The organism is Kitasatospora sp. NPDC086791, assembly GCF_040685975.1.
Lineage (GTDB): Bacteria > Actinomycetota > Actinomycetes > Streptomycetales > Streptomycetaceae > Kitasatospora.
The window spans coordinates 55,255-111,269 of record NZ_JBFBOC010000002.1 but is presented as its reverse complement, the minus strand read 5'-3'; the positions used below and the strand labels follow the sequence as shown (position 1 = coordinate 111,269).

The window sequence follows — 56,015 nt, the reverse complement described above, 5'->3', positions numbered from 1 at the left end:
GCCGGTCGTCGAGACGTTGTTGTGCGTGCCGACGGCGTACAGCCCGGTGTCGACGAACAGGCCGACCCACTCGTTGGGGAGCTTGTCGTCCATCGTCAGGGCGTAGGACGCGTAGAGGTCCTCGACCTCGCCGCGCAGGCCGGGAGAGGTCATGGCCGCTGTGGACATGGCGGTGTCGCGCCTTCCTTCCGTCGTCGGGCCGCTCACGACTCGTCCTGGAGGTACTGCTGGTAGACCCGGAAGAACTCGCGCTGCGAGTACTCGTCGCGGACGTCGGCGCCCTCGCCGCCCTGGCCGGGCTTGACCCCGCGGGTGAAGAGGCTGTGCCGGCCGCCCTCGCCGCGCACCCCGATCTGGCAGCGGGCGGCCGCCTCGGTGTCGTCGCAGCTGAGCTTGCCCCACGAGCCCTGGGTGTCGGCGAGGTTCTCCAGCACCTCCTGCCGCGCTGCCGCGTCGTCCTCGATGTCCGAGTAGACGGTGATGTCGACCCGGGCGCGGTCGACGCCGAGCGGGGTGACCGTCTGGATGTACCCCGCCTTCATGCCGCGCGGGGTGTCCTTGGGGCCGGGCTGGATGTCGAGGTTGGGGAAGAGCGCGAGCACCTCCTGCCGGATCTCCGGCGGTTCGCCGCCGCCGAAGCCCCCGAAGCCCTCGGGACCACCAGGTCCCCCAGGGCCTCCAGGGCCTCCAGGGCCTCCAGGGCCTCCAGGACCACCAAAACCGTCGGGACCACCCGGGCCACCCGGGCCACCGGGGCCACCGAAGCCCTCCGGCGGGCCGGGTGGGCCCTGGGCGAGCATGCTGTTCCAGCCGACCGGCATGGTGCCGTCCGAGAAGTCCACGCCGCTGAACCGCTGGAGGGCGCGGGCGTACTTCGGCGGGTCGAGCGGCGGGAAGGCCCACTGGAGGACCGAGTGTCCCGGCTCCGCGCCCCAGTTCCAGCCCTTCGCCGCGGTGCCGACCAGCAGGTCGCGGATGCTGCGGTGGGTGAACTCGGCGTGGTAGTCGTCCCGGAAGTTCTCGTGCCAGAACTTCCAGTTGCCCTCGTAGATCCAGCTGTTGCGGCCGATCGGTTCGATGCCCTGCACGTACGGCGCGAGGAAGTCGGTCATCTCGCCGAGGAAGTCGGTGAGCGACGGCACCGTCGGCCGGATCGCGACGAAGACCAGGTCGTGGAAGGTCTCGCAGTGCACCGGCTTCAGGCCCAGGGCGCCGCGGTCGAAGTCCGGCCCGTAGCCGTCCTCGTAGGGCACGCCGGTGAGCTCACCCTTCAGGTTGAACGCCCAGGCGTGGTACATGCACTTGAGGATCCGGCCCTGGTTGCCGCACCGCTCGCCGGTCAGGATCGCGCCGCGGTGGGTGCAGGCGTTGTGGAACGCGCGGATCTCCCCGTCGTCGCCCCGCACCACGAGCACCGGCTGATTCGCGATGGAAACGGTGAAGTAATCGCCGGGCTTCTTGAGATCGCGGGTCAGGCAGGCGTAGTGCCAGGTGCGGGTGAATATCCTTTCCCGTTCCAGCGCGAGGATCTTCTCGCTGGTATAGATTTCCCGGTTCACCACCCCGGTGGCGAGATCCGTGCCGAAATCCGGGCTCGACTTCATGTGGCAACCTCCCTAGGGGCACGCGAACGACGCCCTGCCCGCACATGATTCGCGACGATTGTGACAACCCCGCGAGTTCGTCGTCAACGATCAGCGCGCCACCGGCCCGCTCGTCCGACCGGGGAAATTCCCCAGTCGGACGGAGAACTCCGGGACATTTCCCGGCGTCATTGACAGCCGGCGGTTTCCCGATGACCCTCGGACGGGGCATCGACCTGCGCAGGAAAACGCCGCAACCCGCCCGTCCGACCTCCGGAGTTCGTGATGTCCCTCCTCCGCCTGGACACCAGCATCCTCGGCCCCCGATCCAGCACCGCCCTGCTCGCCGACCTCGTGGAGCAGGAGTGGCGGGCCGCGACCCCGGACGCGCCGGTGGTCCGGCGCCACCTCGGCGAGTCCCCGCTGCCGCCGACCGCCTGGGCCGCCGCGGTGGCGACCCGGTTCGCTCCCCCGGACCGGCACACGCCCGAACAGAGAGACGCCCTGGCGCTGGCCTCGGCGCTGACCGACGAACTGATCGCCGCCGACGCCGTCGTCGTCGCGGCGCCGCTCTACAACTTCGGTGTCTCCCAGCACCTGAAGACCTGGGTGGACCTCGTCCTCACCGATCCGCGGATGGCCCCGGGCGGACGGAAGCCGCTGACGGGCAAGCCGGCGGTGCTGGTGACCGCCCGGGGCGGTGCCTACGGCCCGGGCACCCCGCGGGACGGCTGGGACCACGCCATCGGCTGGATGCGGCGCATGTTCAGCGATGTCTGGGAGCTGCGACTCGACGTGGTGGAGCGCGAGTTGACGCTGGTCGGGGTCGATCCGGCGCTGGACCGGTTCACCGAACTGGCCGCGCGGACCCGGATCGCCGCCGAGGAACGGGCCCGCGCGGCGGGCCGCAACCTCGCCCTGCGCGAGGGGGCCTTCCCCGGCTGACGCGAGGGGGCCCTCCCCGGCTGACGCGAGGGAGCCCTCCCCGACCGAGCCGCAACTCCCGCCCACCGCCCGCCAAGGAGGACACCGTGCCCGCACGCACCGGGAAGCAGTACCTGGACAACCTGAGGTCGCTCCGGCCGGAGATCTACCTCAACGGCCGCCGCATCACCCACGTCACCGAGGAACCGGTCTTCGCCGGCCCGCTGCGGACCGTCGCGGAGCAGTACGACCTCCAACTGGACCCGCGGTACGTCGACATCTGCACCTACCCGTCCCCCACGACGGGTGAACGGCTGTCGCGTTCGTTCCAGCCGTGCCGGAGCAAGGAGGACCTGGTCGCCAAACGACGGCACTTCAAGCTCCGGGCCGACCACACCTTCGGGATGATGGGCCGCTCCCCCGACTTCATGAACGCGTTCGTCCTGGGCTGGCACACCAACGCCCCGGTGTTCGGCGAGCTGGACGAGCGGTTCGGCGAGAACGCCCGCCGGTACTACGAGCACGTGCGGGACAACGACCTCTTCATGACGCACGTGCTGATCAACCCGGCGATCGACCGCTCGAAGACCTCCTCGCAGCAGGAGGACCCGTTCCTGCACCTGGGGAAGGTGCGGGAGACCGACGAGGGGATCGTCGTCCGCGGCGCGAAGATGCTCAGCACCATGGCGCCGTTCGCGGAGGAGCTGGTGGTCGTCCCCTTCGGGGGCATCGCCCCGGGCGACGACGACTACGCGGTGGTGTTCGCGATCCCCACCGACACCCCGGGGCTGAAGTTCATCTGCCGCGAGCCGGTGGCCCCGGCCGGCCGGACGGAGTTCGACCACCCGCTCAGCAGCCGGTTCGAGGAGATGGACTGCATCGCCGTCTTCGACGACGTCCTGGTCCCGTGGGACCGGGTCGTCGTCGACGGCCGGCCCGGCAGCCGTGACCTGGTCAACCGGGTGCTCGGCAACGACCCGAGCGTCCTGGTGGTCAACGGCGCACGCGGCCTGGCCGCGACGGAGCTGTTGTGCGGCATCGCGACGAAGGTCGCCGACGCGACCGGGATCAACGAGTTCCTGCACGTGCAGGAGAAGCTCGGCGAGCTGATCTCCCGGCTCGAAACGCTGCGGACGCTGTTCTACGGCGCCGAGGCGATGGCCGCGCCGCTGCCGGACGGCACCTGGGTGCCGTACCTGCCGGGCATGATGGCGTTCCTGATGCAGACCGCGCCGACGCACCGCCGGATGGTCGAGGTCATCCAGATCCTGGCGGCGGGCAACTTCTTCTACGCGCCGTCCGGCGGGGACTTCGCCAACGAGGAACTGCGCCCGCTCATCGACAAGTTCGTGCGGGGCCGTCCGGGCGTCCCGGCGGAGGAGCGGGTCCGGCTGTTCAAGCTCGCCTGGGACGTGACCGGCGACGGCTTCGGCCAGCGGCTCATGCAGTACGTCAACTACTACAGCGGCGACCCGGTGCGGCTGACCGCCGGGCTCTACCTGGGCGCGGACAAGACGGAGATCCACCGCGCGGTGGACCGGGCGCTGGCCGGCTCGGACCGGAGCCTGGACATCCCGCTCTCGCCCGAGGTGCCGGCGATGGCGCCCCCGCCCCCGCCGACCAAGCCGCTCACCGGGATGTACCCGGCGAAGAGCCAGCCCTCGTCGTAGCGGCCGCGCCGGTGTGCGAGCGGGGAATCTCCCCACTCGCACACCTGGATCACCGGCGACCGGGGAGGCTAGGGTGCTAGCGCGCTAGCACCACGCCGCGGGCCGCCGGCGGCGGTCGGCGCACGGAGCGCACCTCGATCCCCGGCGCGGCCGGGAGGACGGAAGGACGGCGATGGCGGGTACGGGCCGGTTGATCATCAGGGGCGTCGTCGGCGGACTGGCCATCGGCTTCGGCGGACGGAAGCTGTTCGGCTGGTTCGGCGGATCGGGCCACGAGCGGACGGCGGAGAACTTCGAGAAGTTCGGGTACCGCAACGGCCGGGCGATGGCCACCCTGGCGGGCGTCACCGAACTGGCCGCGGGCGTGGGCCTGGTGACCGGGACGGCCACCCCGCTGGCGGCGGCCGCCCTCATCGGGGAGATGGTCAACGCCGCGGCCGTGCACCGGCGGGAGGGCCTGTGGGCCGAGAACGGCGGCTACGAGTACCCGGTGGTCCTGGCCACCGCGGCGACCTGCCTGGCCTGGGACGGCCCGGGGGCGCTCTCCGTCGACCGCCTGCTCGGCCGCGAACGGACCGGTCCGGTCTGGGGGGTGGGCGCCCTCGCGCTCGGCGTCGCCTCCGGGACGGCCGTGTGGCGCCTGTTCCGCGACGAGACGTACTGAGACGAGACGTACCGGGACGAGACGTCCTGAGAAGCACACCGGGACGCACCGGCCCGACGCCGCTCGGCTCCCGCGAGGGTGCCGAGCGGCGTCATTCCATCGGGTGAACCCGGCGGGACGGCACCGGCGCCGGAACACCGGCCCGGACGCCGGGAGCCGCCCGTCGCGCCCTGCGCGGGCCCCGCGCATGACCTACCGTGATCGGTGATCCACTCACCGAGAGCGAGTACGCCATGCCTGCCCAGCGAACCGTCGCACCCGAGTCGACAGCCGTGCGCGTGGCCCTCTGGCGGGCCATGCACGTCCAGGTCGACGCGCCCCCGCACGTCCTGGAGGACGAGATCGGCCTGGAACTCGTCGCGCCGGGCGCGAACTGGCGCCGCCGCCCCGACATGGGCAGGAACGCCACCAGCGGGTTCCGCGCGGGCGTCGTCGCCCGGGCGCGGCTCGTCGAGGACCTGGTCGCCGCGCGGTTCGCCGACGGCGTGCGGCAGTACGTGAGCCTCGGCGCCGGTCTGGACACCTTCGCCCAGCGGCGGCCGGAACCCGCCGCCGGGATGCGGGTGTTCGAGATTGACCAGGCCGGACCGCAGGAGTGGAAGCGCAAGCGGCTGGAGGAGCTCGGCTACGGCGTGCCCGACTGGCTGCGGATGGTGCCGGTCGACTTCGAGGCCGACGAGGACTGGTGGGAGCGGCTGGTCGAGGCCGGCTTCGACCCGGACCGGCCGGCGGTGCTGGCCAGCACCGGGGTCAGCATGTACCTCACCAAGGACGCGGTCGCGGACACCCTGACCAAGGCGGCGAAGGCGGCCCCGGGTTCCGCCCTCGCGATGACCTTCCTGCTGCCGCCCGAGACCGTCGCCGCCGAGGGCGAGCAGCCGCACTACCCGATCCGGTTCCGCAGCTTCTTCACCGCCGAGGAGATGCTCCGGCTGGCGCGCGAGTGCGGGCTGCACGAGGTGCGGCACGTCTCGACGGCGGATCTCACCGAGCGCTACTTCGCCGGGCGGCCGGACGGGCTGCGGCCGGACGTCGGCGAGTCGTTCCTGCTCGGGGCCGTCGTCTGACGGGCGGGTCGGCCCGACCGTCCTGCCGCCTCCCGTCCCACCGTCTCCGCCCCCGGCGCCGCCCCTGCCCCTGCCCCCGGCGCCAGGGGGCCGGGGCCGGGGCCGACGAAGTCCCGGCCGCGGATCAGCGCGGTGGCCAGCACCCCGCCCACCAGCGCCACCAGGCCGGCGACGAGCAGCACGGCGTTGAGCGCGTCGGCGAAAGCGGTCCGCACCGCATCGGCCAGCGCGTCGCGGGCCTCCGCCGGCGCGAGCGCCACCGCCCGGTCCGCGACTCCCCGGTGCACCGCGCCGGCGAGCTCCTCGACCTGCCCGCGCAGCGCCGGGAGGTCGCCCAGCCGCCGCCGGAGCGTCGCGTGCAGGGAGGCCGCGAAGATCGTGCCGTAGCAGGCGACCCCGACCGCGATGCCGATCTGCCGGAAGGTCTGGTTGGCCCCCGAGGCCATCCCGGAGCGCTGCGGCCGCACCACGCCCACCGCCGTCGAGGCGAGCGGCGGGTTGACCAGGCCGGCGCCGAGGCCGGAGACGACGAGCCCGGCGATCAGGTGCGTCCAGTCCGAGCCGGCGGTCAGGCCCCGCATCAGCAGCAGGCCGGCGCCCACCAGGACCAGGCCCGGGCCGATCAGCCACCGCGCCGGCACCCGGCCGGTCAGCCGGCCCGCGACGAAGGCGGCGACGAAGGTGACGGCGGAGCCGGTCAGCAGCCGGGCGCCGGTGACCAGCGGGCCGCCGCCGAGGCCGTTCTGCAGGTAGAGGACGAGGTAGACGAAGCACGCGTACAGCGAGGCGTTCATCGCGAAGGCCGCCACCGAGCCGCCGACGAAGGTCGGGATGCGCAGCAGCGACAGGTCGAACATCGGCTCCGGCACCCGCCGTTCGACCACCGCGAACGCCACCAGGCAGGTCGCCGCCAGGCCGAGCCGGAGCGGCACGCCGGGCTTCCCCCAGCCGTCCTCGCTCGCCGTGATCAGCCCGTACACCAGGCCGAACAGCCCGGTGGTGAGGGTCAGGACGCCGGGCCAGTCGATCCGGCCGGCCGCCGGGGCGCGGGACTCGTCCACCCGGCGCGCCGTGACGACCAGGGCGGCGATGCCGACCGGCACGTTCACCAGGAAGATCCCCCGCCAGCCGGTGCCGCCGGTGAGCAGGCCGCCGAGGACCGGGCCCAGCCCGGTCGCGACGCCCGCGACCGCGCCCCAGACGCCGAAGGCGACCCCGCGCTGCCGGCCCTGGAAGGAACCGGCGAGCAGGGCGAGGGAGGTGGCCGAGAGGATCGCGCCGCCGATCCCCTGCACCGCGCGGAACAGGATCAGGGCCGGGGCGTTCGGCGCGAGGCCGCAGAGCAGCGAGCCGCCGGTGAAGACCACCAGGCCGAGGGCGAACACCCGCCGCCGGCCGTACGTGTCGGCGAGGGAGCCGGCGGTGAGCAGCAGGGCGGCCAGGGTGAGGGCGTAGGCGTCGGTCATCCACTGCAGGCTGCCGAAGCTCGCGTCGAGCGCGTGCTGGATGTCCGGCAGGGCGACGACGACCACGTTGACGTCGATCAGCAGCATGAACATCGACGCGCACACCACCAGCAGCGTCCACCATCGGCGTTCCATCGGGCGGGGCCTCCTCGGTCGGCGGTGGCCGGGGCGGTGGCTAGCGTGCCGTGGCCCCGGCGATGTCCAGGATCAGTCGCCTGCCGTGCAGTTCACCGGCTTCCATGCGTCGGTGGGCCTCGGCGGCGGCGGGCAGTGGCAGGGTCTCGGTGTGCCGGGCGCGCAGCCGTCCGGTGGGGAGCAACCGGTTGAGGTCGGCGGCGGCCGCGGCCAGTTCGGCGGTCGTGGCCCGGGAGATGACGAAGCCCCGGATCGAGCCGTCCTTGGTGTAGAGCGCCCCGGCCGGCAGCACGGGGTGGGTGCATGCGCCGGCGAGCAGCACGATCCGGCCCCGGGGGGCGAGGAGGTCGACGGCGGTGGCGAGGTCGTTGCGGCCGGAGGTGTCCAGGTGCACGTCGATCCCCTGCGGGCTGAGCGACTTGAGGTGTGCGGGCAGGCGGGGGTCGGCGTAGTCGAGCGCTTCGGCGGCGCCGAGGCCGCGGCAGTACGTCAGGTCGTGGCGGGCGGCGGTGGCGATCACCCGGGCGCCGGCTTCGGCGGCCAGCACGACGAGCGCGCTGCCGACGTTGCCCGCGGCGCCCGCGACGAGGACGGTCTCCCCGGGCCGCAGGTCGCCGTGCCGGAACAGCGCGAGCCAGGCGGTGGCCCCGGGGTGCACCACGGCGAGCGCGGCGGTCGGCGTCACCCCCTCGGGCAGGTGGTAGAGCCGGTCGGCCGGCACCGCGGCCTGTTCCGCGGCGGCTCCGGGCCGGCCGTCGTGGCCCAGGCTGTTGCACCACACCCGGTCGCCGGGGGCGAAGCCGGTGACGTCGGCGCCCGCCGCGGCGACCACGCCGACCGCGTCCCGGCCGATCACGAACGGGAAGTCCAGTGCGGTCGGGTACTGCCCGGAGCGCACGAAGGTGTCGACCGGGTTGACCGTGGTGGCGAGGACGTCGACCAGGACCTCGTCCGCTCGGGGCCGTGGGGCCGGGAGTTCGCCGTGCCGTATCTCTTCGGGTGGTCCGAGTCGGTCCACATAGGCAGCCAGCACGCCGCCGATTCTGGCACCGGCGCCACCGGGCGCGGCGGCGCCCGGCGAAAGCTGCTGAGGCTTCGTCAACTCGCTTTTCACGGACCGACTTGACGCACCGGGCCGGACTTGACGCACCCGCGGCCCGTTCTTTGACTGCCGGGGCCGCCCGGACCAGATTCGACCCATGACCTCAACCAGTTCCCAGATCACGCCGTTGTTCGATGTCCGGGCGCGGACCCGGATCGCCGCGACGCCGGCCGAGGTGTACGCGGTGGTCAGCGATCTGCCGCGGAGCGCCGAGTGGAGCCCGGAGTGCACGGGCGGCACGTGGGTGTCCGGCCGCCCGGGGGCGGTGGGCGCCGTCTTCCGCGGCGAGAACCTGCGCGCGCGGGACGTCGTCGCGTGGGCGCCCGTCGTCCGCGGTGTCTGGCGCACCGAGTCGCAGGTGGTCGCCGCCGAGCCCGGGCGGGTGTTCCGCTGGGCGATGCGGGACAGCGCCGGGAACCCGCAGGACAGCGTCTGGTCGTACGAGATCGCGCCGGACGGCGACGGCTGCGTCCTGGTGCACGGCCTGCGGATGGGCGCCGCGACCGAGGGGATCCGGGGGATCACCGCGGAGATGGACGAGGCCACCCGGCGCGCGTTCCTCGCCGAGTGGACCGAGAAGCTGGCCGGGGACCTCCGGGCCACGGTGGAGCGCGTCAAGGCGATCGTCGAGCAGGCGTAACCGGGAGGAGGGGCGGTACATGCTGCTGCAACGGGTGGGTAATCGCGGGATCCGGCTGGGCACGCTGTTCGACCGGGTGGCGGCCCGGCATCCGGCCAACGTCGTGGTCCTCGACCACGATCTGCACCTGGCGCCCGAGCTGGGCCGCCGGCTGACCGTCGGTGAGATCGCTGAGCTGGTCGACGACTTCGCGTCCCGGCTGTGGGCGGCCGGGGTGCGGCCCGGGGACCGGGTGGTCGTCTACAAGACGAACAGCTTCGACATCACGCTGCTGGCGTGCGTGGCGGCCCGGATCGGCGCGGTGCCGGTGCTGCTGTCGCCGCAGCTCGACGGCGCGACCGTCGCCGAGCTGGTGCGCCGGGTGGACCGGCCCTACCTCGTCACCGACCAGGCGAAGCTGGACGGTGAGCTGCCGGCCGCGGTGTTCGGCCACGCGCGCCGGGTGCTGCTCGCCGCGGGCGGGCATCCCGACGCCCTGCCGCTGCGGGACCTGGCGGGTGCGCCGCGGGTGGCGCCGGTCGCGGTGTCCGCCCACCACCCGACGCTGATCACGCACACCTCCGGCACCACCGGTCTGCCGAAGCTGGCCGTCCACACCGGCTGGACGCTGCAGGCCCGTTACCGGCCGCAGGCCGCCGCGGTCGCGCTGGTCCGCAAGCGGCGCCCGGTGGCGGTGCACGTGTCCTTCGTACACTCCCGGCTGTTCACCGCGATGGCCATCGCGCTGCTGCGCGGCTTCCCGCTGGTCATGCTGGCCGACGACGACCCGCGGCGGACCGCCGACCTGTTCGCCCGGCTGCGTCCGGGCGTGGTGGAGGCCCACCCCAACACGTTCATGCGCTGGGAGGAGCTGGTGGACGACCCGCGCCGGCCGCTGGCCCAGGTGAAGTACTTCAGCAGCACCTTCGACGCCATCCACCCCCGGACGGTGCGGCGGATGCTGGGGGCCTCCCGGCACCGGGTGCCGCTGTTCGCCCAGCTCTACGGCCAGAGCGAGGCCGGGCCGGTGGTGGGGCGGATCTTCACCCGGTGGCGCGGCGAGGACGCCGACGGCCGGTGCGTCGGCCACGCGTTCCCCGGCATGACCGCGGTCCGGGTGGTCAGCCGGGACGGCCTGCCGGTGTCCGAGGAGTCCCCCGGGTACATCGAGGTCCGCACCAACGGCCGGGTCCTGACGTACCTGGGCGAGGCCGAGCGGTACGCCGCGCAGGAGCACGACGCGTGGTGGCGGATGGGCGACGTGGGCTACCGCACCCGGTGGGGCTGCCTGCACCTGCTCGACCGCGAGGTCGACGTCATCCCCGGGTTCGGCAGCACCCTGGCCGCCGAGGACACCCTGTTCTCCGCGCTGGACGAGCTGGCCGAGGTGATCATCGTGCCCGGCCGGGACGGCACGCCGGTGCCGGTGGTGTGCACCCGGGACAACGAGCCGCTCGACCAGGCCGCGTGGGCCCGCGCCGCGGCGGTCCTGCCCCCGATGGCGGAGCCGGTCCAGTGGCGGCAGGCGGACCTGCCGCAGACCGCCACCACCAAGATCAAGCGGCTGGAGCTGGCCAAGGCCCTGGGCAACGGGAACCGGGGCCGATAGGGATGGCGAGGGTCGTCATCGCCGGCGGCGGCATCGGCGGGCTGGCCGCCGCGCTGGCCGTCGCCCGGCAGGGCCACGACGTGGTGGTCCTCGAACGCGGTGAGCGCTTCGCCGAACTCGGCGCCGGGCTCCAGCTGGCGCCGAACGGGATGCACGCGCTGGCCCGGCTCGGGCTGGGGGCCGAGGTCCGGGCCCTCGCGGTGCACGTCGACGAGCTGCGGTTCATGGACGGCGTCACCGGCGAGCACGTCACCGGCGTGCCGCTGACCGAGGGCTACCGGCGGCGGTTCGGCCACCCGTACGTGGTGGTGCACCGCGGCGAGCTGCACGGGCTGCTGCTCGCCGCCTGCCGCGCCGTCGCGCGGATCGAGCTGTGCGCCGGCCGGTCGGTCGCCGGGTACGAGCGGGACGGCACGCGCGCGGCGGCCGTCCTCGACGGCGGCGGGCGGGTCACCGGTGACGCGCTGATCGGCGCGGACGGCATCCACTCCGCGGTCCGCCGGCAGCTGGTCGGCGACGGTCCGCCGCGCGTCTCCGGGATCACCGTCCACCGCACGATCATCCCGATGGAGCGGGTGCCGGAGCGGCTCCGGTGGAACGCCGTGACCTGGTGGGCCGGCCCGAAGTGCCACTTCGTGCACTACCCGATCGCCGGGGGCGCGTACCTCAACCTGGCCGCGAGCTTCGACGACGGCGCCACCCGGGCGCTCGCCGGCGTCCCGGTGGAACGGGACGTCGTCCGCGACCTGTTCGGGGGGCTGGACGCGACGCCGCGCCGGCTGCTCGCCCTCGGCGAGCAGTGGAAGTCCTGGGTGCTGATCGACCGGGCGCCGGTCGACGGCTGGACCGACGGCCCGGTCGCCCTGCTCGGGGACGCCGCCCATCCGATGCTGCACTACGCGGCCCAGGGCGCCTGCCAGGCGCTGGAGGACGCGGTGGTGCTGGGCGACCTGCTGGGCGACCCGCCGGGCGGCGGCACGGACTTCGCCCGCTGCTTCGCGGAGTACAACCGGCTGCGCCGCGAGCGCACCGCCGCGGTCCAGCGGGTCTCCCGGGCGAGCATCGCGCTGTGGCACCCGGCCGGTGCGGCGGCCGTGGCCAGGAACGCGGCGCTGTCCGCGATGTCGCCGGACGACCTGCACGACCACCTCGCGTGGATGCACGGCGCCCGGGACTTCACCGCCGGCGCCCCGGGCGCCCTCCCCCGGCAGGAGGCGGCCCGATGACCGACCGGCACCTGGAGGTCTGCATCATCGGGGCCGGCCCCCGCGGGCTGTCCGTCCTGGAGCGGCTGTGCGCCAACGCCCGGCACGATCCGGGCGCCCCCGCGGTCACCGTGCACGTGGTCGACCCGGAGGCCCCCGGCGCCGGCGCGGTCTGGCGGACCGGGCAGTCCCGGCACCTGCTGGCCAACACGGTGGCCTCGCAGATCACCGTCTACACCGACGCCAGCGTGCGGATCGACGGGCCGGTCGAGCCGGGCCCCTGCCTGCACGCCTGGGCGCAGGACGTGGCGCTGCTGGGCTCGCCGGCCGACTACGACGAGGAGGTCCTCGCGGAGGCCCGGCGGCTGGGCCCCGACTCGTACCCCACCCGGGCCCTGTACGGGCACTACCTCCGGGACGCCTTCCGGCGGGTGGTCTCGCTCGCCCCCGAGCGGGTGCGGATCCGGGTGCACCGGTCGCGGGCCGTCGCCATGGCGGACACCCACGGCGTGCCCGGCGGCCCGCAGGGGGTCCGGCTGGAGAACCGGACCCGGCTGGACGACCTGGACGCCGTGGTGCTGGCCCAGGGCCACCTCCCGGCCCGGCTGACCCCGCGGGAGGAGCGGACGGCCAGCCTGGCCCGCATCCACCACCTCACGTACGTGCCGCCCGGCAACCCCGCGGACACCGACCTGAGCGCGGTGGCGCCGGGCCGCCCGGTGCTGCTGCGCGGCCTCGGGCTGAACTTCTTCGACTACCTGGCGCTGCTGACCGCCGGCCGGGGCGGCTCCTTCGTCCGCGACGGCGGCCGGCTGCGGTACCGGCCCGGCGGGGCGGAGCCCCGGCTCTACGCCTTCTCCCGCCGGGGGGTGCCGCACCAGGCGCGCGGGGAGAACGAGAAGGGCGCCTTCGGCCGCCATCGGCCCCGGTTGCTGACGCCCGAGTTCCTCGCCGGGCTGCGCCGCCGCGGCCGCGCGGGCGGCCCGGTCCGCTTCGGCACCGAGCTGTGGCCGCTGATCTCCCGGGAGGTGGAGGCGGTCTACTACGGCACCCTGCTGGCGTCCCGGGGGCGGTCGGCCGACCGGGACGCCTTCACCGAGCGGTTCCTGGCGCTGCCCGACCCGGCGGACCGGGCCCGGCTGCTGGACGCCCACGGCTTCGCCCCGGTGGACCGGTGGGACTGGGACCGGCTCGCCCGGCCGTGCGCCGGGGAGCGGTTCGCCGGGCGGGCGGAGTTCCGCGACTGGCTGCTGGCGTACCTGGAACGGGACGTGCGGGAGGCGCGGGCGGGCAACGTGAGCGGCCCGCTGAAGGCGGCCCTGGACGTGCTGCGCGACCTGCGCAACGAGATCCGGCTCGCGGTGGACCACGGCGGTCTGGAGGGCGCCTCGCACCGGGACGAACTCGACGGGTGGTACACCCCGCTCAACGCCTTCCTCTCGATCGGCCCGCCGGTGTCGCGGGTCGAGGAGATGATCGCCCTGATCGAGGCGGGCGTGCTGACCCTCACCGGGCCCGGCACGGAGGTACGGATCGACACCGCCGCGCCGGGGTTCGTCGCCAACTCGCCGCTCGCCCCGGGGCCGGCGGTGCGGTCCGGGGTGCTGATCGAGGCCCGGCTGCCCGAGCCGGACCTGCGCCGCACCGCGGATCCGCTCCTGCTGCACCTGCTCCGCACCGAGCAGTGCGCCGCCTACCGGATCCCGGACGCCCACGGCGGCGCCCACGAGACCGGCGGGCTCGCCGTCACCGAGCGCCCCTACCGGTTGCTCGACGCGCGCGGGCAGGCCCACCCGCGCCGCTTCGCCTACGGCGTCCCCACCGAGGCGGTGCACTGGGTCACCGCGGCCGGCATCCGGCCCGGGGTCGACTCGGTGATCCTCTCCGACGCCGACGCCATCGCCCGCGCCCTGCTCGCCGTGCCGCCGGTGGTGCGCGAACCGGCCCCGCCCGGCCGGGTGAGCGGTCCGACCGACCTGACGGGAGTGCCGATATGACGGGAGCGCAGCGCTCTTCGACGATGCCGCCGGCCGAGACCGATCCCGACACCGATCCCGGGGCCGATCCCGACGCCGGCCTGCTCTCCCCCGTTCGGGCCGGCACTCCGGTCGAGGCCGCCGTCGGCGACCGGGCGTGGCTCCAGGCCATGCTCGACGCCGAGGCGGCGCTGGCCCGGGCCCAGGCCCGGCTGGGGACGGTGCCCGCACCGGCGGCCGCCGCGATCACCGCCGCCGCCCGGGCCGACCGTCTCGACCTGCGCCGACTGGCGCTGGAGGCGCGGGAGACGGCCAATCCGGTGGTGGGGCTGGTGCGGGCGTTCACGGCGGTCGTCGCCGCCGACGACCCGGCCGCCGCCGGGTACGTGCACCAGGGCTCCACCAGCCAGGACGTCCTCGACACCGCCGCCATGCTGGTCGCCGACCGGGCGCTGCGCCTGGTCCGGCAGGACCTCGGCCGGACGGCGGAGGCGCTGGCCCGGCTGGCCGCCCGGCACCGGGACACCGTACTGGCCGGCCGGACCCTGGCGCTGCACGCGGTGCCCACCACGTTCGGGCTGAAGGCCGCGGGCTGGCGGAGCCTGGTGCTCGACGCCGCCGACCGGGTGGACCGGGTGCGGCGGGACGGCCTGCCGGTGGCGCTCGGCGGGGCGGCCGGCACCCTCGCCGGCTACCTCGCCCACGCCGGCGCGGAGGCCGCCGCCGACCCCGGCGGGTACGCCGACGCCCTGGCCGACGCGTTCGCCGCCGAGACCGGGCTCGCCCGGCCCCGGCTGCCCTGGCACGCGCTGCGCACCCCGGTCGCCGACCTCGCCGCCGCGCTCTCGTTCACCGCCGGCGCCCTGGGCAAGATCGCGCTCGACGTGCAGACCCTCGCCCGGACCGAGATCGCGGAGCTGGCCGAACCGGGGGCACCCGGCCGCGGCAGCTCCTCCGCCATGCCGCACAAGCGCAATCCGGTGCTGGCGACGCTCATCCGGAGCGCGGCGCTGCAGGTCCCGGTGCTCGCGGCCGGGCTGACGCAGTGCCTCGCCGTCGAGGACGAGCGCTCGGCCGGCGGCTGGCACGCGGAGTGGCAGCTGCTGCGCGAGTGCCTGCGGCTGACCGGGGGATCCGCGCACACCGCGGTGGAACTCGCCGAGGGGCTGCGGGTGCGGGCGGACCGGATGCGCGACAACCTCGCCCTCACCGGGGGGCAGATCGTCTCGGAGCGGATCGCGGCCGTGCTGGGCCGCACCCTCGGCCGGGCCGCCGCCCGGCGCCTGCTGACCGGGGCCGCCGCGGAGGCCGACCGGTCCGGGCGGCCGCTGTCCGCCGTACTCGCCGCGGCCCCGGAACTCGACGGCCTGTGGTCCGTCGGCGAGTTGGAGCGGCTGTGCGACCCGGCCCACTACACCGGCGCCGCCGGGCCCTTGGTCGACCGGGCGCTGGAGGAGTGACCGGAGCGGCAGGAGTGCGGGCGCGGCATCCCGGGGGCGCCGCGCCCGCTCGACGCGGAAGGAGGCCCGCCGGCCGTGGCGGGCCCCCTTCCGCGTCACTCGCCCAGCGCCTCGCCGATCCGGTCGGCGAGGATCCGGACGCCGTCCACGGTGAGCACCGACTCCGCGTGGAACTGCACCGAGGCGAACCGGGGCCCGCGCAGCGCGTGCACCTCCCGCGTCACCGGATCGCGGCTGATCTCCACCGCGCCGATCCCCGGGCACTCGGCCTTGTCGTCGTCGCTCCGGGCGGCGAACGAGTTGTAGAAACCGACTCGCTCCGGGTGGCCGAACAGGTCGATGTCCCGCTGGAGGCCCTGGTTCGGCACGTCCTTGCGGACCACCTCCAGGCCGAGCCGGGCGCAGAGCACCTGGTGGCTGAGGCAGACCGCGAGGAACGGCCGGCGCTCGGCCAGCAGCCGGTCGACGGCGGCGTGCAGCCCGGCGATCTTGGGCCGGCCGAGGTCCAGCGGGTCGCCCGGGCCCGGGCCCAGGACGATCAGGTCGGATCCGTCGAAGGCGTACGGCCGGTCGAACCGACGGACCGTCACGTCCATTCCCATCGACCGGAGTTGGTGGTCAAGCATGGCGGTGAAGGTGTCCTCGGCGTCGACCACCAGCACCCGGCGGCCGTGCAGCGCGGGCCGGGGGTCCGCCCGCCGGTCCGGGTCGGTCAGCCAGAAGTCGGCGATGCCGAGGTTGCGGCGGGCCAACGCGGCCCGGACGCCCGGGTCGTCGGCGAGGCGCCCGGGCCGGCCGGGTGGAAGGTGCGGCTCATCGGCCCGGTCTGCCTGGTCCGCCCGTAGCGCGGCCAGCAGCCCCGCCGCCTTGGCCCGGGTCTCGGCGACCTCCGACGCGGGGTCGGAGTGCCGCACCAGGGTCGCCCCGACCCCGAGCCGGAGCCGGCCGTCCCGGTCGATGTCGGCGGTGCGGATCAGGATCGCCGAGTCCAGCGTGCGTCCGCCCCCGCCGTCGCGGCCGATCAGCGCGACGGCCCCGCTGTAGTAGCCGCGGCCGGCCGGCTCGTAGCGGCCGATGATCCGGCAGGCGTTCTCCAGCGGGCTCCCGGTCACGGTCGGGGCGAACATCGTCCGCCGGAGGATCTCGCGCGGGTCGCGGGCGGTGCGCCCCTCGATGACGTACTCGGTGTGCGTCAGCCGGGCCATCTCCTTGAGGTACGGGCCGAGGACGCGGCCCCCGCCCTCGCAGATCCCGGCCATCATCTTGAGCTCCTCGTCCAGCACCATGTAGAGCTCGTCGGTCTCCTTGCGGTCGTCGAGGAAGGCCAGCACGTCCGGGACGGCCGGGCCGCCCGGAGGGTGGCGGTAGGTGCCGCTGACCGGGTTCATCACGGCGGTGCCGCCGTGCACGCTGATGTGCCGCTCCGGCGTGGCGCCGACGAACGTCCGGTCACCGGTGTGCACGACGAACGTCCAGTACGCGCCGGTCTCCTGCCGCAGCAGCCGGCGGAACAGCGCCAGGCCGTGCCGGGGCGTGTAGCCGGTGATCTCCGCGAGGTAGGAGCGCTTGAGGACGAAGTTGCCGCCCTCGCCCCGGCCGATCTCCTCGGCGACGACCGTCCGCACCAGGTCGGCGTACGCGTCGTCGGCGAGGTCGAAGTGCTCGCCGGTGAGCCGGATCGGCAGGTCGGGCAGCCGGGCCAGCACCTCGCGGCGGGGCACCTCGGCCTGCGCGGTGACGGTCATCGCCAGCAGCGGCTCACCGTCGTCGGTGCACTCGAAGCCGCGCTCGGCGAGCTGCCGGTACGGCATCAGCACCAGCAGGTCGTGGCCCGCGCCGACGGCCCCGCCGGCCGGTCCGGCCGGCGGGAGCTGGGCCAACGGGACCTCGGGCAGCGGGAGGTCGGCCAGCGCGGCCACCTCGGCCACCTCGCCGAGGAGCACGTCCAGGACCTCGCCGCCGGTCCGCTCCGGCCGGTGGATCAGCGCGAACGCCGGTGGCCGCGGCGACAGGACCGTCCCCAGCAGGTCCGGCGTCCCCGGCGGGTCCGGCGCGGCGGGCGTGCCGGCCCCGGTCATGCGCAGAACGCCTTGACCGTGGTGACCACCGCGCAGCGCCGGGCGGCGTAGTCGAGGGCCATCCGGTGGTGCTCGGCGGAGAAGTCCCCGATCGCGTCGGCGACCAGGAACGTCCGGATGTCGTGGCTGAACGCCTCGACCGCGGTCATCAGCACCCCGACGTGTCCGTACACCCCGCAGAGGACGAGCTGGTCGCGGCCGGTCCGCGCCATCCGCTCGCGCAGGTCCGACCGGAAGAAGGCGCTGTAGCGCCACTTGGTGAACAGCCAGTCGTCCGGGCCCGGCGTCAGCTCGTCGACGATCCGGCGGTCGGCGGGGTCGACCTGCATGCCCGGTCCCCAGAAGTCCTTGAGCAGGCCGCGGTCCTCGTCGGTCATCCCGCCCGGCTGGGCGGTGTAGGCGACCGGGATCCCGAGGCCCGCGCAGCGCTCCCGCAACTGCGCGGTGTTGCCGATCAGTTCACCGCGCAGCGGGTCCGGGAACGGGCGCAGGAAGTAGCGCTGCATGTCGTGGATGAGCAGCACCGCCCGGTCCGGGTCGGGTTCCCACCCCGCGACGTTCTCGGGCAGGTCGCCCGCGGTCGGCATCGGGTAAAGCTCGATGGGGGGTATCCCCGCCATGGCCGTCTCCTTCACGCCCGAGGTTTCCTCACACGCCCAAGGTGGCGCCGCCGTCGACGGTCAGCTCGTGCATGGTGATGTGCCCGGCCCGCTCGGAGAGCAGGAAGACCACGGCGTCCGCGATGTCGGAGGGCCGGGCCAGCTTGCCGAGCGGAATGCCCACCTTGAAGGCCTCGGGCCGGCCGTCGATCGTCGCCTGCGGCCCGGTCTCGTCGTGCCACATGGAGCGGAGCATCGCGGTGTCGGTGGAGCCGGGGGCCACCACGTTGCAGCGGATGCCGTGCCGGGCGACCTCCAGGGCCAGGCACTTGGTGAACATCGTCGCCGCGGCCTTCGACGCGGCGTAGGCCGCCATCTCCGTGCGGGGCGTGCCGGCCGCGTTGGAGGCCACGGTGACGATCGCGCCGCGGGAGCGGGTCACCATGCGGTCGACCACCGCGCGCGACACGTGCATCACGCCGGTGGTGTTGACGGCGAAGGTCTCGGCCCAGTCCTCGTCGGCCAGTGCGCGCACCGGGCTCAGGTGCAGCACGCCGGCGGCGTTGACCAGGTGGTCCACCGGCCCCAGCGCGCTCTCCACCCGGTCGACCAGCGCCTCCACCTCGGCGGCGCGGGTGACGTCGGCGGGGAACGCGGTGACGGCCAGGCCTTCGGCGGCCATCTTCCCCGTCACCTCGTCGAGCCGTCCGGCGTCCCGGTCCACCGCGGCGACCCGGGTGCCGCGCCGTGCCAGCGCGCGGACCACGGCCGCGCCGATCCCTCCCGCTGCCCCGGTGACCAGGGCGACGACTGCGTCCTCCATCGTTCAGACCTCCATTGCAGGGTGTGCGTGGGGAAGTTCGGGTTCCCACCGGGCGGTCGCGGGCCAGTCGGTGCTCACGCCCGCCACGCCGAGACCACTTCGACGGCCTGGTCCGGGTTGAGGCGCGGATCGCAGAGGCTGGTGTACTTGTCGCCGACGTGCGGGACGTCCGCCCAGGTCCGGGCGCATTCCGTGACGTCGTCCGGGGTGGCCTCCAGGTGCAGGCCGCCGGCGACGCCGCCGCCCTCGGCGACCACGTCCTGGAAGCGGGTCACCTCCTGCACGATCCGGTGCAGGAGCCGGGTCTTGAAGCCGTCCGGGGTGGCGAGGGTGTTGCCGTGCATCGGGTCGCACAGCCAGATCACCGGGTGCCCCGCGGCCCGGGCCGCCGCGACGAGGGCGGGCAGCCGGCCGTCGATCCCGTCGGCTCCCATCCGGGTGATCAGGGTGAGCCGGCCCGGGTCCCGGCCCGGGTCGAGCCGTTCGCACAGCGCCGTCAGCTCGGCGGCCGTCATGGTCGGGCCGACCTTGCAGGCCACCGGGTTGACGACCTGTGCGAGCAGTGCGACGTGGGCCCCGTCGACCTGCCGGGTGCGCTCGCCGATCCACGGCCAGTGGGTGGACGACAGCCAGGCCCGGCCCGAGGCCGAGCGGCGCACCAGCGGCACCTCGTAGTCGAGCAGCAGGGCCTCGTGGCTGGTCCACACGCCGGGCGCGGGGCGCGGGTGCGCACCCCGGTCGGCCCAGCCCAGGTACCGCAGGACGGCGTCGGCGAGCCGGTAGCCGGAGAGCATCCGGGTCGGATCGGGCCGCCGGCGCTCCGCGGCGGGCTCCGGTCCGTTCACCATGTGCCCGCGGTAGGCGGGCAGTTCGAGGTCGCCGACCCGTTCGGTCGGCGCGGAGCGGGGTTTGGCGAACTGGCCGGCCAGTCGGCCGACCCGCAGCACCGGGCGGCCGGTGCCCTCCGCCATCCGGCCCGCGAGCAGGTCCAGCAGGTCCGATCTGCGGGCGACGTCGCGCGGGGTGCAGTCGGCGGGGTCCTCCGCGCAGTCGCCGGCCTGCAGCACCAGGGCCGCGCCGGTGGCGACGGCGGCGAGCCGGGCGCGCAGCGCGAGCACCTCCTCGGCTGCCAGCAGGCCCGGGAGGGCGGCCAGTTGGCGGCGGACCCGCCGGGCCAGGTCCGGGTCGGGCCACTGGGGCTGCTGCCTCGCCGGACCCAGTTCCAGGTCGCGTGCGGCGGTGACCGGTGCGTCCTTGGGCGATGAACGAGTGAGCACGGTGGTCTCCCGGGGCGGCGGGTGCACGCGGTCCGCTGGGCAGCGGTGGCTGACTGTGCCTCAGTCTCGGGTCTCGTGTGCGGTGCGGCCAACGCCCTTCGGGCCACTGTGTCAGGTGGGGTGCTTCCGCATCAGGTCGGCAGCCGGCCGCGTTCCCCGGGAGGGCCGCGGGCCGCCGCCGCGCATTTCCGCGGTTTCCCCGCCACCGTCCGACTGGGTCATTCGGGTACCCGTCCGACTGGGGACGGGAAATCGACGGCGCGGGTGCCGCGGTGCTCGACTCGCACACTTGTTGTCCTTCGAGTGCTTGTATAGCCTGGAGCCAGGTCTGCTAATTCAGCATGAGCCGGGGATCCGTCGGGGGAATCTCCCGAATCCAGTACCGCTTGGTGTACTTCCCGCGCGCGACGGGTGCGCGGCGCGCCGGCCGGCCATCCCACCATTTCGCTTTCTCCAGGTACACCGCCACGGACTCAACTGGATGAGGGGACACCGATGCGCTGGGAACAAGCTGCGGTCACTCACGTCGACAGCGCGGCCGAGGTCCTTTCGCCGCCGGAGCCGCCGGCGGCGCTGCCGGCCTGCACGATTCCCATTCGCATTCTGCGGCACCGGGAAAATCTCAGAACACACGGCGAGAACCAGGAATACGTCAGCACGCTCGCCCAGTCGCCGGTGAAACTCCCGCCCATCTTCGTGCACCGCGGGACGATGCGGATCCTGGACGGAATGCACCGGTTGAAGGCCGCGGAACTGCGCGGTGACCAGTCGATCGAGGTGGTCTTCTTCGACGGGGACGAGGAGGACGCGTTCGTCGCCGCGGTGTCGTCCAACGCCCGGCACGGCATGCCGCTGTCCTTCGACGACCGCACCGCGGCGGCCACCCGGATCCTCAACTCGCGCCGGCACTGGCCGGACCGCGCGATCGCGTCGGTGACCGGACTCGACCCGCGGACCGTGCGCGCGCTCCGCGGCCGCCCGGACGTCCCCGACTCGCCGCCGACCAACCTGGTCCGGCTGGACCGCCAGCGCCCGGCGCCGGCGCCGCGGTACGCCGAGTTCCCCGGGGCGGGGCCGGCCGCGCAGCTGAGCACGCCGGTCCACCAGGTGGCGGCGGAGTTCGAGCTGGAACCGTGCGCCGTGGCCGACGTGCTGACCCGGCTGCGCCGGAGCCTGCGGGAGGTGTCCGAGGTCCCGTACGGCGCCGGGCCGCAGGGCGCGTACGGCGTCCCGGCGCAGAGCCCGGCCGGGGTGCCGGCCGCCGCGCCGGTCCCGGCGCCGCGCGCGTCGGCCGGGGCGGCCCCGCTGCCGGGGCCCACCGGCTCCGCCGACGCGACGGAGCTCGTCCTGGACCGGGTCTGCGGCAAGCTGTTCGCCACGCTCACCCGGCGCGACCAGCGACTGAGGGCCCGTCAGTACCTGTGCGGGCTGCTGGGCACGCCCGGCCGCAAGACCATCCGGAACATCGCGGCCTTCGTCGACGGCCCCGGGACCGACCAGCGGCTGCACCACTTCATCAGCGATTCGACCTGGGACTGGGAGCCCGTCCGCACCGCGCTGACCCGCTACGTGGCCCGGACGATGGAGCCCGAGGCGTGGGTGATCCGCCCGGTGCTGATCCCCAAGGTGGGCCGGCAGGCGGTGGCGGTGAGCCGGCGGTTCGACCCGGCCCGGGGCAAGGCCGTCAACGGCCAGCGGGCGGTCGGCGTCCTCGCGGTGTCCGAGACCGCCAGCACGCCGGTGAGCTGGCGCCTGCAGGTGCCCAAGGACTGGGTCGAGGACGCGCACCGGCGGCGGCGGGCGGGGATGCCCGAGGACATCGGCGCCGAGTCGCTCGGCGAGTGCACCGCGCACGCCCTGCTGCAGGTCCTGGCCCGCACCGGGGGGCCGGACCGGCCGGTGGTGCTGGACGGGCGCGACATGGACCGCGACCAGCTGCTCCGGCCGCTGCACGCCGCCGAGGTGCCGCTGTTCGTCCGGATCTCGGCGACCGTGCCGCTGCAGATCACGGACCCGGCCCTGGCCGGGCTCCGCCGGCACGGGCCGCTCACCGCGCGCCGGATCGTGGAGGCGGCCCGGTTCCGCCGCCGGCCGGTCGACGGACCCGATCCCGCGGTCGAGAACGGCCACCTGATCACCGCCGTCGACGTCCGGTGGCCCGCCGACGCCGAGCACCCGCACCCGGCGGCGGAGGCGCCGCTGCGGCTGATCGCGGTCAGCCCGGTGGGCGAGAACGTGTGCGAAGAGCTGTGGCTGACCACGCTGACGACGGTGTCGGCCGCGACCGTGCTGAAATTGGCCCGGCTGGTGCGCCGGGTGGACCGGGACCTGGAATCGGTGTCCCACAACGCCGGAATCTGGGATTTCAGCGGCCGGTCCTTTCCGGGCTGGCACCGGCACGTCACACTCGCGTCCATCGCCCACCTGGTGCGCCTGCTGGCCCGGACCGACTACCAGTCCGATCCCGGGTGACGACCGCCGGGCCGCGATTCCGGCACCGCCCGATTCCCGGCACCGCCCGGATTTCCGGCACCCCGGATCGCGGCACTGACTCCGGCACCGCGAACTCCGGCGCCCTTGAATTCGGCACCCGCGAATCCGGCGCCCTCGCCCTTCGGTACCTTCGCGCCCCGACGCCTTCGCACTCCGACACCCTTCAACCCGGGAAGTCCTCATCGACGGGGGAACACATGCCCAGCCGGCACCACTCCACGGACCTGCTCGTCATCGGCGGCGGCGTGACGGCGCTGTCGATCGCCTACCACTGCGCCAAGGCCGGCATCGACGTCGTCCTGCTCGCCCCGGACGACGCCGGGGCCGGCGCGCCGTCCGCCCGCCCGGTGCGCACCTACCAGCCGGGGAAGGTCCACAACTCCGAGCTGACGGTGCGCAGCCTCGCGGACTACCGCGCGTTCGCCCCGGCCGGCGGCGCCGACCTGGTGCTCTCCGGCGTCGGGTGGCTGGTGGTGGCGAGCGACCGGGAGGAGGCCGCCGAGCTGGAGCACGAGTCGGCGGCCCAGCGCGCCGTCGGGGTGGAGCTGGAACCGCTGACCCCGGAGGGGGCCCGCGCCCGCAACCCCTGGCTGGACCCGGCCGGCGCGGAGTCCGCGTTCTGGTGCCCGCAGTCCTACCTCCTCGACGTGGACACGGTGCTGCGGGGCTACGCGGCCGGCGCGCGGGAGCACGGCGCCCGGCTGCTGACCGGCCACACCGTGACCGGGCTGGACGCGGGGAGCGGTCGGGTCACCACCGACCGCGGCGCCTTCACCGCCCAGGCGGTGGTCCTCGCGGCCGAGTCCGGCAGCGGCGAACTCGCGGCCTCGGCCGGGCTGGAGCTCCCGCTGTGGGCGCAGACCGCAGAGCTGTTCGGCACCGACCCGGTCCGCGCCGACGGCGAGCTCGACGTCCCCTTCACCGTCCACCCGGCGTCCGGGCTGAAGACGCTGGGCGCCGGACGGTCCTTCCTGGTCGGCCTGGAGCGCGTCTCCCGGCAGGAGGGCATGCGGGAGGTGTGGTCCCGGGAGGCCGCCGCGGAGCTGGCCGCGCGGTACCCGCGGCTCGGCGGCGTCGGGCTGCGGAGCGTGTGGACCGGGACGGTGGACGTCACCCCGGCCAGGACGGCGTGCATCGGCCGGGCGGGCGGCGCCCACGAGCGGATCCTCGTCGCGGCCGGGTACACCGGCCAGGACCTCGGCCAGGCGCCCGCCACCGGCCGGATCGTCCGCGACCTGTACCTCGGCCGCTCCCCCGGCGTCGACCTCACCCCGTTCGCGCTCACCCGCTGAGCGCCGGCCCCCTCGCGGGGCTCGGCCCCGGACGGAACGCGGCCCCGGTCGGGACTCGGCCGCCGTCCGGCAGGAATCCGGTCCCGGCTGTGTCAGGTCGGACCCCGGAATTTCGACAAAGGCGCCCCGGAACCCGGCAGACTGACAAACTCCGCGATTACCGCCGCGATATCGACGTGACAAAGTCGAGATATTTCCGGGGGGTGCGCCGGATTTCCCTACCGGGCGATTCCGCCCGCTGCTAGCCTCCCAACGTCACCATCCGACGTCACTCCAAACCGGTTGGCCGAACGCCGGTATTGGCGGAACCGAGGGGAACGGAGTACGAACAATGCGCCAGATTGAAATCGCCTGGCCGTCGATCGACGCCAAGGTCCGCATCACTCTCGACGAGGGCCGCAATGCCCAGCTCGTCGAGCCGCTCTGGGCCTCACTGCCGTACCAGACCCTGCAGGCGCACGCGATCGTGGCCGGCGACTGCATCTACCACGTGCCGCCGGCGCACGACCTCCTGCACGCCGTGCCGGACCACAAGGTCGACCGCCAGATCCAGCCCAACGGCACCGTGTTCTGCTCCGCGGTGCAGCACCTCACCATCAAGTACGGCGAGCTGACCGAGCCGATGCACGCCGCGCCCATCGGTTCCGTCGTCCCGGAGGACGTCGACGCGCTGCCGAAGATCGGCCAGCTGGTCTGGGACTCGGTGTACGGCAACGGCGCCCCGATCCTCGCCCACGTCCGGCGGGTGGACGGCGAGGCCGGCCACGGGGTGCACCGGATGCCCGCGGAGTCCGCCCGGGCGCGCGACCTGATCGAGCGGATCGCCGCCGAGACCGAGCGGCTCCTGATCGAGCCGACCGAGGAACTGGTCGCCCCGCACGAGGGCCGCGTGCCCAACCGGGCCGGGACCAGGGGCTCGGTGCTGACCACACTCGTCTGCATCAACGGCGAGACCCGGCCGCTGGGTTACGTGTCCCACACCGGCCTGGTGCGGGCCGCCCGGCTGACCGACGTGCCGCTCTCCGCCCTGGTCGAGATGGCCCGGATCCTGATCGTCAAGCCCACCGAGTTCCTCGGCTACTGCGGGCTGAACACCCTGTGGGACCTCACCCAGGAGGTGGTCGCCGTCATCGAGGAGAAGACCACCTCCAAGGAGGACTTCATCGCGCTGCTCTCCCACCTGGCCACCTACACCAACGCCCTCGGCGCCTGGAACCTGCAGCTGTTCCCGTGGGATCTCGGGGGCGACACCTGGACGTTCCGTCCGACCCTGACGAGGAGTGCACATGCCTGACCCGAAGAACTCCACCGAACTGCTGATCATCGGCGGCGGTGTGATCGGCGTGTCCATCGCCTACCACTGCGCCAAGGCCGGCATCGACGTGCTGCTGCTGGAGAAGGACCGGTTCGGCACGGCCACCACCGCGCAGACCGCCCGGGCCTTCCGCACCTACTTCCCGAAGAAGCCGTACGACAGCGAGCTGGCGGTCCGCAGCCTGTCCGACTTCAACGCGTTCGCGAAGACGCTGGACACCGACCTCGGGCTGAAGCACCTCGGGCTGCTCACGGTGCTGACCAGCCCCGAGCAGGCGGCCGAGATCGAGGCGCTGCTGCCGGCCCACCGGGAGATCGGCGCCGACGTCCGGCTGCTCACCCCCGCCCAGGCCGTCGAGTACAACCCCTGGCTGGACGCCGGCACCTTCGAGGCGGCGGTCTGGTCCCCGGAGTGCTACCGGGTCAAGCCGGAGGCGATCGTCCAGGGGTACGCGGACGCGGCGACGAAGCTCGGCGCCCGGCTGCTGACCGGCACCGAGGTGACCGGCATCGACGCCGCCACCGGCCAGGTGGCGACCACCGCGGGCGAGTTCACCGCGGACGCGATCGTCATCGCGGCCGGCCCGTGGGGCGGCGACGTCGCCAAGCTGGCCGGCATGGAGCTGCCGGTGTGGGGCCAGTTCGCCGAACTGCTCTACACCGACCCGATCTCCGACGTCGAGGTCGACACCCCCTTCACCTTCCACCCCGTCTCCGGCCTGAAGACGATGGGCCGGGGCAAGGGCTTCCTGGTCGGCCTGGAGCGCATCTCCAAGCAGGAGGGCATGCGCGACATCTGGTACGACGCGGCCGTCGAGGAGCTGCCGAAGTGGTACCCGACGGTGGCGGGCGCCAAGCTGCACAGCGCCTGGACCGGGACCCTGGACGTCACCCCGACCAAGTCGGCGCTGATCGGCCGGGGCGAGGGCGAGCACGAGCGGATCCTGTTCGCGGCCGGCTTCACCGGGCACGGCCTGGCCCACGCGCCGGTCGCCGGCCGGATCATCCGCGACCTGCACCTCGGCGTGACGCCGGAGGTCGACCTCACCCCCTTCTCGCTCGCCACCAACCTGGCGCACAAGTCGGCCTGAGCACGATCCCGCGGCGGGCGGCGGCACGGCCGCCCGCCCCTCCCCCAGCCGCGGGACGGCGTCGGCGGGGCGGTCCTCGGCACCGCCCCGCCGGCCCACCGGATTCCGCGGTGAGACCTGAGAGGTGTGAATTGTCGTCGGCCCACGCACTCCCCGTGGAATGGCAAGGCCAGGCGCTGACCCCGTTGAACCCGGACACCGCGTTCAACGGTTACATCTGCGCGAACGTGGTGCACGCGCTGGCACAGCTCGGCACCTTCCGACACCTGGCAGCAGAGCGGACGCTCGACATCCCCTCGTTCTGCGCGACCAACACCCTGGACGCCGCCGTCTTCCGGGCGCTCGTCCGGGCCGCGGGATCCTTCGGCTACCTCGATGTCCACGGCGACCGGGTCCAGGCGACCGCCCTCGGCGAGGACCTCGCCCGGGCCCTGGGGTTCTTCACCTGGGGCGTGGGCGGTTACCACGACATCTTCGCCAACGCGGCGCCGGTCGCCCGCGGCGAGCGCCGGTTCCGCGTCGACCTGGAGCGCGACGAGGCCATGGTCGCGCTCGGCTCCGCCCAGGCGGACACCGCGCTGATGCGCCACATCCTGGACGAGGAGATCGCCGGCATCGACTTCCGCACCCTGGTCGACCTCGGCGCGGGCGTCAGCGAGCGGGTCTCCCGGCTGGTCAAGGACCGGCCCGGCAGCCGCGGGATCGGCATCGACATCAGCCGCCCCGCCACCGTGCTGGCGCACGAGACGGTCGCCCGGTACGGCCTGAGCGGCACCGTGCGGCCGGTCTGCGCGGACGTGCTCGACATCCTCTTCCGGGACCACGGGATCGACGGCGGCGAGGAGGCCGACGTCGTGATGAGCTTCATGTTCCTGCACGACCTGCTGGCCGATCCGGAGCGCCGCGAGGAGGTCATCCCCCGGCTGCGCAAGGCCTTCCCGAAGGCGCAGGTCTTCCTGCTCGGCGACACCACGATCCGGCCGCGCGGCGAGGGCGAGGACGCCCGGCTGCCGGTCTTCTCGACCGGTTTCGAACTCGCCCACGCGCTGATGGGCGTGCCGGTCTACACCCGCGAGGAGTACGAGCGGCTCTTCGAGCGCGGCGGGATGCACCTGCGCCGCTCGGTGCCGTTCGGCGCCCCGCACACGTACCTGTTCGTCCTGGAGGCGTCGTGACGGTGCAGGACCGGGCGACCGGGGCGGACGCGGAGATCATCACCGCCCTGCCCATCCCGCGCGCGATCGCCGGGCACCACCGGCCCGCGCCCTTCTACCTCACCGCGGAGATGTTCGGCGGGCTGCCCGTGCAGCTCGCCGGCGGCGAGCTCAGCACCCTCGTGGGCAAGCCCGTGGCCGCTCCGCACACCCATGTCGTGGACGAGCTCTACTTCCTGTTCTCGCCCGAACCCGGCCAGGCCCGGATCGAGGTCCACCTCGACGGCGTGCGCCACGAGCTGGTGTCGCCGGCGGTGATGCGGATCCCGGCCGGCAGCGAGCACTGCTTCCTCACCCTCGAAGCAGCGGTGGGGAGTTACTGCTTCGGGATCCTGCTGGGAGACCAGCTGTGACCTACAACACCAGTGTCCCGTCGGCGGATTCGCTGGTGCGGCTGCACCTCAGCGAGAGCCCGTTCGGCGCCAGCCCCGCCGCGGTCGCGGCGGTGACCGGGGAACTGGACCGCATCAACCGCTACCCCTCGCCGGAGCGCGAGGAGTTGGTCCGGCGCCTCGGCCGGCACTGGGAGGTGCCCGAGGAACAGATCGCGGTGGCCAACGGCAGCGACGAACTGGTGCTGGCCACCGCGCTCGCCCTCGGCGACCTCGACCGGCCCGGCCTGGTCACCGCCGGCACCTTCCCGGGCTACCCGGCGGCGCTGGCGCGGATCGGCCGGGGCTCCGTCCAGGTGCCGCTCGACGGCCCCCGGATCGACGCCGCGGCCTTCGCCGCGCGGCTCCCCGAGTGCGGCATCGGCTACCTGTGCAACCCGCACAACCCGTGCGGCACCACGCTGCCGGCACGGGCGATCGACACCCTGGTCACCGCGGCGCGCGACAGCGGAACCCCGCTCGTCTTCGACGAGGCGTACCACGAGTTCGGCCCGACGGACCAGCCGCAGGCCAGGAACGTGCTCCGGGACGACACCCCGGTGCTCGCCCTGCGCACCTTCTCCAAGGCCTACGGCCTGGCGGCGCTGCGGATCGGCTACGCGCTCGGCCCCGCCGAGCTGATCGCCGAGGTGCGCCGGACCCTGGCCGTGCTGCCGTTCAGCGTGAACCGCGCCGCACAGGCCGCCGCGGTGGCGGCCCTCGCGGACCAGGACTTCCTGGACGGCGTCCGGCGGGAGACCGGGGAGCGGCGCCGCTGGTTCTGCGCCGAGCTCGACCGCCGCGGGTACCGCCGGCTGCCCTCGGTCACCAACTTCGTGGCCGTCGCGGTCCCCGACTCCGGCAAGGCCCAGTCCGTCCTGGCCAGGGACCACGGCATCCTGGTGCGCGACACCGGGATGTTCGGCTTCCCCGGTCACCTGCGGGTCTCCCTCGGCACCGAGGCGGAGCTGCTGACGTTCCTCGACGCGCTCGACCAGATCACCGCCGGCGCGCGGTAGCCGCGCCCGCCCCGCATCCGACGCATCTCTGGAGGTCTCCCGTGGTCAAGCCGATTCCGGACGGCTACGCCGAACTGACGGCCTACCTGTCCGTGGCCGACGCGGACGCCGCGATCGCCTTCTACACCCGGGCCTTCGGGGCGGAGGAGCTGCAGCGGTACACCGCGCCCGACGGCTCGGTGCCGCACGCGCAGATCCGGATCGGCGGCACCATCGTGATGCTGTCCGACGAGTCCCCCGCGGCCGGTCTGCTCGGCCCCGCCTCGCTCGGCGGCACGCCGGTCACCCTGTACCTGTTCGTGACGGACGTGGACGCCGCCTTCGACCGGGCCGTGCGGGCCGGCGCGGAGCAGAAGCGCCCGGTCCAGGACCAGTTCTTCGGCGAGCGGACCGGGCAGGTCCTCGACCCGTTCGGCCACCGCTGGACGCTGGCCACCCGCACCGAGGACGTCGGCCCGGAGGAGTTCGAGCGCCGCGCGAACGCGTTCGTCCAGGGCCGGAGCTGACCCGGCGCGCACCGGCTCCGGGCCCGCCGCACCCCCGCGGCGGGCCCGGAGCCGTTGGCGCGCCCCGCGGTCCGTCCGGCGCCAACGCGGAGCCGGCCCACCGGAGGTGACGGTCGGTCACCTCCGGTGGGCCGGCTCCGGACACGCCCGACGCCCGACGGGCGGGCGGCTCAGGTGGTGGCGAGCAGCAGTTCCTCGATGGTCGACGGCCGCAGGCCGTCGGCCCGGCCCGAGAAGTAGCGTTCGGCGAGGTCGCCCGCGGAGAGGTGCTCGACCTGCCGGAACCCGGCCTCCTTGGCCATCCCCAGGATGTCGTCCGGGCCGAAGAAGCTGCGGAACGGCGTCCCGTCGGCGCGCGCGGCGTGCTCCACCCCTTCCCGGGCGCCCCGCTCCTCCGGGTCGACCAGGTCGACCGGCTGCATGAAGGTGATGGCCAGGGCGGAGCCCTCGGCGAGGCCCGCCGCCTTGCGCAGCGTGTCGGCGACCGCGTCCCGGGTGAGGTACATGGTGACGCCGGAGCAGGCCAGCACCGCCGGCCGGGCGGGGTCGAAGCCCTCCTCGGTGAGGCGCCGCCACCAGTCGTCGTCCGCCTCGAAGTCGACCGGGACCAGCCGCAGTTGCTCGGGGACGCCGAGGCCCAGCTCCGCCAGCCGGGCCCGCTTCCACGCCTGCGTCTCCGGCTGGTCGACCTCGAAGACCCGCACCCCCTCGGCGCCCCGCGGGCGCCGCTGCGCGAAGGTGTCGAGGCCGGCACCGAGGATGACGTACTGGTCGACGCCCCGGCCGGCGTGCTCGACCACCAGGTCCTCGGTGAACCGGGCCCGGGCCACGATGGACGCGCGCGCCCGGGCGCTGCGCACCGGGTCCATGTCCGGCCGGGACCGCCAGTCGTCGTCCGGCGCCGCCAGCCGGGCGCCGAGTTCGTCCTCGAACACGTGCGGCGCGGGATCGGCCCGGACGTGCAGGGCACGCCACAGCGCGGTCCGGATCGCGGTCTTGTCCGCCGTCGCGGTCACTGGTGGTTCCTCTCGGTCGGGGCCTCGTGGGCCTCGTGGTGGTGGGCTCCCGGTTCCGGCCGGGAGCGGTCCGTCGTCACGCGGGCGCGGGGCCGGTGCCCGCGGACCCGGCGGCCGGGCCTGCGGGCAGGTACACCGACTCCAGCACCAGGTCCTTGACCCACGACTGGTACTCGACGTGGGCGTGGTGCTCACGGGTGCGCCACTCCGTGCCCTCGCGTTCGCGCAGGTAGGTGCGGTAGTGCGGCGCGCCCGGCACCTTCATGTTGTCGGCCAGCACGACCGAGCCCGGGCGCAGCCAGCCCTGGTCGAGGATGCGCCGCAGGTCCGGCAGGTAGGCCCGGGCGATGTGGTCGACGAAGACGAAGTCCAGCAGGCCGGGCCCGAAGCCGTGCTCGGTGGTGAGGCGGTCGATGGTGCGGCCGTCGTCCCCGAGCGTGCCGTGCAGCACGGTGACCCGGTCCCCCAGCCCGGCGTGGTCCCAGATCCGCCGGGCCACCGAGGCGTTGGCGGCGCTGAACTCGATCGAGCACAGCCGGGCCTCCGGGGCCATCACCCGGGACATCCGCAGCGCGCTGTACCCGCAGTAGGTGCCGAGCTCCAGCAGCAGCCGGGGCTCGGCCCGCCGCACCGCGGCGTCCAGCACCAGCCCCTTCTCGTCCCCGATGTTGATCAGCGTGGCCCGCCGGTAGGCGTACTCGTCGATCACCCGGATCGCGTCGTCCACGTCCCCGGGGGCGGCGTGCGCGAGCACGTGCTCGGCGAGCGCCTCCTCCCGGCCGTCACCGACCTGGCCCGTCCGGGTCAGGTGGCCCATCCGCATCAGCATGCTCAACCGTTTCGCCATCACCGTTCTCCGATCCGGGTGCGCTCGTAGGGGGACGTGCCGTGCGGTGTCGGTGCGGGCGGTCGCCGCCGGGCGGCGAACCTGTCGGGACGTCAGGGCAGCATCAGCTGAAGGCTCTTGACGCTCCGTGAGGCCGGAGTGGACGGATCCGCGCCGGGCGGGCGCTGCTCCGGGACGGCACTGCGGTCGGGCGGCCGGTACTGTTCCAGGTGCGTCCGCTCGGGCGGAACCCCCAGCGCGGCCAGGGCGTCGACCGCGCCGGTCACGAACGGCCCGGGGCCGCACACGTACGCCTCGCGGTCGCGGAACGGCGCGGCCAGCGCCCGCAGCCCGGCCGCGTCCGGCAGCCCCTGCCGGGACTCCAGCCAGTGCCGGACGGTGAACCGGTCCGGGTGGACGGCGGCCAGCTCGGCCAGTTGCTCCCCGAAGATCACCGAACGCTCGTCGCGGTTGGCGTAGATCAGGGCGAGCCGGCCCGCGGCGGCGGCCAGCACCGACTTGATCATCGACATCACCGGGGTGATGCCGCTCCCGGCGGCCAGGAAGAGGAAGTCGCCGTCCAGCGAGGCGGGGGTGAACCGGCCCGCCGGCGGCTGGACGTGCACCACGCTGCCGACCCGGACGCTGCCCAGCAGCCAGTCGGAGGCCCGGCCGGTCGGCGTCCGCTTCACCGTCACCATCAAGGGGTCCGCGGTGTGCGGTGAACTCGACAGCGAATAGCAGCGGGTGACGGATCCGTGCTCGGCATCGGGAATGTGAACGGTGAGGAACTGGCCCGGTCGGTACCGGAATTCCTCGGCGAGGTCGTCGGGCACGTCGAACACCAACGACCGGGCGTCCTCCGTCTCGACGATCACATCGGCCACCCGTAACGCGTGGAAACGCTGGTCCATCGCCGTCCCCGCTCCGTGAAATGCGACGAGAAAGTGCTTGCAACGCTACCGTGCGGGTGTCCGGTCACGAACGGGTGCCCGACTGGGGAGTTCCCCCAGTCGGACAGCCGAATTCCCGGCCGGCGCATTCCTTCCGGCCGGTCGGTCAGTGCCGGGTGACGGGCTGCACGCCGGTCCGTACGGACGTGCGGCGCGCACCGGAGAGCCGGGCGCCGCCGGACCCGCCCGGACCGGCGTTGCGGACCAGTTGGAGCATGTCGCACCGGCCGCCCTCCGGTTCCGGGTAGCGCGCCCCGGGCGACAGCGGCCGGCTGAGGTGCTCCAGCACCCACTCGGAGGCGCAGGAGTCGAAGACCAGCCCGCCCGCGCGCACCATCTGCACCCCGAGCACCAGGTCCTGCCAGCGGGCGCCGTTGAGCAGGTAGCCGCGGGCCCCGGCGCGCATCGCGGAGAGCAGCGCCTCCCGGTCGTCCAGCGGACTGATGATGAGCACGGCCGTGTCCGGGCAGCAGCCGGTGATCGGGGTGATCACGTCGGCGACGCTCTGGCCCGGCTGGACGATGTCCATCACCACGACCTGGGGGCGCAGGGTGTGCGCCATGGCGACCGCGTCCGAACCCGTCCCGGACTCACCGACGACGTGGAACGACTCCACCTCGTCCAGCAGGATGTGCAGTCCGGATCGGTAGATCGGGTGGTCACCTGCGATCAGCACCGTGGTGCGCGAGCCGCTGGGTGCCTTCGACGTCGCTGTCCTGATCACGCTTCTCCCGCCGACTGGTCGACCGACAGTTGCCTTTGCTGCCCGCCGCCGCGGGGGCCCGGGGCCCCGGACTCGGGGCCGGAGCCGGCCCCCCGCAGCGCGACGGGGTCCGCTACGCGCGGGCCTTGCGGCCGGTGCCGCGCAGGGCGGAGAGGATCGCCGCGAGGATCATGATCCCCATCATGGTGTAGAAGGCCGCCTTCAGGCCGTGGGCGAAAGCGCTCGCGAGATCACCGTCCAGCTTGTTGGTTCCCACGAAGATGGCGAACGCCAGGTTGCGCGGGATCGAGTGCGAGGCCACCAGCATGGCCGTGGTGAAGGAGAAGACCATACCGATGCTGGAGAAGGTGCGCAGTACGCCGGAGGCGATTCCCAGCCGTTCGGGCGGGGCCGCCTTCATCACCGCGGTGCTGTTGGCCGGGAAGAAGAAACTGCCCCCGATCATCATCACCAGGTTGCCGATGGCGGTCAGCCACAGGCTGCTCGTCGCGGTCTGCTGGGCGAAGATCGCCATCGCGACGACCGAGATGCCGAGCCCCATGGTCGCGGGGACGACCGAGCCGAGCTTGTCGGTGAGCTTCCCGGCGTAGGGGCCCACCACCGCGCCGATCACGTAGCCCGGCAGCAGCAGCAGCGAGGCGTCGATCGGGTCCATCCCGCGGGTGCCCTGGAGGTACATGATCACCAGGAACAGCACCGCGAAGCTGCCGACGCCCTGGAGCAGCGAGGCCAGGAGCGAGGGCGTCATCGTCGGGATGCGGAACAGGGACAGGTCGAGGGTCGGCTCCTGCTGCTTCAGCTCGACCACGACGAACGCCACCAGCAGCACGATGCCGCCGACCAGGTACCCGATCAGGGTCCCGTCGAGCGGGCCGGAGGCCAGTCCGGTCATCGCCCAGAGCACCCCGAAGAGGCCCAGGCCCAGCGTGATCATGCCGGCGAAGTCGAACTTCCGGCTCTGCCGCTCGGCGGTGTCGCGCAGCACCCGGTGCGCCAGCACCAGCGCGACGATGCCGATCGGCACGTTGACCCAGAAGATCCACTGCCAGGACACGTAGGTCACCATGACGCCGCCGGCCAGGACGCCGAGGACCGAGCCGAACGAGAAGCCGAAGGCGTTGTAGCCGTAGGCCCGGCCGCGTTCCTGCGGCGGGTAGAGCTCCGAGATGATCGCCCCGCTGTTGGCGGCGATCAGTGCGGCGCCGACGCCCTGGACGACCCGGGCGCCGATGATGCTCGGCGCGTTCCAGGCGACCGCGCAGAGCACCGAGCCGACGGTGAACACCAGGAAGCCGGCCTTGTACATCCGGACCCGGCCGAACATGTCGCCGAACCGGCCCAGTTGGGTGGAGAGCACGGTGACCACGAGGAGGTAGCCGACGACCACCCACGTCACGGACGACAGGGTGATCTTCAGGTCCTCCTCGATCGCCGGGAGCGCGAGCACCACGATCGTGCCGTCGACCGCGGAGATGAGCACGCCGATCATCACGACGAGCATGCCGATGCCCCGTCGCGGTGGTGCCGACGGTGGGGCCTCCTCCGCCCTGGCCGAGATGCTTTCACTGACCATCGCTAACCAACCCCGCCCCTCTTCATGGCTACTGTCCTAGATTGCTAGCATGCCGGCGCGAAAAGGGTCACCATGGACGGGGCACTCCGCCTCGGAACGAGGGGGCACCACGCCGGTGGACCGGATTCACAGCACGCCCGCCGAGGCCACCGCCTCGGCCGGCGCCGCGCGCCGCACACGGGAAACACCCCCGACGCCGGACGGAATCGGGGGCGTTGGGCGGGGCGGGAGCACGCCGGACCCGAGGGTTCACCGCCGGGTTCCGGCGGCTGACGACGTGCTCCCGACCCACGGGAGGCGCTCAGCCCTTGAGCGGCGCCTCGATGCTCCACTCCCGGCCGTCCGGGTCGCGCACCACCATCCGCTGGGTGCCGTAGTGGGTCTCCTCGAACGGGGAGACCACCTCGACGATCGGGTCGGGCTTGAAGGTCTCCGCGTCCTCGACGCGGAGGACGAGCTGGACCTGCGGTGCGCGCTCCTCGGGGATCTCCCCGACGACGAAGTACGGGCCGTCGTCGTGCTTGAGCATCCCGGAACCGTGCTCGGTGGCGAACTCGATCTTGAAGCCCAACGACTCCAGGAACTTGGCCGTCTTGCCCCAGTTGTGAGTCTCGACGTAAACGCCCTCGACACCCTGGGTCGTCATGTGTTGGTTCCTCTCACGCGGTTCCGTCTTGATTGTGCTTCTGGCGTTCTGCGAGATGACTACGCAGCGCCTCGGCAACAAGCGCCGACAATGACAGTTCGCGGTCGATGGCGTAATGCTTCACCTGCCGTATCAGTTCGACCGGCAGGTAGACGTTGAACTGCCTCACCTCTTCAGCAGTCATGCTAGCATGCTAGCAACATCCGCAAGCGTTGCCAACTGCCCTGCAGGGCAAGGCCGCCAGGGCCCGGACGGCCGCGGCCACCGGCCACCGCGGGCATCGAGCGCCGCCGGCACCGGCCACCGCGGCTCCCGCCCCGCCGACGGGCACCGTCCGCCGGTACCCGAATAGCGGCGGATTACTCGGGCCGCCGGCGGAAATGAAAGGGCGGCGCAATCCCCGCCGGCGTGAACCCCCCGCCGCGGAAGAGAAGTTCGCCGAGCCCGACGAGTTCCCCGACCGGACACCCGGCGTTATGCTCGGCCCATGCGATTCGGCTTAATGGCAAGCAATCCACTTGAATGGCTGCTGGTCAAGTTCAATTTGATCGCGCGGCCCGTCCTCGACACCCAGGTAGCGGGCACGTACGTCCACGTCATCATGGCCGCCGTCAAGGTCGGCCTGTTCGACGCGATGGCCCACGGCCCCGCCACCGCCGAAAAGATCGCGGCCAGCTGCGGTATCCACCCCGAGAGCACCGCGAAACTCCTGCCCGCGCTGGCGGCGTCGGGATATCTCCGCGCCAAGGGCGATCAGTACGAGCTCAGCCCGCTGTCCCGCAAATGGCTGGTCACCACGAGCAAGCACGCGGTGAACGACAAACTGATGCTGCAGTTCTACGAACTGGGGCTGATGGCGCGGGCCGACGAGTACCTGCGCAGCGGGAAGCCGCTGGACTTCCACACCGGCATGAGCGACGACGTGTGGGACTCCTACCAGCGCGGCATGAAGTGCCTGACCACCGGTCAGACCAGCATGGTCGCCAAGGCCGTCCCGGTGCCCGAAGGGGCGACCGACCTGCTCGACATCGGCGGCTCGCACGGGGCCTACTCGGTCGCGCTGTGCCGCCGGCACCCCTCGCTGCGCGCCGTCGTCTTCGACCTGCCCGACGCCGTGCGGCACGCCGCGCCGCTGCTGGCCGAGGAGAGGATGGGCGACCGGGTGCGCCACCAGCCCGGCAACGCGCTGACCGACGACTTCGGCGAGCAGTGCTACGACGCGGTCGTGATCATCGGCGTCGCGCACCACTTCAGCGACGAGCAGAACCGCGAGCTCACCGCCAAGGTCGCCCGCGCGCTGCGCCCCGGCGGGACGTACACCATCGCCGAGTTCCCCGCCGCGAGCGGCGAGGGCAGGACGCAGCAGCTGGCCGCGCTGCGGGACTTCTACTTCGCACTGGCCAGCGAGTCCGGCACCTGGTCGCCCGCGCAGATGGCCTCCTGGCAGCGCGCCGCCGGCCTCCGGCCCGCCAAGCCGGTGCGGCTGCCGGCCAGCGGCGGCCTCAACCTCCAGTCGGGCCACAAGCCCCGCTGAGCCGCAACGCCCCGCCCCGCCCCGCAACGCCCCTGGCCCGGCCTCCACGCGAAGGGAGGCCGGGCCAGGGGCGTGTCGCGGGCGTCAGGACGCGGGCAGGCGCCGCCTCACACGGTGACCGGCACGGAGACCGGGCCGCGCGTGATCATCAGCCGCTGCCAGACGATCTCCTCGGCCAGCGCCAGCCGGTCGAACCGGCGCACCAGCCGGCCGATGGCGATCCGGATCTCCAGCCGCGCCAGCGCGGCGCCCAGGCAGTGGTGCGGCCCACCGCCGAAGGCGACGTGCTTGCGGGCGTTCGGCCGGTCCAGCCGCAGCTCGGCCGCGTCCGGGCCGAAGACCTCCTCGTCGCGGTTGGCCGAGGCCAGGCCGGCCAGCACCGTCGCCCCCGCCGGGATCACCGTGCCGCCCGCCTCGAAGGGCGAGAGGGTGATCCGGCGCGAGTACTGCACGGAGGTGTCGTACCGCAGCAGTTCGTCGGCCGCGTTCGCGTCCAGGTCCGGACGCTCGCGCAGCAGGCGGAGCTGCTCGGGGTTGCGCAGCAGTGCCACCATGCCGTTGGCCAGCAGGTTCATGGTGGTCGCGTACCCGGCCAGGTACAGCAGCACGACCTGGGCGATCAGTTCCTCGTCGCTGAGCACGTCGCCGCCGTCCTCGGCCCGGATCAGCTGGGTCAGCAGGTCCGGATTCTCCTCGACGAGGTGGTGGCGCTTGGCCTCGATCACGGCGGCGATGCGGTCGACGAGTTCGGTCTCGGCCGTCACGATCGCCTTGATCAGCTCCGGGGTCGGCTCGGAGACCGGCTCCAGCGCGTGCGCCAGGACCTCGGCCCGCTCCCGCAGCCAGTGGTAGTCGGCCTCCATGCCCAGCATGTCGCAGATCACCAGCAGCGGGAGCGGGTAGGCCAGTTCGGAGAGCAGGTCGGCCTGGCCGTGCTCGGCCGCCCGGTCCTCGACGCGGTCCAGCGCCTCGTCCACGAGCCGGGTGATCAGCGGGGCCTGGCCGTTGACGGCGCGCTCGGTGAACACCTTGGTGAGCAGCTTGCGGAGCCGGGTGTGGTCCGGCGGGTCCTGGTCCATCATGGACAGGGCGTGGATCCGGCTCTTGGTGACGTTGTCGTCCTCCACCGAGTGGTCACCCCGCAGCAGGTTGACCACGTCCGCGTGTTTGGTGACGATCCAGAAGCCCGCCGGGTGCCGGTAGGCCGGATTGGTCGCGCGCAGTTTCGCGAAGTGCGGATAGGGGTCGTCGGAGACGCCCGGGGCGAAGGGGTCGAAAGCGTACGGCTGTCCGTTCGGGGCCACGCTCGTCGTCGTCGGTGGTATTTCCCGGTCGACCATCGGAATCCATCCCGTCCTCTCGGAAGGCGGCAGTTCGAATGCCGTCGTCGGACGGCCGCATTCGGCCGGTTCCGTTTATAGGCAGGGCGGTTGACGGCTGGCAAGGCGGGACGGAGCGAACCGGCGCGGTGCCGGGACGTCCGAGTGGGGAATCTCCCCAGTCGACCGCCGGGGACGGTCGCTTCCGGCGTCCGATCGCGCTGTTCCGGTGCCGCTTGACGGGTAATTCCGGGGTCTCGAGACTCGATAGCGGGAACGCGCCGTTCCCGCGTGCACGCACTCTTCTCCGCTGACCCGAGAGGATAACCGTGACTACCGAGAAAACGAAGGTGCCGGACGAGACGGCCGTGCGGGTGGCCCTGTGGCGGGCCCTGCACGTGCGCAGCGACGCGCCTCCGCACGTGGTCGAGGACGAGGTCGGGCTCGACCTGGTCGCCCCCGGCGAGGACTGGCAGCTGCGCCCGGACATGGCCGGGGAGGGGATGCGCGGGTTCCGGGCCGGTGTGGTGGCCCGGGCCCGGTTCGTCGAGGACCTGGTCGCGCAGCGGTGCGCGGCCGGCGTGGCCCAGTACGTGATCCTCGGTGCGGGGCTCGACTCCTTCGTCCAACGACGGCCGGAATTCGCCGGGCGGCTGCGGGTGTTCGAGATCGACCAGCCCGCGACGCAGGAGTGGAAGCGGCGGCGGCTGGCCGAGCTCGGCCACGGCCCGGCGTCGTGGCAGCACTGGGTGCCGGTGGACTTCGAGACCGGCGAGGTGTGGTGGGAGCGGCTGGTCGAGAACGGGTTCGACCCGGACCGGCCCGCGGTGCTGTCCTGCGCGGGCGTCACCATGTACCTCAGCGAGGAAGCGGTGCGGGACACCCTGGCCCAGGCCGCGCGGGCCGCCGCCGGCTCGACGCTGGCGATGACCTTCATCCTGCCCACCGCCTTCGACGAGCCGGAGGATCCCGCCGCGCACGCGGCCGCGGGAAGGCCGGAGCCCGGCCCCCGGGTGCACTTCCGCAGCTACTTCACGCCCGACGCGATACTGGGCCTCGCGCTGAAGGCCGGTTTCCGTGAGGCCCAGTACGTCTCCACCGAGGAGATCACCGCGCGTTACTTCGCCGGGCGGACCGACGGCTTCCGGCCCGCGGCGGGCGAACCCTTCATGCTGGCGCACACCTGACGGCCGGCCGCCGGCGGGCGCGCGGGCCGGTCGTCAGGTGGTGACGACCAGGAGCTCCTCCGCGTTGGAGGGCCGCAGCCCGTCGGCGCGGTCGGCGAAGTAGCGGGCGGCCAGGACGGGGGCGGGGACGTGGTCGGCCGTGCGGAAGCCCGCGTCCCGGGCCAGCGCCAGGATCTCCTCGGGGGTGAAGAAGCTGGTGAACGGGGTGCCGTAGGCGCGCGCGGCCTCCTCGATCCGGGCGCGGATCTCCCGGGGCCCCGGTTCGACCATGGCGAGCGGGAGTTGGAAGGTGGTCGCCAGCGTGGAGCCGGGGGCCAGCGCGGTGCCCTGGCGCAGCATGGCCACGGTGGCCTCCCGCTGGAGGAAGGCGCTGACGCCGAGCGAGACGACCACGGCGGGCCGCCCGGTGTCGAAGCCCGCCGCCGCCAGGGTCTCCCACCAGGACCCGCCGGACTCGAAGTCGTACGGTACGAAGTGCAGCCCGGCGGGGGTGCCGAGCCCGAGTTCCGCCAGCCGCCGCCGCTTCCACGACTGCGGTCCCGGCAGGTCGAGTTCGAAGATCCGCAAGGACGGGAGGAGCTCGGCGCGGCGCTGGGCGAAGGTGTCCAGGCCGGCGCCGAGGATGACGTACTGGCCCACGCCGCGGCCGAGTTGTTCGAGGACCAGGTCCTCGCCGAAGCGGGCGCGGGTGATGACGGCGGCGCGGGCGAAGGGGTTGTCGTCCGGGTCCATGTCCGGGCGCTGCCGCCAGTCGTCGCCCGGATCGGCGAGGCGGAGACCGACCTCGTCGTCGAACACCGCGGGCGGGTCGTCGTGCTGGACGTGGAGGGCGCGCCACAGGGCGGCGCGCACGGCGAGGCTGCTGGGCTCGGCGCTGGTCTGCTCAGGCACGGTGGCCCCCTTCGGCGGCGCGGCCGTACGGGGTTCCCTGGGTCCGGGTGTCCTCGATGGTCATGTCGGGTGTCCTCCCGATCGCAACCTGCTGGATGCGGATCGGCGTGGGGGGCTGCGCGGCGCGGTCCCGGGCGTGCGGACAGCGTTCTCCCCGCGCTGGTTCCCGCGGGTGGATCGACGCGCGGCACCGGGCACGTCAGGCTGCTGACGGCCTCGCCGTCCGGTGACGCGAAGGTAGCGCGCCGGTGGTGCCGGACGCCAGGCGATCGGGCGGTGGAACGGCCGGGCCGCGGGGCGGCCCGGCCGTTCGCTCAGAGCTCGGAGGCCAGCGTCCCGCCGCGGCCCCAGTGGTCGGTCTCGACATCGTTGATGATCACGGTGACGGCGGCCTCGGGGCACTTCACGATCCGTGCCACCGTCGCCGTCACCTCCTCGACGAGCTGACGGCGCTCGGCCACTCCCACGCCCTTCCACCAGTTCACCTGTACCAGGGGCATTGCCGGTTCCTCTCTGTCCGGTTCGGCTGTTCTCGCGGCGGTCCGCACCACGGCGGCCGTCGCCCGTGCGAAAGACCTCGAAAAGACCTTCGTCGCGACGGTGGACCGCGGGCGGTCCGCACCGCCAAGATGCACATACGGCGTGGCTCCCTACTCCTCCCCGGCGTCGCGCTGCCGCTGCTCCACGGCGGCGGCGAAGTTCTGCCAGATCCGGCCGCACTCCCGGGCCAACCGCACGATGTCGGACGCCCGGTGGGCGGGTACGTCCCCGCTGACCCGGGCCCAGTCGTCCGGATTCAGCGCATACATGTCAAGCAAGCGCAGCAGAAGACGCCCCGATTCGGAGAACCGCAGCGAGGGATCGCTGCGCAGGCTGCGCATCAACGCGGTGCGGCCGGCCGGACCGGGCGGCTGGATCCGGACGCAGGCGCTCGCCCGCCGGGGCGGCTCGCGCCGCTCGGGGTCCTGCTCCGGCACGCCCCGGGGTTCGGGCGCCGTCAGGGCCTCGGCACGGCGCGAGTCGTCCCGCACGTTGCGCACGGTGTCCGGGCTGACCCCGGCCTGCCGGGCGATCTCGCGCAGCGAGGCGTCCTGCCGGTCCGCGAGCAGGCTGCTCACCCGGGCCCGGGCCGCGGCACCGTTGACCGGGCGCATCCGACCGTCCCGGCCGCGGCGGTGGGTCACCGGATCGGCGTCCTTGGTGGCCCGGCGGCGGATCGACCCCACCGTCTTGTGCGAGAGCCCCACGACCGCGGCGATCGCCCGGTCGGACCACTCCGGGTAGGCGCCGAGGATCCGCTCGGTGGCGGCCGTCCGTTCGGACCGCGACAGCGGCAGCCCGTGCATGACGTTCTTCTCGACCGCGAGCACGAACGCCTCGTCGTCGTCGCAGTCGCAGAAGTCGACGTCGATGGCCTCCTGGCCGCGCAGCCTCGCCGCCAGGAGGCGGTGGGCGCCGTCGACCACCCGCATCGTGCGGCGGTTGACGAGGATGGGCGGCAGCGCCGCGTCGGAGTTCGCGAGCAGCCGGGCGTGCTCGTGGTCGGGTCCGGCCAGGCGGGGGGAGTCGGGCTGCACGATGTCGGTGAGCGGCAGCCGGGTCAGGGCCGCCGGACCCGCGGACCCTCCACCGTCGGTCCTCTCGATCACGCCAACAACGGGCTGAGGGTTCACTCTGCGACCTTCCTGCTCGAAGCGACCGTCGCTGCTGATGCAGCTCGTCCTGCGGACTTCCTGTCTCGATGAGCGGTGCTGCGCCTGATGGATCGCCCTGCCTCTCCGTTCGGAATCGCTCGGTGCACCCGCCCCGGGGGAAAGCGGGTAACACCGACGGACCGTGCTGCGGTGGTACGACGAGCTGCTCGTTCGCCGCCGACCTTCCCGCACGCTTCCAGGTGAGCCGTCCTACCGCCATGAGTCAGATATCCCGACCCGTCCCGTCCGGGGTGGGAATCGTGCCGGGCCCGGAGTTCCCATGCCGTCCGGGCCAGATGACTCACGACACCGCGGCACCGCGCCGGGTTCGATGACCGCTGTGCCCACCAACTAGGAGGTAGCGGAATGTGCCGTATCTACGGCCATTTCAACGCGGTGGTACCGCCGGACGACCTGGCCCGAGTCAGCGAACTGCAACGTCACGGCGGCCCCGACCAGCAGGGCTGTTCGGTCGGCCCGACCTGGTCGCTGGGCAGCAACAGACTCGCCGTGATGGATCCCGCCGGCGGGCGCCAGCCCTACCGCTCCGGGTCCGGGGCCGTCCACGTCGTCCTCAACGGCGAGATCTACAACCACGCCGAACTGCGCGCCCGGCTGCGCGCGTCCGGCCACCGGTTCACCGACCACTGCGACGGATCGATCCTCCCGGCGCTCTACGAGAGGTACGGGGACGCGTTCGTCGACCACCTCGACGGCATGTACGCCATCGCCGTCCTGGACCTGCGCGCCGAACCGCGGCTGGTGCTGGCCACCGACCACCTGGGCATGAAGCCCCTCTACTACCACTGGGACGAGCGTCGCGGCGCGCTGTACTTCTCCTCCGAGATCCCGGCGCTGCTCGCCTTCCCCGAGGTCTCCGCCGAGGTCTGGACGCCGGGGCTGGAGGCCTACCTCGCGAGCAAGACGCCGTTCGGCGAGCAGACCCTGTTCCGGGACGTCGCGGTGCTGCCGCCGGCCGTCACGGCGGTCTTCGACCGGGCCGGACGGCTGCGCGTCCGGCGCCGACCCGCGCCCTCGCCCTCGCCCGCACCGGAGACCGGCTCCCGGCCCGACGGCCTGCGCGCCCTCCTGCACCGGGAGGTCGACGCGCTGCTCGAGGCGGACGTACCGCTCGCCTCGATCACCTCCGGGGGCCTGGACTCCAGCCTGGTGACCACCCTGGCCACCGGCCGGGCGCCGGGGCTGCACACCTTCAACATCGCCTACACCGGCTCGTGGCCCGAGGACGAACGGCACTTCGCGCGCCTGGTCTCCGACCACGCCGGGACGGCGTACCACCAGGTCGAGCTGGACCCCAAGGAGCTGCCCGACCTGCTGCCGCGGGTGGTGTGGCACCTGGGCCAGCCCAACGCCGACCCGATCACGGTGAGCAGCTACGCCCTCTTCGCCGCGGTGCGGGAGGCCGGCTTCACCGTGGCGCTGACCGGCGACGGCGCGGACGAGGTGTTCGGCGGGTACGGGCGGATGCGGGCGGCGGCGGAGGCCGCCGAGCGGGGCGGGCCCTGGTACCAGCCGTACCTCGACGAGCTGGCCGTGCTGCCGGCCGCCCGGCGCGGGCGGCTCTACACCGCGGACTACGCCGCGGCGCTCGGTGCCGCGCCGGCGCTGCCCGCCTCGGCGACCGAGGCGCTGCGCTCCGGGCCGGGCACGGTGCTCGACCGGATCACCGCGTTCGAGATCGGCCACCGGCTCCCGGCCTACCACCTGCGCCGGGTCGACCACCTCAGCATGGCCAGCTCGGTCGAGGTCCGGCTGCCGTTCTGCCAGCAGAGCGTCGTGCGGCACGGGGTGCGGCTGCCCGACCGGGAACGCATCCACGGCGGGTCGGTCAAGCGCGCCCTGTACGACGCCGCGCGCGGCCTGCTCCCCGACGCCGTACTGGCCCGGGAGAAGCAGCCGTTCACGCTGCCGATCGCGGCCATGCTGACGCCCGGCTGGCCGCTCTGGGACTACGCCCGGGACCTCCTGGCCACCGACCGGCTGCGGCGCACCGGCGAACTCGACCCCGGCGCGGTGGACCGGCTCTTCGCGGACCAGGCCGCCCGGCCGAGCAACGCCACCGCGCTCGCCCTGTGGGCCCTGCTGGTGTACGAGATCTGGCGCGAACAGTTCGGCGCCGCCCCGACCGTCACCCCGACCGCCGCACGGACCGTCGCCACGACGGTCGGGCGGACCGTCCCACCGGCCCGCGGGCCCCGGGACGTGGCGTCATGATCGGGCACGTCGTCTACGCGCACGGGAGTCCGTGCCCCACCCTCGTCCTCGACGCGCGCCGACTGCCGCGCACCGACGGCTCGCTGCTCGACCGGCTGGCCGTGGCCCGCAAGTGGCTCGACGACGTCGGGGCCGGGCACATCCTGAAGATCGCGCTGGTCGAGCCCGCCGAGCACCCGCTGTTCGACCTGGACTACCGGTTCGTGCAGGCGCTGCCGTCCGCGCCGACCGCGTTCGACCTGCGCGGCTCGTGCGGGCACTCCATCCTGGCGTCCGTCGTCGCCGGTGCCGAGTCGGGGTCGCTGCCCCGGCTGACCCCGGGGATGCGGGTGCGCGTCATGGTCCGCAACAACGGCGACCACATCGTGTGCGAGATCGCCGAGGCCCGCCGCGGATCGGCGCTGTTCGACATCCACTTCGTCCAGCCCGCGCCGAAACCGCTCGGCGAACTGCTGCTGACCGGCACGGCCACCACGACGGTCCGGGTCGACGGCTGGCCGGTGCCGGTCTCGCTGGTGTCCATGGGCAACCCCTACGCCTTCGTGGCGGCCTCCACCCTGGGGCTGTCCCGCCCGGAGGAGCTGTTCGCCGACGACCGGCGGCTGTTCGACCGGCTGGTGCGGATCCGGCAGGCGGCCGCGGCCGTGCTCGGCTGGCCCGTCGACGGCGCCTTCCCCAAGGTGGCCGCCGTGATGGCCGCCGAGGACGGCCGGATCGCCGTCCGCGCGATCTCGGTGCCGACCTGGCACCCGACGATCGCGCTGACCGGGGCGGCCTGCGTCGCCGCGGCCGTCCGGATCGAGGGCACCGTGCCCTGGGTCGCGGCGCAGCGGGCGGGCGTGCCGGACGGCACGGTCGACATCCTCACCTCCGGCGGGCAGTCGAGCGTCAGCGCCACCGTGCGCGACGGCGCCCACGGGCCCGAACTCACCTGGATCACGGTCCGCGGCAAGCGCACCAGCACCCTCGGATCGTTCCCGATCGAACCCCTCGCCAGCCTCCAGCCGAAGGAAATCACCGCATGTCTACCGCTCTCCAGGTGATCGACCCCGAAGGCGGGCTGCCGGCCGCTCTCGTCGAGCGCCTCGACGCAGCGGCGGCGCGCAGCGCGTCCACCGGCCGCCCCGACGAGACGCTGACGGCCGAGCTCGGCCAGGCCGGCCTGTTCGGCGTCGCCGTGCCGGCCGCGTACGGCGGGTTCGGCGGGGACGCCACGCTCGTCAACCACGTCGTCGCCGAGGTCGCCCGGGTCAACCCGTCCGCCGCGATCATGCTGTTCCAGCACTACGCGGTCAGCGCGCGGATCGACGAATGGGGCGACGAGGCCCAGCAGGCCCGGCTGCTGCCCGCGCTGGCCAAGGGGGATCTGCTGGCCGCGTCCGGGTGGAGCGAGCCCGGCGTGGGCGCGGCCAAGAAGCGCTTGAACACCACCGCGCAGCGGCTGCCGGACGGCCGCTGGCGGCTCGACGGCGCCAAGTCCTTCACCACCAGTGCCGGCGTGGCCGGGCTCTACCTGATCCTCGCCCGGACCTCCGACAGCGTGGACGAGTCGAGCAGCGGCTACGGCTCCGACGGCCAGACCTTCTTCCTCGTCCCGGCCGGCGACGAGGGCCTGCGCCCCGACCTGAGCCTCGACCTGATCGGCATGCGCGGCTCGGCGACCGGGTTCGTGTCGCTGCACGGCTGCGTGGTCGGCGACGAGGACCGGCTCGGCCCGGTCGGTGAGGCCACCCGGATCATCGCCACGGTCCGCCGGACCGGGGCGACGCTCGGCGCGGTCTCGCTCGGCATCGCGGCGGCGCTGCTGGACCTCACGGTCGAGCAGATCAAGCGCCGCCGGCAGCCGCCCGACGGGGTCACCTGCTTCCGGCTGGTCGACCTGGCCACCCGGATCGAGGCGACGCGCGCCGTCATCGACCGGGCCGGACGGCGGGACGCGGCCGATCCGGGCCTGGCCACCCTGCACAGCAAGCTGTTCGCCACCGAGACGGCCGAGCAGGTGGGCGTCGAGGTGGCGCGCCTGCTGGGCTCCGCGGGGTACGTGGTCGCCAACCGGATCAACGGGCTGATGGCCGACGCCCGTGCGGTCGCCCACATGGGCCCCACCAACGACCTGTGCCGAGAGCTGGTGAGTGCGACATGGCTCGGGTGAACACGCGGCTCGCGGTGGTCAACGGGCGGCTGGTGACCCCGTCCGGGGTCCGCCCGGGCGTGGTGCTCGTCGCGGACGGCCGGATCGCCGCGGTCGTCGACTCGGTGCCCGAGCACGTTCCGGTCCTGGACGCCGCGGGCCGGTACGTGCTCCCCGGGCTGATCGACTCGCACGTCCACTTCCGCACGCCCGGCCTGGAGCACAAGGAGGACTGGGAGCACGGCAGTCGCGCCGCGGTCGCCGGTGGCGTGACCACCGTGCTGGACATGCCGAACACCGTCCCCCCGACCCTCCACCCGGACGCGGTGGTCGCCAAGGCCCGGCGGATCGCCGGCCGTTCGCTGGTCGACTACGCCTTCCACATCGGCGCGGACCCGCTGCACCCCGAGGTGCTGGTGGACCTCGATCCGGCGGTCGCCCGCAGCGCCAAGGTGTTCATGGCCGGGCACCACACCGCGCCCACCGTGGTCGACGACCCCGAGGTGCTCGACAAGGTGTTCGCGGCCGCGGCCGTCTCCGGCGTGCGGCTCGTCCTGCACGCCGAGGACCAGCGGCTGCACGACCTGCTGGACGCCTGGCGCGGCGGTCCGCCGGACGCCTACCGGGACTACGAGCGGTGGCGGCCGCGCAGCAGCCCCATCTCGGCGGTCGTCCGGGTGCTGGAACTCGTCCGCCGCCACGGCACCGCGGCGCACATCCTGCACCTGTCGAGCGCGGAGGAGGCCGACCTGGTCGCGGCGGCCGCCGCCGAGGGACTGCCGGTCACCTTCGAACTCACCGCCCACCACCTGTCGTTCACCGACGCGGACACCGCGCGGGGCGGCGCGCGGACCCGGCTGGCCCCGGCGATCCGCGGCCCGCGGGACCAGGACCGGCTGTGGGCGGCCCTGCGGGCGGGCGAGGTGGCCACCCTGGGCAGCGACCACGCCCCGCACACCGCGGCCGAGAAGGAACGCCCGGTCGCCGACGCGCCGCCGGGGCTGCCCGGCGTGCAGGAGCTGGCCACCGCGGTGTGGACCGGGATGCGCCGGCGCTGGCCGGAGGAGGACCCGGACACCGCCGTCCGCCGGCTGGTGCGCCACCTGGCGGAGCGGCCGGCCGAGCTGTTCGGGCTGGCCGGCAAGGGGCGGCTGGTCGCCGGGGCCGACGCCGACCTGGTGGTCTTCGACCCGGACCACCGCTGGATGCTGTCCGCGTCGGACGTCGAGGCCAAGTGCGGCTGGTCCGCCTACGAGGGCTGGACGTTCACCGGGCGGGTGCAGCTGACGGTCAAGTCCGGGCGGATCGCGTACGACCGCGAGCGGGGCACCTTCGGCGACCCCGTGGGGCGCTGGCTGTCGCCGCTGGCCGAGGAACCCGTCGAGGAGCTCACCGAGGAGTCCACCACGGAGTCCCCCACGGAGCGGGAGGGCACCGGCAATGGCTGACCGGACCGTGGCCGTCGCGGGCGGCGGCATCGGCGGCCTCGCCCTCGGCATCGCGCTGCGCCGCGCCGGGACGCCGGTGACGGTGATCGAGCGGACCGCGACCCTGCGGGACGCCGGGGCCGGCCTCGTGCTGTACCCGAACGCGCTGCACGCCCTGGCCGGGATCGACGCCTCGCTCGCCTCGGCGGTGCGGGCCGCCGGGCACGTCCCGGCGGCGGACGAGGTCCGCCCGATCGTCGGCACCGACGGCGCCGTCGTCGCCACCGACCGGGTGGGCGAGCTGACCGCGCGCTTCGGCGCGCCCCAGGTGTCGCTGCTGCGAACGGCGTTGCAGTCCCTGCTGGTCCGGTACGCCACCGACGCCGGGGTGCGGATCCGGCGCGGGATCGGCGTCAGCGGTCACACCGACCGGGGCGACGAGGTCGAGGTCCACCTGTCCGACGGGACGTCGACGACGGCCGCGGCCCTGATCGGCGCCGACGGGCTGCACTCCGTGGTGCGCCGGCAGCTGCTCGGGGCGCAGCCGCCCCGCTACTGCGGCTACACGACGCTGCGCGGCCGCTCCCCCGCGCCGCCCGGGTTCCCGCACGGGTTCATCGTGACCGCGGACGGCATCGGCCTCTTCGCCGCCCCGGTCGGCCCCGGGCAGCTGTACTGGACGGCGAAGGTGGCCGCGGCGGCCGGGGTCTGGACCGCCAAGGCCCCGCGGCAGGCGACGGCCGACCTGCTGGCCCTGATGGACGGCTGGCACCCGGCGCTGGTGGACGTGGTGCGGCGCACCGATCCCGACGCGCCGGCCGTGGTCACCGACATCAACGACCGGGAGCCCGTCGCCGACTGGAGCCGGGGCCGGGTCAGCCTCCTCGGCGACGCCGCGCACCCGATGTCACCGGGCGCCGGGCAGGGGGCGGGCATGGCGCTGGAGGACGCGGCCGTGCTGGGCGGCGTGCTGTCCGGCGACCCGGACGTCCCCCGGGCGCTCGAACGGTACGCCCGGCAGCGTGCGCCGCGGACCGCCGTCGTGGTCAACCAGTCCCGGCTCCGCGACCACGTGGTCCGCGGCGAGCGCGACGAGTTCAGCACGCACGACCGGGAGCTCACCGAGCTGCTCGGCTGGCGCGCCGGGTCCGTCCCCGCCACCGAGTGACCCAACGACCCCATGCCCCAACGATCCAACGATCCAACGCGCCAAAGCCCCAACGCCCCGACGACCGAACCGGATCGGCACGGCCGAGCACCGGACGAACGAAAGGTGGACCGCCATGGAATCGGGCACGACCCACTGGAACAACGTCAAGATCGACTATGACAAGGTGCTGAACACCGACGCCTCCAACGTGGCCCTGCTGTCCGCGGCCGTGGACCAACTGCCGCCCGACGCCGCCGACATCCTCGACATCGGCTCGGGCACCGGGCGGCTCACCTCGCTCTGCCGGGCGGCCCTGCCCGGAGCCAGGATCCTCGGGGTCGACCCGGCCCCGACCATGGTCAAGGAGGCGACGGACAAGTTCGCCGCCGATCCGCTGACCTCCTTCCAGGCCGGGGTGGCCGAGGACCTGTCGGCCGTCCCGGACGAGAGCTTCGACGTGGCGATCAGCAGCTTCGCGCTGCACCACCTCGAACTCGACACCTACCCGAAGGCCGCGGCGGAGCTGCTGCGGGTGCTGCGCCCGGGCGGCGTGTTCGTCAACGCCGACCAGTTCTGCCGGGTGATGGGGCCGGCCGGCAGCAGGGAACGCGCCACCGATGTCCTGGAACTGTTGACCGACAAGGCCAAGTACTACCTGCGGGAGGCGAGTTTCGAGCGCATGCTGCTCCAGCTCGACCTGCTGCCCCGGTTCCTGCGGGAGGACGGGGAGATCCTCACCACGCCGGAGTTCTGGCGCGACCGGCTGCTCGACGCGGGCTTCGAGCGGGCCGAGATCATCGCCACCGCGCCCGAGGAGCTCTACAACCGGGTGATCGTGGCGCGGAAGGCGCCGCGCGCGGGATCCTGACGGGCCGGGCGGGGTGGTGGGTGTGACCGGCGGTCGGCCCGCCACGTCGCCGTCCGGGTCAGTGGCCGAGCCCGGCCTGTCTGGCCCGGACCGCGGCCTCGGCGCGGTCGACCAGGTGCAGCTTGGCGAATATCCGGGACAGGTAGTTGCGCACCGTCTTGATGGACAGGCCGAGTTGACGGGCGATCGCCGCCGTGCCCAGACCGTCCGCGACGAGTTCCAGCACTTCCAGCTCGCGGTCGGTCAACTCAGGGAAGGGCTTGGCCACCCCCGCGGGCTGGGCCAGGTGGTCGGTCACCCAGCCCGACGTACTGGAGTCGAACACCAGGCCTCCGGACCGGACGATCCGGATGGCCAGCACGAGGTCCTGGGAGGGCGCGCCCCGGGACAGGTAGCCGCGCACACCGGCGCGCATGGCGGCGAGGAAGGGTTCCCGGTCATGGGCGATGCTCACGACCAGGACGGCCGTGTCGGGGCAGCGTTCCGCGATGGAGGTGATCACGTCCACGGTGGTGGCGCTCGACGGCGTCACGTGCAGTAACACCACGTCGGGGCATAAGCGGTGGATCGCCCGCACCGCGTCCGGCCCGGTGTCGACGTCGCCGACCACTTCCAGTGCCTCGACACCGTCGAGCAGGCTCCGCAGGCTGGATCTGTAAACCGGACGGTCTGCGGCGATCAACACGGCGACGGTGTCTGCGCAGCCTGACTTCAGGGCCACTTGGTCGGACATACCGCTCCTCCCCCTGGTAACTGCTCGCATACCAGCGATCACGGTACCAAATCAGGGCGCACAGCACCGCTGATAGGTACGACGCAATCGAACACAAATGAGCGGCGCACTCCGGGGGGCATTCAGCAGCGCGCGGAAGCCGGTCACTTCCACCGAAATCCCGCGCCCGGACATCACTCCAGGGGTATCATTCTCTTATTCTAAAGTCCTTTGGAAATGGGGAGTGGGTCAAGGTGGCGTCCCGAACTCAACCGTCGACGATGGAGCAACCGGCACTGGACGAGCCCTCGTCCGGTCGGCCGACCTGGTGGTTACTGGCCGCGCTGGTCGTGGTCTCGCTGAACCTGCGGGCCCCGATCGCGGCGGTGTCGGCCCTCCTGACCCCCATCAAGTCCGGGCTCGGCCTGTCCGGACCGAGCCAGACCCTGCTGACCGTGCTGCCCGCGCTCTGCCTCGCCCTGTTCGCCTTCGCCGGCCCCGCGCTGGTCCGCCGGGTGGGCGAGGAGCGCCTGGTGGCGACCTCCATGATCGTGCTGCTGGTCGGCGACCTGGTCCGGACGGTGCGCAGCGAGGCGGCGCTCTTCCTCGGCACGCTGCTGGTGGTCGCCGCGATCGGGGCCGTCAACGGCGCCGTCCCCGGCATGATCAAGCGGAGGTTCGCGAGCCGGCTCGCCCCGGTGATGGCGCTCTACACGATCGCCCTCACCATCGGCGCGGCAGGCGCCTCGGCGCTCGCCCCCCGGCTGAGCGGTCACGAGGGCACGGACTGGCTGGCCTCGCTCGCCTGGATCACCGTCCCGGTGGCGGTCGTCGCCTGCGTGGTCTGGCTGCCCGTCCTGCGCGAACGCGCCACGGCCGGCCGGCCGACCCGGATCCCCGCCGCGCTCTGGCGGGACGCCCTGGCCTGGCAGGTCACCGCCTTCTTCGGATTCATGGGCCTGTCCTTCTACTTCGTCCTGGGCTGGCTGCCGACGATCTGCCACCAGCGGGGCATGACGCTCGACGAGGGCGGCCTGGTGCAGGCGGTCACCTCGCTGATCCAGGTGGCCGGCTCGCTCGGAGTCCCGCTGCTGATCCGGCGGCTGCGCGACCAGCGGGGCGTCGCCGCCGCCGTCGGCGTGCTCAACGCGGGCGGGCTGATCGCCCTGATGCTGGTGCCGATCTCCTTCGGCGCCTGGATCGCCGCGCTGCTGCTCGGCCTGGCCCAGGGCGCCGGGTTCGCCCTGGCGCTGACCCTGATCGGGATGCGCGCCAAGGACGCCGACACCGCCGTCGGCCTCTCCGGCATGGCCCAGGGCGTCGGCTACCTCATCGCGATCCTGGGGCCGCTGGTCGGTGGGATGCTGGTCACCGCCTCCGACGGCCTCCCGGCGGCGCTCGTCCTGCTGCTGGTCGTCACGGCCGGACAGGTGGTCGCGGGCCTGGGCGCCGGACGCAACCGTCACGTCCTCGAACCGGCCGCGCCCCGGCCGGGCACCCCACGATAGGTCCGCCATGTCCGAACTGAACCCGCCGACGCTGAGCGCCCCGATCTACGCGGAACTCTCCCGGGTCGGCAAGGTGCTCGCCAACCCGCTCCGGCTGCGCCTGCTCGACCTGCTCGACGGACGGGAACTCACCGTCGAGCAGCTCTCCCGGGACTCCGGGATCCCGTTCAAGAACACCTCCGCCCAGCTGCAGCAGCTCCGTTCGGCCCACCTGGTCACCAGCCGGAAGGACGGCACCAGCGTGCTGTACCGGCTGGCCGATGACGACGTGGCCCGATTCCTCGGCGTGTTCCAGGAGTTCGCCGAAGGACGGCTGGCCGACCTGCGCAGCGTCATCGACCACCAGCTCGGCGACCTGAGCGGGCTGGAGCCGGTCACCGCCGACGAACTGGCCACCCGGATCGGCGGCGGGGCGCTGGTCGTCGACGTCCGCCCGAGCGACGACTACGCGATGGGGCACGTGCCCGGCGCGGTCTCCCTCCCGTACGGGCAACTGCTCAGCAGGATCGACGAACTCCCGGCCGACGCCGACATCATCGCCTACTGCCACGGGCCGTTCTGCGTCACCTCGGCCGAGAGCGTCCGGCTGCTCCGGGCGCAGAACCGGCACGCACGACACCTCGCGGGTGGCTTCACCCGCTGGCACCGCACCGGACACCCCGTGCAGACCGAGACCGGCCCCTGAGGCCGCGCCGGTCGGCCCCACCGAGGAGGAGGCAAGCATGCGCATACGAGGAAGTCGGGTCGCCGTCGTGGGCGGCAGCATCGCCGGCTGCGCCACGGCCGTCGCGCTGGCCCGGGCGGGCTGCGAGGTCACCGTGTTCGAGCGCAGCCCGGGCGGCCTGCGCGACCGCGGCGCCGGGATCACGCTCCCGGCGCCGCTCCACGGCGAGTTGCTCGACGCGGGCTACCTGGACCCCGGCATGCCGGTGCTGCGGCGCCCCGAGCTGATCTGGCTCACCCGCGCGGAGCGCTCGGCCGAGGGCCGGGTGGTCGGCCGGCAGCCCTACCCGGCGATCATGGCGAGCTGGGCGCTGGTCTGGCGCGGGCTGCGCGAGCGGGTGCCGGACCGCGACTACCACGCGGGCGCGACGGTCACCGACGTCCGGGAGGGGGACGACGGCGTCGAACTCCGGGTCGACGGCCGGCCCGCCGGGACCTTCGCGGTCGTCGTCGGCGCCGACGGCTACCGCTCCACGGTGCGGCCGGCGGTGGCCCCGGAGGCCGCCGTGGAGTACGGCGGGTACGGCCTCTGGCGCGGCGACTACCCCGCCGACCGGGGAGCCGGGGACGCCCGCTCGCCGCTGCTCGACGACTTCGTCGCGGTCGGCTTCCGCGGCGGCCACGCCGTCTTCTACCGCATTCCCGACGCCGGTTCCGGCGGCTTCCGGCAGAACTGGGCGCTGTACGGCGGCGTGCCGTTCGAGCTCTCCCCGGACGGTGCCGCCCCGGTCCCCCGGGGGCAGGTCACCGAGGCCGCCGCCGATTGCCTGGACGAGCTCGTCACCCGCGAACTGCCGCCGGTGTGGGCCGACGTGGTGCGGCGCACCGAGCGGCGCGAACTGTCCGTCAACCCGATGTACGACACCACGGTCTCCCGCTACGCCAGGGGCCGCCTGCTGCTGGCGGGCGACGCCGGGGCGATCGCCCGCCCGCACACCGGCGCCGGCGCGGTGAAGGCGATCCAGGACGCCTGCGCCCTCGAACTCGCCTGCCGCGAGCACGGGACGTGGACGGAGGCACTGGCCGCCTTCGACACCGCGCGGCGCGGCGCGGGCAACGCCCTCACCCAGCTGGGCAAGCACCTCGGCCGGATGCGGGTCGAGGAGTCCCCGGACTGGTCCGCGCTGACCCCGGCGGACTTCGAGTCCTGGCTGCACGCGAACACGCACGGCTGGCAGAGCGCGTACGACCCGAGCTGACCGGGGCGCACTCCCCGGACCGGCCGCGCGCACGCCCCGAACCGCACCGCACCGCCCCGCACCGAACCGCACCGCCCCGAACCGCACCGCACCGCACCGCACCGTAGGAACGACGTCCACCACCACCCAGGAGGAGAGATGTTCACCCTGCCGCCCATCACGCTGCCCGGCATGGACGAGTACGCGGAGGCCCATTCGACCCCGGATCCCGCCCCGTTGGCCGCCGTCTCCGGGAACGACCTGGGCCTGGGCCACCTGATCAGCGGCCAGGTCGTCGGCGGCCTGCTGCGCATGATCATCCACACGCTCCGGCCGAAGACGGTCCTCGACATCGGCACCTTCACCGGCTACTCGGCGCTGTCCATGGCCGTCGCCCTGCCCGAGGGGGCCCGGGTGATCAGTTGCGAGATCGACCCGGAGCGGGCCGAGGTCGCCCGCAAGCACATCGCGGAGGCCGGGTACGCCGACGTCATCAGCGTGCGGGTCGGTCCCGCGCTCGACACGATCGCCGGGATCGAGGAGCCGCTGGACCTGGTCTTCATCGACGCGGACAAGCCGAACTACCACACCTACTACGAGGCGACGCTGCCCCGGCTCTCCCCGCGCGGACTGATCGCCTGCGACAACACGATGTGGCGCGGCGAGATCATCGACGCGGAGAGCACCGATCCCGACGTCCGGGCGCTGCGCCGGTTCAACGACGCGGTCGCCGCGGACCCGCGGTCGGAGTCGGTGATGCTCACCGTGCGGGACGGGGTCACGCTCATCCGCCGGGCCTGACGGCGGCTCCGACGGGCGGGTCCGGCGACGGCCGGGCGGCCACCGGGGGCGGCGGGCGTCACGCCTCCCCCGGTCCGGCCGCCGGCTCGCCGGGCCCGCCCGTCGGCTTCCCGGGCGCCGGCTTCCCGGGCGCGATGAGCCGGTACGCGTCGAGCACGAGCTCGCGCACCTCCGCCCAGTCGACCGGCCCGTCGAGGTAGACGCCGACCCAGGCGCGCCCGCCGTAGGAAGGGGCGAAGAACCGGTCGGGTTCGGCGGCGACCATCGCCTCCCTGGCACCCGCCGGGGCCGGCACCCAGAGGCTCGGCCGCCCCGAGGAGTGGTGTTCCGAGAACTGGGCCAGCGTCCGCCGCCGGACCCGCCACGACGGCTCACCGTGGTGGTTGCTCGCCTCGACCACCCCGGGCAGTCCCAGGCACAGCCCGCGCAGCCGTTCCTCCAGGTCGTCCTCGTCCATGCCGGGCCGTCCCTCTCCGCTCGCCGCCGCGGCCGCTCCCGCGCCCTCCCGGACATTGTGGCCCTGCACCGGCCGCCGTGGCAGCCGGTGCACCGCCTCCGCGCGCCCGGACCCGCCCCGGCCGCGGGCTTCGAGGTGCGCGGCAAGCGCGCTGCCACAGCCGGTCCAGCAAGCGTCCAGGCACTCCCGCGAGAGTCCTCCGTGGAAACGAACCGTTCATCGTTCTGGAGGCCACGGTGGATCTGCGGTTGGACGGCAAGCTGGCGCTTGTCACGGGCGCGACGCGCGGGATCGGCTTCGCGACGGCACGGGCCCTGGCCCACGCCGGCGCCGACGTCATCGGCTGCTACCACGGTGACGAAGCGTCAGCGGAGCCGGTTCTGAAGGCTCTTGAGGAAACCGGCGGCAAGCACCGGCTGGTCCGGGCCGACCTGACCGATCCGGCGGACGTGGGCCGCCTGGTCGAGGCCTGCCGCGACACCGGCCGCGAGCTCCGCGTGCTCGTCAACAACGTGGGCATCGACGCCGCCGCCCCCTTGGCCGAACTCGCCGAGGAGCAGTGGCAGCGCGTCCTGGAGACCAACCTGACGTCCGCGTACCGGGTGACCCGGGCCGCGCTCGGCCTGCTCGCCCAGGACGCGTCGGTGATCTCGATCGGCTCCTCCGCCGCGGCGCGGGGCGTGCCGGGGCGCGCCCACTACGGCGCCGCCAAGGCCGGGATCACCGGGCTGACCCGGGCCCTGAGCAAGGAACTCGGCCCGAAGGGCGTCCGGGTCAACTCGGTGGCCCCGGGCATCGTCGACGGGGGCCCGGACTCCGGCCTGCCCGCCGAGGTCCGGACCAGGATGGCCCGGATGTCCGCGCTCGGGCGGCTGGTGACGGCCGACGAGGTCGCCCACAGTGTG

The 56,015-nt window shown here is 73.7% G+C and carries 51 protein-coding genes (2 of these 51 only partly in view); 30 read left to right on the top strand and 21 right to left on the bottom strand.

Annotated features, from left to right (window positions below):
• Nucleotides 1-168, bottom strand: the start of a protein-coding gene (locus AB0Q99_RS04515; protein WP_363568414.1) for a nuclear transport factor 2 family protein. It extends 318 nt beyond the left edge of the window; 168 of the gene's 486 nt are visible here — the first part of the coding sequence; it begins with the start codon at nt 166-168; its stop codon lies off the left edge, out of view.
• Between the two features lie 35 nt (nt 169-203).
• Nucleotides 204-1,604 carry a Rieske 2Fe-2S domain-containing protein gene (locus AB0Q99_RS04510; RefSeq protein ID WP_363568412.1) on the bottom strand — a complete coding sequence of 467 codons (1,401 nt, stop codon included), beginning with the start codon at nt 1,602-1,604 and terminating at the stop codon, nt 204-206.
• Nucleotides 1,605-1,868: 264 nt separating this feature from the next.
• On the opposite strand from AB0Q99_RS04510, the gene AB0Q99_RS04505 reads away from it, so the two are divergent.
• From AB0Q99_RS04505 to AB0Q99_RS04490, 4 genes are all read left to right on the top strand, one after another.
• A complete protein-coding gene (locus tag AB0Q99_RS04505) occupies nt 1,869-2,528 on the top strand; it encodes an NAD(P)H-dependent oxidoreductase (protein ID WP_363568410.1) in 660 nt (219 codons plus the stop codon).
• Nucleotides 2,529-2,614: 86 nt separating this feature from the next.
• Complete coding sequence (locus AB0Q99_RS04500; RefSeq protein WP_363568408.1) at nt 2,615-4,177, top strand: 4-hydroxyphenylacetate 3-hydroxylase N-terminal domain-containing protein; 1,563 nt, start codon at nt 2,615-2,617, stop codon at nt 4,175-4,177.
• Nucleotides 4,178-4,349: 172 nt separating this feature from the next.
• Nucleotides 4,350-4,841: a DoxX family protein gene (locus AB0Q99_RS04495; RefSeq protein ID WP_363568406.1), complete on the top strand. Its 492-nt coding sequence runs from the start codon at nt 4,350-4,352 to the stop codon at nt 4,839-4,841.
• Nucleotides 4,842-5,074: 233 nt separating this feature from the next.
• Complete coding sequence (locus tag AB0Q99_RS04490) at nt 5,075-5,908, top strand: class I SAM-dependent methyltransferase (RefSeq protein ID WP_363568404.1); 834 nt, start codon at nt 5,075-5,077, stop codon at nt 5,906-5,908.
• Here AB0Q99_RS04490 and AB0Q99_RS04485 read toward each other — a convergent pair.
• Nucleotides 5,836-7,509 (bottom strand): MFS transporter, encoded by a 1,674-nt coding sequence (locus AB0Q99_RS04485; RefSeq protein ID WP_363568403.1) that lies wholly within the window; start codon nt 7,507-7,509, stop codon nt 5,836-5,838. The genes AB0Q99_RS04490 and AB0Q99_RS04485 overlap by 73 nt on opposite strands.
• A gap of 40 nt (nt 7,510-7,549) precedes the next feature.
• On the bottom strand, nt 7,550-8,542 hold the full coding sequence (locus AB0Q99_RS04480) for an NADPH:quinone reductase (protein ID WP_363568401.1): 993 nt from the start codon (nt 8,540-8,542) through the stop codon (nt 7,550-7,552).
• Nucleotides 8,543-8,708: 166 nt separating this feature from the next.
• On the opposite strand from AB0Q99_RS04480, the gene AB0Q99_RS04475 reads away from it, so the two are divergent.
• The 5 genes from AB0Q99_RS04475 to pcaB are packed head-to-tail and all read left to right on the top strand — an operon-like array spanning nt 8,709 to nt 15,480.
• Nucleotides 8,709-9,251, top strand: coding sequence for an SRPBCC family protein (locus AB0Q99_RS04475; RefSeq protein ID WP_363568400.1), 543 nt, complete (start codon nt 8,709-8,711; stop codon nt 9,249-9,251).
• A gap of 19 nt (nt 9,252-9,270) precedes the next feature.
• Nucleotides 9,271-10,839 carry an AMP-binding protein gene (locus tag AB0Q99_RS04470; RefSeq protein ID WP_363568398.1) on the top strand — a complete coding sequence of 523 codons (1,569 nt, stop codon included), beginning with the start codon at nt 9,271-9,273 and terminating at the stop codon, nt 10,837-10,839.
• Between the two features lie 2 nt (nt 10,840-10,841).
• A complete protein-coding gene (locus AB0Q99_RS04465; protein ID WP_363568396.1) occupies nt 10,842-12,065 on the top strand; it encodes an FAD-dependent monooxygenase in 1,224 nt (407 codons plus the stop codon).
• A complete protein-coding gene (locus AB0Q99_RS04460) occupies nt 12,062-14,041 on the top strand; it encodes an FAD/NAD(P)-binding protein (protein WP_363568394.1) in 1,980 nt (659 codons plus the stop codon). Before AB0Q99_RS04465 ends, AB0Q99_RS04460 begins: the two co-directional genes overlap by 4 nt.
• Before the next feature lie 23 nt (nt 14,042-14,064).
• A complete protein-coding gene (pcaB, locus tag AB0Q99_RS04455; RefSeq protein ID WP_363569245.1) occupies nt 14,065-15,480 on the top strand; it encodes a 3-carboxy-cis,cis-muconate cycloisomerase in 1,416 nt (471 codons plus the stop codon).
• Nucleotides 15,481-15,575: 95 nt separating this feature from the next.
• Here pcaB and AB0Q99_RS04450 read toward each other — a convergent pair whose 3' ends face one another.
• The 4 genes from AB0Q99_RS04450 to AB0Q99_RS04435 all read right to left on the bottom strand — a co-directional run bounded on the left by AB0Q99_RS04450 (nt 15,576) and on the right by AB0Q99_RS04435 (nt 20,206).
• Nucleotides 15,576-17,558, bottom strand: coding sequence for an anthranilate synthase family protein (locus AB0Q99_RS04450; RefSeq protein ID WP_363568393.1), 1,983 nt, complete (start codon nt 17,556-17,558; stop codon nt 15,576-15,578).
• Nucleotides 17,555-18,178 carry an isochorismatase family protein gene (locus tag AB0Q99_RS04445; protein WP_363568391.1) on the bottom strand — a complete coding sequence of 208 codons (624 nt, stop codon included), beginning with the start codon at nt 18,176-18,178 and terminating at the stop codon, nt 17,555-17,557. Before AB0Q99_RS04445 ends, AB0Q99_RS04450 begins: the two co-directional genes overlap by 4 nt.
• A gap of 28 nt (nt 18,179-18,206) precedes the next feature.
• Complete coding sequence (locus tag AB0Q99_RS04440) at nt 18,207-18,980, bottom strand: 2,3-dihydro-2,3-dihydroxybenzoate dehydrogenase (RefSeq protein WP_363568389.1); 774 nt, start codon at nt 18,978-18,980, stop codon at nt 18,207-18,209.
• 74 nt (nt 18,981-19,054) lie between these two features.
• Nucleotides 19,055-20,206: a 3-deoxy-7-phosphoheptulonate synthase gene (locus AB0Q99_RS04435; RefSeq protein WP_363569244.1), complete on the bottom strand. Its 1,152-nt coding sequence runs from the start codon at nt 20,204-20,206 to the stop codon at nt 19,055-19,057.
• A gap of 546 nt (nt 20,207-20,752) precedes the next feature.
• Here AB0Q99_RS04435 and AB0Q99_RS04430 point away from each other — a divergent pair.
• From AB0Q99_RS04430 to AB0Q99_RS04395, 8 genes are all read left to right on the top strand, one after another.
• A complete protein-coding gene (locus AB0Q99_RS04430; protein WP_363568387.1) occupies nt 20,753-22,729 on the top strand; it encodes a transposase in 1,977 nt (658 codons plus the stop codon).
• Between the two features lie 218 nt (nt 22,730-22,947).
• On the top strand, nt 22,948-24,042 hold the full coding sequence (locus AB0Q99_RS04425; protein ID WP_363568386.1) for an FAD-binding oxidoreductase: 1,095 nt from the start codon (nt 22,948-22,950) through the stop codon (nt 24,040-24,042).
• Nucleotides 24,043-24,373: 331 nt separating this feature from the next.
• A complete protein-coding gene (locus AB0Q99_RS04420) occupies nt 24,374-25,336 on the top strand; it encodes a hypothetical protein (protein ID WP_363568384.1) in 963 nt (320 codons plus the stop codon).
• The gene (locus tag AB0Q99_RS04415) at nt 25,329-26,447 is read left to right on the top strand and encodes an FAD-binding oxidoreductase (protein ID WP_363568382.1); all 1,119 of its coding nucleotides are present in this window, start codon (nt 25,329-25,331) and stop codon (nt 26,445-26,447) included. The genes AB0Q99_RS04420 and AB0Q99_RS04415 overlap by 8 nt, the downstream gene beginning before the upstream one ends.
• A 155-nt stretch (nt 26,448-26,602) precedes the next feature.
• A complete protein-coding gene (locus AB0Q99_RS04410; protein ID WP_363568380.1) occupies nt 26,603-27,622 on the top strand; it encodes a class I SAM-dependent methyltransferase in 1,020 nt (339 codons plus the stop codon).
• Entirely contained in the window at nt 27,619-28,014 is a 396-nt protein-coding gene (locus AB0Q99_RS04405) for a cupin domain-containing protein (RefSeq protein ID WP_363568379.1), read from the top strand. Before AB0Q99_RS04410 ends, AB0Q99_RS04405 begins: the two co-directional genes overlap by 4 nt.
• A complete protein-coding gene (locus tag AB0Q99_RS04400) occupies nt 28,011-29,051 on the top strand; it encodes a histidinol-phosphate transaminase (RefSeq protein WP_363568377.1) in 1,041 nt (346 codons plus the stop codon). Before AB0Q99_RS04405 ends, AB0Q99_RS04400 begins: the two co-directional genes overlap by 4 nt.
• Nucleotides 29,052-29,092: 41 nt before the next feature.
• On the top strand, nt 29,093-29,557 hold the full coding sequence (locus AB0Q99_RS04395) for a VOC family protein (protein WP_363568375.1): 465 nt from the start codon (nt 29,093-29,095) through the stop codon (nt 29,555-29,557).
• 170 nt (nt 29,558-29,727) lie between these two features.
• Here the strand turns inward: AB0Q99_RS04395 and AB0Q99_RS04390 are convergent, their stop codons facing one another.
• The 7 genes from AB0Q99_RS04390 to AB0Q99_RS04360 form a co-directional block, all read right to left on the bottom strand.
• Nucleotides 29,728-30,573 (bottom strand): class I SAM-dependent methyltransferase, encoded by an 846-nt coding sequence (locus AB0Q99_RS04390; RefSeq protein WP_363568373.1) that lies wholly within the window; start codon nt 30,571-30,573, stop codon nt 29,728-29,730.
• A gap of 76 nt (nt 30,574-30,649) precedes the next feature.
• The gene (locus AB0Q99_RS04385; protein WP_363568371.1) at nt 30,650-31,420 is read right to left on the bottom strand and encodes a class I SAM-dependent methyltransferase; all 771 of its coding nucleotides are present in this window, start codon (nt 31,418-31,420) and stop codon (nt 30,650-30,652) included.
• A gap of 92 nt (nt 31,421-31,512) precedes the next feature.
• Entirely contained in the window at nt 31,513-32,313 is an 801-nt protein-coding gene (locus AB0Q99_RS04380) for an FAD-binding oxidoreductase (RefSeq protein WP_363568369.1), read from the bottom strand.
• Between the two features lie 145 nt (nt 32,314-32,458).
• Nucleotides 32,459-33,076 (bottom strand): response regulator transcription factor, encoded by a 618-nt coding sequence (locus AB0Q99_RS04375; protein WP_363568367.1) that lies wholly within the window; start codon nt 33,074-33,076, stop codon nt 32,459-32,461.
• A gap of 112 nt (nt 33,077-33,188) precedes the next feature.
• Nucleotides 33,189-34,577 carry an MFS transporter gene (locus AB0Q99_RS04370; RefSeq protein WP_363568366.1) on the bottom strand — a complete coding sequence of 463 codons (1,389 nt, stop codon included), beginning with the start codon at nt 34,575-34,577 and terminating at the stop codon, nt 33,189-33,191.
• A gap of 373 nt (nt 34,578-34,950) precedes the next feature.
• Nucleotides 34,951-35,295: a VOC family protein gene (locus AB0Q99_RS04365; protein WP_363568364.1), complete on the bottom strand. Its 345-nt coding sequence runs from the start codon at nt 35,293-35,295 to the stop codon at nt 34,951-34,953.
• A gap of 13 nt (nt 35,296-35,308) precedes the next feature.
• Complete coding sequence (locus AB0Q99_RS04360) at nt 35,309-35,479, bottom strand: CopG family transcriptional regulator (RefSeq protein WP_363568362.1); 171 nt, start codon at nt 35,477-35,479, stop codon at nt 35,309-35,311.
• A 318-nt stretch (nt 35,480-35,797) separates the two neighbouring features.
• Between AB0Q99_RS04360 and AB0Q99_RS04355 the strand changes: the two genes are divergently transcribed.
• Nucleotides 35,798-36,829, top strand: coding sequence for a class I SAM-dependent methyltransferase (locus tag AB0Q99_RS04355; RefSeq protein ID WP_363568361.1), 1,032 nt, complete (start codon nt 35,798-35,800; stop codon nt 36,827-36,829).
• A gap of 107 nt (nt 36,830-36,936) precedes the next feature.
• Here AB0Q99_RS04355 and AB0Q99_RS04350 read toward each other — a convergent pair whose 3' ends face one another.
• The gene (locus AB0Q99_RS04350; protein WP_363568359.1) at nt 36,937-38,133 is read right to left on the bottom strand and encodes a cytochrome P450; all 1,197 of its coding nucleotides are present in this window, start codon (nt 38,131-38,133) and stop codon (nt 36,937-36,939) included.
• 344 nt (nt 38,134-38,477) lie between these two features.
• On the opposite strand from AB0Q99_RS04350, the gene AB0Q99_RS04345 reads away from it, so the two are divergent.
• Entirely contained in the window at nt 38,478-39,335 is an 858-nt protein-coding gene (locus tag AB0Q99_RS04345) for a class I SAM-dependent methyltransferase (RefSeq protein WP_363568358.1), read from the top strand.
• 33 nt (nt 39,336-39,368) lie between these two features.
• Here AB0Q99_RS04345 and AB0Q99_RS04340 read toward each other — a convergent pair whose 3' ends face one another.
• The 3 genes from AB0Q99_RS04340 to AB0Q99_RS04330 all read right to left on the bottom strand — a co-directional run bounded on the left by AB0Q99_RS04340 (nt 39,369) and on the right by AB0Q99_RS04330 (nt 41,875).
• A complete protein-coding gene (locus AB0Q99_RS04340; protein WP_363568356.1) occupies nt 39,369-40,226 on the bottom strand; it encodes a class I SAM-dependent methyltransferase in 858 nt (285 codons plus the stop codon).
• Between the two features lie 314 nt (nt 40,227-40,540).
• The gene (locus tag AB0Q99_RS04335) at nt 40,541-40,726 is read right to left on the bottom strand and encodes a tautomerase family protein (RefSeq protein ID WP_360502064.1); all 186 of its coding nucleotides are present in this window, start codon (nt 40,724-40,726) and stop codon (nt 40,541-40,543) included.
• Nucleotides 40,727-40,876: 150 nt separating this feature from the next.
• On the bottom strand, nt 40,877-41,875 hold the full coding sequence (locus tag AB0Q99_RS04330; protein ID WP_363568354.1) for a ParB/RepB/Spo0J family partition protein: 999 nt from the start codon (nt 41,873-41,875) through the stop codon (nt 40,877-40,879).
• A gap of 411 nt (nt 41,876-42,286) precedes the next feature.
• Between AB0Q99_RS04330 and asnB the strand changes: the two genes are divergently transcribed.
• The 6 genes from asnB to AB0Q99_RS04300 all read left to right on the top strand — a co-directional run bounded on the left by asnB (nt 42,287) and on the right by AB0Q99_RS04300 (nt 49,731).
• Nucleotides 42,287-44,155 carry an asparagine synthase (glutamine-hydrolyzing) gene (gene asnB / locus AB0Q99_RS04325; protein ID WP_363568352.1) on the top strand — a complete coding sequence of 623 codons (1,869 nt, stop codon included), beginning with the start codon at nt 42,287-42,289 and terminating at the stop codon, nt 44,153-44,155.
• Nucleotides 44,152-45,198: a PrpF domain-containing protein gene (locus AB0Q99_RS04320; protein WP_363568351.1), complete on the top strand. Its 1,047-nt coding sequence runs from the start codon at nt 44,152-44,154 to the stop codon at nt 45,196-45,198. Before asnB ends, AB0Q99_RS04320 begins: the two co-directional genes overlap by 4 nt.
• On the top strand, nt 45,177-46,307 hold the full coding sequence (locus tag AB0Q99_RS04315; protein ID WP_363568350.1) for an acyl-CoA dehydrogenase family protein: 1,131 nt from the start codon (nt 45,177-45,179) through the stop codon (nt 46,305-46,307). The genes AB0Q99_RS04320 and AB0Q99_RS04315 overlap by 22 nt, the downstream gene beginning before the upstream one ends.
• On the top strand, nt 46,295-47,734 hold the full coding sequence (locus AB0Q99_RS04310; protein WP_363568348.1) for a dihydroorotase family protein: 1,440 nt from the start codon (nt 46,295-46,297) through the stop codon (nt 47,732-47,734). The genes AB0Q99_RS04315 and AB0Q99_RS04310 overlap by 13 nt, the downstream gene beginning before the upstream one ends.
• Nucleotides 47,727-48,881 carry an FAD-dependent monooxygenase gene (locus AB0Q99_RS04305; RefSeq protein ID WP_363568346.1) on the top strand — a complete coding sequence of 385 codons (1,155 nt, stop codon included), beginning with the start codon at nt 47,727-47,729 and terminating at the stop codon, nt 48,879-48,881. The genes AB0Q99_RS04310 and AB0Q99_RS04305 overlap by 8 nt, the downstream gene beginning before the upstream one ends.
• Before the next feature lie 115 nt (nt 48,882-48,996).
• The gene (locus tag AB0Q99_RS04300) at nt 48,997-49,731 is read left to right on the top strand and encodes a class I SAM-dependent methyltransferase (RefSeq protein WP_363568345.1); all 735 of its coding nucleotides are present in this window, start codon (nt 48,997-48,999) and stop codon (nt 49,729-49,731) included.
• A 58-nt stretch (nt 49,732-49,789) separates the two neighbouring features.
• Here the strand turns inward: AB0Q99_RS04300 and AB0Q99_RS04295 are convergent, their stop codons facing one another.
• On the bottom strand, nt 49,790-50,464 hold the full coding sequence (locus tag AB0Q99_RS04295) for a response regulator transcription factor (RefSeq protein WP_363568343.1): 675 nt from the start codon (nt 50,462-50,464) through the stop codon (nt 49,790-49,792).
• A gap of 260 nt (nt 50,465-50,724) precedes the next feature.
• On the opposite strand from AB0Q99_RS04295, the gene AB0Q99_RS04290 reads away from it, so the two are divergent.
• The 4 genes from AB0Q99_RS04290 to AB0Q99_RS04275 all read left to right on the top strand — a co-directional run bounded on the left by AB0Q99_RS04290 (nt 50,725) and on the right by AB0Q99_RS04275 (nt 54,653).
• Nucleotides 50,725-51,951 (top strand): MFS transporter, encoded by a 1,227-nt coding sequence (locus AB0Q99_RS04290; RefSeq protein WP_363568341.1) that lies wholly within the window; start codon nt 50,725-50,727, stop codon nt 51,949-51,951.
• A 7-nt stretch (nt 51,952-51,958) separates the two neighbouring features.
• Entirely contained in the window at nt 51,959-52,636 is a 678-nt protein-coding gene (locus AB0Q99_RS04285) for an ArsR family transcriptional regulator (protein WP_363568339.1), read from the top strand.
• Between the two features lie 37 nt (nt 52,637-52,673).
• The gene (locus AB0Q99_RS04280) at nt 52,674-53,873 is read left to right on the top strand and encodes an FAD-dependent monooxygenase (protein ID WP_363568337.1); all 1,200 of its coding nucleotides are present in this window, start codon (nt 52,674-52,676) and stop codon (nt 53,871-53,873) included.
• Between the two features lie 138 nt (nt 53,874-54,011).
• Complete coding sequence (locus tag AB0Q99_RS04275) at nt 54,012-54,653, top strand: O-methyltransferase (protein WP_363568335.1); 642 nt, start codon at nt 54,012-54,014, stop codon at nt 54,651-54,653.
• A 58-nt stretch (nt 54,654-54,711) separates the two neighbouring features.
• Here the strand turns inward: AB0Q99_RS04275 and AB0Q99_RS04270 are convergent, their stop codons facing one another.
• The gene (locus AB0Q99_RS04270) at nt 54,712-55,110 is read right to left on the bottom strand and encodes an MmcQ/YjbR family DNA-binding protein (RefSeq protein ID WP_363568333.1); all 399 of its coding nucleotides are present in this window, start codon (nt 55,108-55,110) and stop codon (nt 54,712-54,714) included.
• Nucleotides 55,111-55,346: 236 nt separating this feature from the next.
• Between AB0Q99_RS04270 and AB0Q99_RS04265 the strand changes: the two genes are divergently transcribed.
• On the top strand, nt 55,347-56,015 hold the 5' portion of the coding sequence (locus tag AB0Q99_RS04265) for an SDR family NAD(P)-dependent oxidoreductase (RefSeq protein ID WP_363568331.1). 69 nt of this gene lie beyond the right edge of the window; only the first 669 of its 738 coding nucleotides appear in the window; the start codon lies at nt 55,347-55,349; its stop codon lies beyond the right edge, outside the window.

What these genes read in the sequence shown, in the direction of transcription:
- AB0Q99_RS04315 (WP_363568350.1), top strand. Translation starts at nt 45,177, where the DNA reads ATGTCTACCGCTCTCCAGGTGATCGACCCCGAAGGCGGGCTGCCGGCC.
- AB0Q99_RS04385 (WP_363568371.1), bottom strand. Translation starts at nt 31,420, where the DNA reads ATGGCGAAACGGTTGAGCATGCTGATGCGGATGGGCCACCTGACCCGG.
- AB0Q99_RS04425 (WP_363568386.1), top strand. Translation starts at nt 22,948, where the DNA reads ATGCCCAGCCGGCACCACTCCACGGACCTGCTCGTCATCGGCGGCGGC.
- pcaB (WP_363569245.1), top strand. Translation starts at nt 14,065, where the DNA reads ATGCCGCCGGCCGAGACCGATCCCGACACCGATCCCGGGGCCGATCCC.
- AB0Q99_RS04380 (WP_363568369.1), bottom strand. Translation starts at nt 32,313, where the DNA reads ATGGACCAGCGTTTCCACGCGTTACGGGTGGCCGATGTGATCGTCGAG.
- AB0Q99_RS04485 (WP_363568403.1), bottom strand. Translation starts at nt 7,509, where the DNA reads ATGGAACGCCGATGGTGGACGCTGCTGGTGGTGTGCGCGTCGATGTTC.
- AB0Q99_RS04465 (WP_363568396.1), top strand. Translation starts at nt 10,842, where the DNA reads ATGGCGAGGGTCGTCATCGCCGGCGGCGGCATCGGCGGGCTGGCCGCC.
- AB0Q99_RS04355 (WP_363568361.1), top strand. Translation starts at nt 35,798, where the DNA reads ATGGCAAGCAATCCACTTGAATGGCTGCTGGTCAAGTTCAATTTGATC.
- AB0Q99_RS04475 (WP_363568400.1), top strand. Translation starts at nt 8,709, where the DNA reads ATGACCTCAACCAGTTCCCAGATCACGCCGTTGTTCGATGTCCGGGCG.
- AB0Q99_RS04415 (WP_363568382.1), top strand. Translation starts at nt 25,329, where the DNA reads ATGCCTGACCCGAAGAACTCCACCGAACTGCTGATCATCGGCGGCGGT.
- AB0Q99_RS04300 (WP_363568345.1), top strand. Translation starts at nt 48,997, where the DNA reads ATGGAATCGGGCACGACCCACTGGAACAACGTCAAGATCGACTATGAC.
- AB0Q99_RS04470 (WP_363568398.1), top strand. Translation starts at nt 9,271, where the DNA reads ATGCTGCTGCAACGGGTGGGTAATCGCGGGATCCGGCTGGGCACGCTG.
- asnB (WP_363568352.1), top strand. Translation starts at nt 42,287, where the DNA reads ATGTGCCGTATCTACGGCCATTTCAACGCGGTGGTACCGCCGGACGAC.
- AB0Q99_RS04495 (WP_363568406.1), top strand. Translation starts at nt 4,350, where the DNA reads ATGGCGGGTACGGGCCGGTTGATCATCAGGGGCGTCGTCGGCGGACTG.
- AB0Q99_RS04460 (WP_363568394.1), top strand. Translation starts at nt 12,062, where the DNA reads ATGACCGACCGGCACCTGGAGGTCTGCATCATCGGGGCCGGCCCCCGC.
- AB0Q99_RS04295 (WP_363568343.1), bottom strand. Translation starts at nt 50,464, where the DNA reads ATGTCCGACCAAGTGGCCCTGAAGTCAGGCTGCGCAGACACCGTCGCC.
- AB0Q99_RS04365 (WP_363568364.1), bottom strand. Translation starts at nt 35,295, where the DNA reads ATGACGACCCAGGGTGTCGAGGGCGTTTACGTCGAGACTCACAACTGG.
- AB0Q99_RS04275 (WP_363568335.1), top strand. Translation starts at nt 54,012, where the DNA reads ATGTTCACCCTGCCGCCCATCACGCTGCCCGGCATGGACGAGTACGCG.
- AB0Q99_RS04430 (WP_363568387.1), top strand. Translation starts at nt 20,753, where the DNA reads ATGCGCTGGGAACAAGCTGCGGTCACTCACGTCGACAGCGCGGCCGAG.
- AB0Q99_RS04280 (WP_363568337.1), top strand. Translation starts at nt 52,674, where the DNA reads ATGCGCATACGAGGAAGTCGGGTCGCCGTCGTGGGCGGCAGCATCGCC.
- AB0Q99_RS04370 (WP_363568366.1), bottom strand. Translation starts at nt 34,577, where the DNA reads ATGCTCGTCGTGATGATCGGCGTGCTCATCTCCGCGGTCGACGGCACG.
- AB0Q99_RS04440 (WP_363568389.1), bottom strand. Translation starts at nt 18,980, where the DNA reads ATGGAGGACGCAGTCGTCGCCCTGGTCACCGGGGCAGCGGGAGGGATC.
- AB0Q99_RS04290 (WP_363568341.1), top strand. Translation starts at nt 50,725, where the DNA reads ATGGAGCAACCGGCACTGGACGAGCCCTCGTCCGGTCGGCCGACCTGG.
- AB0Q99_RS04285 (WP_363568339.1), top strand. Translation starts at nt 51,959, where the DNA reads ATGTCCGAACTGAACCCGCCGACGCTGAGCGCCCCGATCTACGCGGAA.
- AB0Q99_RS04510 (WP_363568412.1), bottom strand. Translation starts at nt 1,604, where the DNA reads ATGAAGTCGAGCCCGGATTTCGGCACGGATCTCGCCACCGGGGTGGTG.
- AB0Q99_RS04310 (WP_363568348.1), top strand. Translation starts at nt 46,295, where the DNA reads ATGGCTCGGGTGAACACGCGGCTCGCGGTGGTCAACGGGCGGCTGGTG.
- AB0Q99_RS04450 (WP_363568393.1), bottom strand. Translation starts at nt 17,558, where the DNA reads ATGACCGGGGCCGGCACGCCCGCCGCGCCGGACCCGCCGGGGACGCCG.
- AB0Q99_RS04305 (WP_363568346.1), top strand. Translation starts at nt 47,727, where the DNA reads ATGGCTGACCGGACCGTGGCCGTCGCGGGCGGCGGCATCGGCGGCCTC.
- AB0Q99_RS04445 (WP_363568391.1), bottom strand. Translation starts at nt 18,178, where the DNA reads ATGGCGGGGATACCCCCCATCGAGCTTTACCCGATGCCGACCGCGGGC.
- AB0Q99_RS04320 (WP_363568351.1), top strand. Translation starts at nt 44,152, where the DNA reads ATGATCGGGCACGTCGTCTACGCGCACGGGAGTCCGTGCCCCACCCTC.
- AB0Q99_RS04360 (WP_363568362.1), bottom strand. Translation starts at nt 35,479, where the DNA reads ATGACTGCTGAAGAGGTGAGGCAGTTCAACGTCTACCTGCCGGTCGAA.
- AB0Q99_RS04505 (WP_363568410.1), top strand. Translation starts at nt 1,869, where the DNA reads ATGTCCCTCCTCCGCCTGGACACCAGCATCCTCGGCCCCCGATCCAGC.
- AB0Q99_RS04490 (WP_363568404.1), top strand. Translation starts at nt 5,075, where the DNA reads ATGCCTGCCCAGCGAACCGTCGCACCCGAGTCGACAGCCGTGCGCGTG.
- AB0Q99_RS04420 (WP_363568384.1), top strand. Translation starts at nt 24,374, where the DNA reads ATGCGCCAGATTGAAATCGCCTGGCCGTCGATCGACGCCAAGGTCCGC.
- AB0Q99_RS04270 (WP_363568333.1), bottom strand. Translation starts at nt 55,110, where the DNA reads ATGGACGAGGACGACCTGGAGGAACGGCTGCGCGGGCTGTGCCTGGGA.
- AB0Q99_RS04335 (WP_360502064.1), bottom strand. Translation starts at nt 40,726, where the DNA reads ATGCCCCTGGTACAGGTGAACTGGTGGAAGGGCGTGGGAGTGGCCGAG.